The organism is Pinibacter aurantiacus, from assembly GCF_019130065.1.
GTDB lineage: Bacteria > Bacteroidota > Bacteroidia > Chitinophagales > Chitinophagaceae > Pinibacter > Pinibacter aurantiacus.
The window spans coordinates 1-57671 of sequence record NZ_JAHSPG010000011.1 but is presented as its reverse complement, the minus strand read 5'-3'; the positions used below and the strand labels follow the sequence as shown (position 1 = coordinate 57671).

Below are 57671 nucleotides of genomic sequence, written 5' to 3'. Positions count from 1 at the left end.
GAAGTTTGTAATTGAAACAAAAAATAATAACAAGGACAATATATATGTTCAATCTTTTTCGCTCGATGGGAAAGATCTCCATACACCGTTTATTAAATACGCAGATGTTGTAAAAGGAGGAAAGCTTGTACTGACTATGGGAGCAGAGGCAAAGAATAGCTACTGATACGAATATGCTCAATGTGGCACAAACGGACAGCCCAGGCATTTCCAAAAGATTATTAGACGCGATAAAGAAGTAATCTTTAATAACTACCCATAATTCGGAATATCGTCCAAAAGTCTATTAGAAAAAAACACCATACTAATGGTGTTTTTTTTTGTCCCACCTACACAAGAGTGAAATAGGATTCAAGAAGTTGGCTTTATGAATTTTGTTGATCAGGAATTTATTTTTCACTATAAGTCTATTACTTTTGTAGACTTATAGTGTTGTTTTTTTTTGTATTTTAGAAACCTCTGGTTAACAATTAAGGCTTGATTATGCGTTTAAATAATGAAAAGGAACTTATTATTCAATTGAAGCAAGGCGATGAAAAGGCGTTTGTTGCCTTGTATAATGCATATAGCGAAGTGCTCTATTCCTTTTTGTTGAAATTAAACATCGCACACGAAAATATCAGGGATGTTATTCAACAAACCTTCATTAAGCTTTGGGAACACAGGGACACTTTAAAAGAGGATTTATCCCTACAGTCTTATCTGATTACAATTGCTAAAAATGCCATATATAACGAAGTCAGGAAACAAATTGTCTCACGCAAATATGAGGAGTCCGTTGGTCGGCAAGAGATTGCGCATGATGAAATAAGGGCCAATGAAGTTAACCAGCTCCTTCAACAAATTCTTCAACAGTTATCCCACAAACGAAGAGAGGTTTTTGCAATGTCCCGCATAGAGGGATATAGTAACCAGGAAATCGCCAAAACGCTGAACATTAGCAAAAGCACGGTAGAAAACCACATTAACCAATCCACCAAACAGTTAAAAGAGATCTTGAAAAAGATGGGTTTTTCATGAAAATGAAAAAAATCCAAAAAAATTTAAAAACGATTAGGTGCATTTACCTTTTAGATTGTATAGTATTTAGATTTTTGATTCAAAAGTCTTACGCAAAGTGACAAACGAACTTTTAAAAAATTATTTCGAGAGAACCTGTTCTGACCGGGACGTTGCCGTTGTAGAAAAATGGCTCATGGAACCACAAAACCAAAAGGTGTTTGAACAATTCCTTGAGTCTTACTGGCACGAACATCTTGAGGAGCAATCTTCTGTTTCAGAAACGGTAAAACCGAAAGAAATAAGCAGGGGTGTAGTGCGTTATTTGCCTCGACTGGTGGCTGCAGCAGCTGTTTTGGCTTTTATAATTGCCGGTGCCTACTATTTTATGTCTGATAAAACCGGCCCGCAAAAAAGCAATCAAACAATTGCCAAAACCATTGTAAAACAGGAACCCGTTGACGAGCATGTAGCTTCCAATACATTGCATGCTTATCCGCAAAAAGTTAATGTACATCAATCTAAAACTAAACAACATGAAAAGAAATTGTCGTCAGTGCCTGCTTTGGTAAAGGACTCTGTAGTGACTGCTGATACTGTATGCCGGGAAACGAAACCGAAGAGTATGAAAATGACTCCGATGGCCAAAGTGATGATCAATGAAGTGGCGTTGAATAAACTCGATTCATCCGAGCAACTGAAAGTGTTGAACCAGATGGCGCTAAGAGTGAATATTAATAACGCTTCGTTTAACGAGATCGCAGCAATTCTACAAAACAAATATGGCATCGTTATAGAGCTTTGTGCTACCAGCCAGCCAGATGTTGCAGGAAAATATACTGCACACTTTCAGCAGGTGAGCTTTCCGGAGCTGATAGATGACATGTCAAAGCAAATGTTGTTTTCATATACCATCACAGACAAGAAAACTGTCAAAGTCTGTTTTAACTAACCAACTTTCCAACTCGCTTTAAGGAATTTTCTGCTTATGAGAATATTGTCATTAGCGGTATGTTATACCGTGCTGGTCATTCTATTGTCTTGCAGTAAGGGTAGCAAAGGATCCGCGCCCGGAGAAGAGACTACTTATACAGCTTCTTATGCAAGCAATGTTTTTAAAGTTGCCAAAGGTGCAAAATTTACCAGCGCATCAATTGTGCATGATTTTCCCGCAAATGTTCAGTTCAGTATTTTGGATGTAAGAAATACTTCCGGCAAAACCGTCTCTGCTTTTTTAGATAAATATTCTATAGGCACATGGAGCCAGCCGGTAAATAAAAATACTGACCTCACCGAAGCTGCTGTTATTGCCAAATACACGCAAACAGAAAAGAGTGGAGTAAGCATTGATGCTGCGACAGGAGTGATTACCATAGAAGGAGCGACCACTCAAAATATTAGCTCTGGTACTTATTACATTTTGGTGCAGGCGAAAGTGAATGATAAAACATATACGCTTTCAAATATTGCCAGTATTGAATTGACAGAAAGTGTGTTCGCACCAGTGAAGGCAAACTGGAAATATAGTACAGAAGCAAACGCTGTTCAGGCAAGCGTGAATGTTACAAAGCTTAGTGGTTCTTACCTGAATGATGTAGCAGCTACGATCCCCAATTACAAGGCGTCAAAAACATATCTGAGATTGAAGATCTCTGATAACAGAGATAAGGGAATAATCATTCCTGAGAATATCGATTGGACCAGCAACTTTTCTTTAACGGCTATCAATCCATGGACTACAACTGTTAAATCGTCTGACGCGATTATCCTTAGTTCTCCTATCAACAGGTTTCCGGTGCTGGAACAAGACAGTGTGCTGAAGGGTACTATTAAAGCCGCGTCATTGCTCAACAAAACAGCCATCAATTTTGATGTTACCCTGAATGTTACCGGAGAAGGAATTTATGATGCAGTGATCAAGCTAAACAACAATCCTGCGCAAAACGTTTTGTGGTGGCCCGGCGGCAAATCCATATATATGCCCAATCAATTGAAGTCAAACAATTTTAATGACAACAATAGCCAATGGTCATACGAAAGGATGGATTGGTCAGACAATGCTGTTGTGTTTTGGGAAAAAGGATTTGGTAGCGACCCTTCCTCTTCAGCAACAAAAAAAGTAGATATCAAAACGATGCTGAGTAATATCGAGCACGACTATAAATTCTACTACGATACCATGCATTTTGTAAAGGCGGGACAAACAAAGGCCGATCAATACAGAACAATAATAATGTTGTACGAGCAAGCCGATTGGCTGGCAACGGGCTCCGGTTATGATAGCCAGACAGGCGCCATCTGGATAAACTATAGTGCTGCCAATGATAATGCAACACTGGCACATGAGATCGGGCATACATTTCAATACCTGAACAGCTGCGATGGAAATTATGCTTTTACCGGCAGTCAAAATTATATCGGGCAAATATGGGAGCAAACTGCGCAATACCAGGCCACGCTGCTTTATCCAACCGCATACTTCAGTTACATACCTTCCTTTCTTCCAAAAACGCATTTGAATTTATTGCACGAGGATAACCGCTACAGCAACTTCTATCATCTTCAATACTGGCATTTGCTACATGGTATTGACTTTGTTGGAAAGCTTTGGCAGCAGGCAATAACGGGAGAAGATGCTGTGGAAGCATACCAACGCATTACCGGTATTAACCAGTCTCAGTTTAATGATGAGATATACGATTATGCAAGAAGAACATTGAACTGGAATTTTCTTCATAAATCTTACTACACCAATTACGTGCTGTCATCATCTGCGTCTTATACACAGAATGCCAAAGTAAACGCAATGGGCGATGGTTATTATATCATAGACACTTCCAGGTGTGTTCAAAACTATGGATTCAATGCATTGCAGTTAACTGTTCCGGCAGCAGGCACTGTTGTACAAGTTGCATTCGAAGGTGTTAAAGGCAACAGCCTGTACAACACAACATACGACCAGTATGCAGGTTGGCGCTGGGGCTTCGTAGCTGTTACAAGTACAGGAAGTGTTGAGTATGGTGCCATGAACAGCAGCAATTCAGGTTCCGCATCATTTACTGTTCCCAATAATACCAGCAGATTATATTTAGTTGTTTCCGGTGCGCCTACACAACACTTTCATCATGCATGGGATAATAACCTGGCGAACGATGAACAATATCCCTGGAAAGCAAAGTTTGAGAACACGTTACCTAAAAACTGAAATGAATAAAAGTATCTGCAATAAACTGTAAAACTTCCTGAGAAAATAAAGGGCCCAATCAATCTGCGCCATTTGAAAATAGTGGCGGTGAAAAGAGGACCTGTTTATTATTTAAAACCAAAACAATCACACACTACATTATGAAAGAAAAGTTGCGCTTATGGGCAAGATGGAAATCTTCTCTTGTGTTCCTGCTGGCAGTCACACTATTACCTCTTTCACTGCTTAGTCAGGTGCCAATGACATCAGTTAAGGCCACACCTAAAATTTTAGGAAAGGTTTTCGATGATGAGAAAAAGCCTCTTCCAAATGTTTCCATCGTATTAAAAGGAAATAGCAAAATAGGCACCACCTCCAATAGTCAGGGAGAGTTTATTCTTACTTTGGATAAACTGGATGCCACATTGGTTTTCAGCCACACTGGTTATAAAGAGAAAGAAATTGTAGTGACGGAAAAAACAAAATTTCCGATTGTTGTCGTAATGCAAAAACGCGTAGAAGAGAATGAAGATGTAGTGGTGACAGGTTATTCGCGACAAGCAAAAAACAGCTTTACAGGAAGTGCAGTTACTTATAAAGCAGAAGATCTTAAAAAAGCCGGTAATAAAAACGTGTTGCAGAGTTTGCAAAACCTTGACCCTTCATTTGTAATAACTGATAATTTATCCCTTGGCTCTAATCCCAATGCATTGCCCGAAATTCAAATGAGAGGCAAATCAGGATTGGATGACGTAAAAGGCGAATACGCCGGGAACCCTAACGAACCTTTATTTATTTTAGATGGTTTTGAAGCCACTCTTCAAAAAGTTTTTGACCTGGATATGAACAGAGTGGCATCTATCACGCTGCTGAAAGACGCTGCTGCTAAAGCGATTTACGGATCAAAGGCTGCGAACGGTGTGGTGGTTATAGAAACACTTAAGCCAAGAGAAGGAGAGATGCGTATTTCCTATAATGGAAATTTCAACGTGGAAGTGCCTGATCTGAATTCTTATAATCTTACAAATGCCCGTGAAAAATTGCAGGTGGAAAAAAATGCGGGACGTTATACATCTACGCAGCCATTTACACAACAGTTTTTAAATGAAGAATACAACGGCATCCTTCAAAATATTGAAAGGGGTGTAAACACTTACTGGTTGTCGAAGCCGTTGCAAACAGGCTTTGGCCATAAGCAATCTCTTTACCTCGAGGGAGGCTCCTCAGCCATGCGCTATGGTGTAGATCTTAACTACAATAAAGTTGCGGGTGTAATGAAAGGCTCTGACCGCCAAACAATGGGAGGTTCAATCAACTTGTCTTACAGAAGCGGCAAAGTTAACTTTCGCAATATTCTGAACCTGACTTTTAATAAGGCTAACAACTCTCCTTACGGTAGCTTTTCTGAATACACTTCACTAAACCCGTATTACTCTCCGACGGATGAAAATGGAAATGTGCAAAAACTATTGGGCACTTACCAATCAACAGCGTCGTCAACTCCGTTGTATTATTTTAACCCGTTGTACAATGCACAACTGGAAACCAAAAACTTTTCAAAATACAACGAGGTTACAGAAAATTTTTATGTAGAATACCAGGCTCTTCAAAATTTGAAATTAACTGCAAGGGTTGGCTATACTTACAATGGAAATTCCGCAGAAGTATTTCTTCCCGGAGATCATACAAGCTTTGCTTTGTGGACAGGTGACTCGTATTATAAACGTGGTTCTTACTCAATCAAAGATGGCGTGAACGACAATCTTAGTTCTGATCTTTTTGCGAACTGGTCCAAGACATACGGAAAACATGTTTTGTTTGCCAACGGAGGCTGGAATGTAACAGCATCTAAAAATCAAAGCCATGGTATGACAGCGTGGGGCTTTCTTAACAACAGGGTAGACTTCATCACTTTTGCAAAACAATACGAAGAGAACGGCGTGCCGTCTGGCGGCGAATCATCCAAAAGAGAAGTTGGTCTCATTGCATTTGGTAACTATTCATATGACAACCGGTATTTAGCAGATGTGAGTATTCGCAGAAATGCTTCGTCAGTATTTGGTGCAGACAATCGCTGGGGCACGTTCTGGTCGCTAGGCTTAGGATGGAACATTCATAACGAATCATTTTTGAAGGGCCAGAAATATATCAACCTAATGAAGTTAAGAGGTTCAGTAGGTTCAACGGGAAGCCAGAATTTCAATCCTTACCAGTCAATGGCTACCTATAGTTTCTTTACAAGCAGCACTTACGATAATATTTCCGGCGGTTACCTATATGCGCTGGCAAACAACAACCTGAAGTGGCAGGAAACAACAGACTACAACGTTGGTATGGATCTTAAGCTGTTCAACAAATTGAACATTCGCTTCGACTATTATTTGAGCAATACAAACAGTCTGTTGATAGATTTTACATTGCCTCCTTCAACCGGGTTTTATACGTACAAAGAGAATTTAGGATCGCTGCAAAAGAAAGGATACGAAGGTACTATCAGCTACCAGCTTTATGGTAACCCGCGCAAACAATCTTATGTAACATTGAATGCTTCCTTTGCTCATACAACAAATAAGATCACTCAAATATCGGATGCGCTTAAGCGCCAGAACGATGAACAGGATGCAAGCGAAACAAATCTGAATGCGCCGAAAACGCGTTACCAGGAAGGACAATCCATCAATTCTATCTGGGCCGTACCATCACTTGGCATTGATCCGGTTAACGGAAAAGAATTGTTTTTGACCAAAGGAGGAAAAACTACTTACACATGGAATCCGGATGACCAGGTTGTTGCAGGAGTTACTGACCCTAAGCTGAACGGTAATTTTGGAATTAGTATGGAGTATAAAGGTTGGGGACTGTTTGCATCCATGCGTTATTCAATAGATGCGGGCTACTACAACGCAACCTTGGTTAACAGAGTAGAGAATGTAAATATTGCCTACAATGTTGATGAAAGAGTGTTGAACAATACCTGGCACCAGGCGGGCGATCAGTCTTTTTTTAAAGGCATCACCGCAACGCCCACAATCACAAGGCCAACAACAAGATTTTACCAGACGAAATCAGACCTGACTTTTTCAACATTGAATGCTTACTACGACTTCAAATGGAAAAACATTAAGAAGTATCACCTGGAAAATCTGAAACTGGGATTCTATATGTCCGAAGTGTTTATTGCTTCAGATGTAAGAACGGAGCGCGGTACAGATTATCCTTTCTCCCGTACGTTCTCATTTTCAATTCAAACCACTTTTTAATTACAGGCATGAAAAAGATAAACACAACATTCGCAATCATACTCACTGCACTGCTGTTTACCTCATGCAGCAAATGGCTTGATGTACAACCCAATTCGCAAATCAAAGATTCGGAACTGTTTAAAGATGAGTCCGGCTTTAAAGAAGCGCTGGCCGGTGTATATACCATCCTTACAAACGAATCGCTCTACGGCAAAGAGCTTACCTACGGAATGATGGGCGTGCTATCTCATGAATGGGTTACTTATCCGACAGCTTATGATGATGATGGCAATTACAATTACACAGCCACTTTATCGCAGAACAGAATAGAAGGCGTATGGAGCAATATGTACAAGGCTTTAAGCAATACCAATAATATTTTAGGGAACATTGATGCGAAAAAAGTTTTCAAGGGAGATAACTACAATATCATAAAGGGCGAGGCATTGGCATTGAGAGGCTTTATTCATTTCGATCTGTTGAGATGTTTTGGTACCAGCTATACCATTAATGCATCTCAATATTCCATCCCTTATGTAACACAGTACACTGCGCAGCAAACTTCGCAATATAAAGTTAGCGAAGTGGTCAGTAAAATTCTGGAAGACTTGCTGGCAGCAAAAGAACTACTAAAAGTCGATCCTGTTTTTACAGGAAAGAAGGTAACTGAGTTTGATGACAACGGATACCTCATCAACAGGCAATTACATTTGAACTATTATGCAGTAGAAGGCCTGCTGGCAAGAATATACTTGTACATGGGCGATTATGCGAAAGCACGTGAAAGCGCACAGGCTGTTATCAATTCTGGTAAGTTTTCATTCTCCACACAGGCAAACTTTATCAACGGAACGGACCTTAGCGGCGCTCCCGAGCATTTGTTTGCGTTGCAGATCACTAACCTGAACCAGAATTCAGTAAACTATCTTTCAGAAGAAGGCACTGCTGTTTTTTCGCTAAACTCTGCCACGCTACTTTCTTACTACGAGAATAACACGGACGACTATCGCTATTTGTATCTGTTCGAAAATGGAACAAGCATCAATACAGATAAAAGATATACACTCAAATATTCCGAATCGGCCTCTACCGAAACATACTATCAAAATAAAATGCCGATGTTGAAACTCGCTGAGATCTATTACATACTTGCCGAGTGCGATTATCACGATGGCACCGATGTATTGAAAGATTTCAACCCTGTTAGAAAAGCGAGAGGTGTGGCTCAAATGACCACTGCGCCAGCGGACTTCAGATCTGTTATGACAAATGAATACAGAAAGGAGTTCATAGGAGAGGGCCAGTTGTTTTATTACTACAAGCGCTGGAACATGGCTTCCATCCGCGGATCGGACAAAGACCTCGTTGGCCTTAAGGCATATATTTTCCCGCTGCCGGCTTCAGAGTATGAAGCTGCAAACAGAGTAACTAACCGATAATACTACAAAACATGCATCAGTCTAAATTTTTAATATTCATCATCAGTTGCTTTCTCTTTTCCTGCACGAAAGAGCATACATATCCCTTTCCCGAAGAGAGAAACGCAATCAATATCTGGCTCGGCTCCGGCACTGTTGTTGAGGACAGCTTTACACACAATTTTGCCTACACCATAACCGGCAGGGATTCTGTTATGTTTAATTACAGGCTTTCTGGTTTTCCGTTGAAGCACGATACGCAATTTGAATTACAAGCTGTATCAGGTGACACCAACCGTGTGTATTATACTTTTGGCAAATACACCATTAAAGCCAGACAGTACGAAGGAAGATTTCCCATCTACATCGACAAGCCTGCAGGTTACACGGAGTTTACGAACAGCACAGGGAAAATTGTTTTTAAGTTAAAAGAGTCCACTGACTTTTTGGAAGGCGCAGAAGAGTTAAGTGATCTTACTGTTATTTTTAAAAATGCCGTATCGAAGCCTGACAACTGGGATGTTGCAACATCTCCTTACTTCACCATGAGCAAATACTTTGGCACGTATAGCAATGTGAAGTATGCCTTTATCATTCAAACAACGGGCATGGCCAACTTTAAAATTTATTATACAGTTGCCAAGGACCCGGTGCTGGCTGACAATACAATTACTGCAACACAGGCAGCTTACTTCCAGAATTTATGCAAAGCCGCTCTGCTGGCATATAAAAACAAGTACGGCCCGTTGATGGATGAAAATAATAGTGAAGTCGTTTTCCCATAATTATTTACAACAAGTATGAAAAAAATAATAAGCATCATAAGCTGTGTACTCCTGATATTGGGAATGTACAGTTGCTACAAGGATAAAGGGAATTATGATTATAAAACCCTTGACAATATCGTTATTGACACAAGCGTGAACAATATACAGGCAGATTACGCGGTGTACCGTTATGATACATTGACGATTCAACCGGAGATCTATCTTAACGGAAAGTTAGTGTCTTCCGAAAAAGAAGTGTCTGGCAAACTGGAATTTACCTGGGTAATTTTCCAGGGGTACGTAGGCACGCCTGTTTATACGCGTGATACTTTATCTCACCAGATAAACCTTAAAGTGCCCATCACCAAATCTGCCGGTAAATGGATCGTTCATTTGGCGGTAAAAGACCTGAACACACAGGTGGAGACATATCAGCGCTTTAACCTGCAGGTATCTGAAGTGCTTTCAGATGGCTGGATGGTATTGTATGAAAAAGAAGGAAAAACAGATGTAGGCATCATTGTAGATGAAAGAGTAAAAACAGGTGTTACGAAGCCGCGCCAATTCCTGGATGTAATTAAAAACACCAATGGTGCAGCGCTCGACGGGAAGCCAGTGTCCCTGGTTCATTCCATTGCACCGCTATCCTCGGGAGATGTATTGATCGCGTCAGAGAATGACATGGTGGGAGTGGACAAATCTTCATTTACGATCACCTATCCGTTCAATAAATTGTTCTGGACCGCACCCGCAAATAAATCCATTCAATTTCTAACTGGAAACAATACACGAAAAGAATTAGTGGTGAACGATAATAAAGTGCATGTAACCAATTTCATTTCATCAGGATCATACAGAACAAATTATTTCGGTGCTGCGCTGGGAGGCGACTACGGGCAGATTGATAGCTGGACACCATACTATTATGGGTCAGCTTATGACGCGGTTGTGTATGATAAAACCAACAAACGCTTTGCATACGTGGCGGCCAACGGAGTAGCCGTTACAAGATTCCCCACACAACTTGCGACCACGCAGTTTAATGTGGACAACGTGGGGCTGGACATGAAAGCAAACGACTGGGGCCTTACTAACTATGAGTATAGCATTATGGGCGATGGTACTAATTCCTACCTTATGGTGGCCAACTTTATGGGCACCACAAATAATGTGGGCCTGAAAAAAATCGATATGTCCACCAGCCCAAATGTACAGAACGCCAACACGATGGCAACGGCCTTTGCAGGGCAATATGTTTTGTATGGAGCCTCTTCCGGCGTGTATTTGTTTAAATACAATTCGGGACTTCCGGCGGATCTGGCATGGTCAGCACCTGCTGGCGAAACCGTGACCTGTGTGAGATTGCAGAAGTTTTATTACCCGGCCATCCAGCTTGCCATATTACCCAATGCGAACAAAATAGTATACATCGCTACATGGAACGAAACGACTAAGACGGGTAAAGTGTACAGCTATTTTATCGACCCTTCAAATGGTACCATAGATAAAACCAGCGAAAGAATAACCGAAGGGTACGGTAAGATCAAGAACATGAGTTACAAATGGAATTTATAATAATAAAAAACAAAAAACAGACAATGAATCGTTTTAGATTAATGGGCTTAATGATGCTTGCTATGCCATTTGCAGCGCACTCCCAAACCGAACCCAGACCACTGAAGGATGTAAATATATCCGGCAAATTTGTGAATGTGGAAGACAAGTTCAATAAGATCCTTATGTTTTGGACCGAAGATGGTACTAAACATGTAGACAGTGCAGATGTTGTAAACGGTGCCTATCAGCTTCATTTGCAAGTAACGGCTCCGCTAATGGTTTCCCTGCTTGGCGCTGAAAGTGTTCCCGGAAGGCGTACTACAGTCGGCATTATGATGAACGGACCAAACACCAACAGATTGGAAGTGTATGTAGAGCCGGGAAATATTAAGATCACCAGCAAAGACAAATATGTAAACTATACAGTTAGCGGATCAAAAAGCCATACAGAATATGAAAAGCTAAATAAAAAAGCGAGTGCATTGCAAGTGCAAACTCCGGTGCTTAACAAAGTAATGTTCGACAAAAATGCTACTCCTGAAGAAAGGCAGGCAGCGAAAGAAGGCATCATAAAAGAGCAGGCAATGATTCGTGAAGAAGTGTATGGTAAATACATAAAAGAAAATCCCAACTCCCCAATTTACTTCTATGCCTTTGGCCGTGCTGCAGGTGGTTCAAAAGAAGATCTTAGAAAAGCATTGGATCTATACAAAACCTTGCCGGAGAAACTGCGCAACTCACCAGAAGGTCTTGCCTTTGCAAAAAGAACCGAAGGTCAGTTAACCATTATGGTAGGAAGCATAGCGCCAGATATTACACTCAACACTCCTGAAGGAACACCGGTGGCGCTTTCATCTTTCCGTGGTAAATATGTATTGCTCGATTTTTGGGCAAGCTGGTGCGGACCTTGCCGTAAAGAGAACCCGAATGTAGTGCAAGCCTATGGCAAGTTTAAAGACAAAAACTTTACTGTGTATAGCGTTTCATTAGATAAAGGAAACGATAAAGACAAGTGGGTAAAAGCTATTGAAACTGACAACCTGGGAGCATGGACCAACGTATCTGACCTGAAATACTGGGGCAGTGAAGCCGCTCTAAAATATGGCATCACAGGAATTCCGCAGAATTTCTTAATAGATCCTAAGGGTAAAATAATAGCTATCAATTTAAGAGGAGAAGCGTTGGAAAAGAAACTGGAAGAAGTACTATAAGATACTAAACGCTGATTCATTATAAAGGGCAAACAGTTACTATGCTGTTTGCCCTTTATTGCATTTTGAAACTGTTGTTACGATTTCAGCTGGCGATATTTTCAAAGTCTACGTTAGTAGTTACACTGCCACGATAACTTTTAGCTACAAGGTGTTATGATAAAAGGAAAAAGGCTTAAAGAATTGCATCTTTAAGCCTTTTTTGTGACTATGTCAGGATTCAAGACAATATCTGGAATGCATATCCAGCAAAGCTTTAAGGCTTTTAAGAGTTGTTGAAAAGTAAGTGTTTCAAAAAAAACAGTTGTTTTTTACTGTGCTTTTGGCGCCATCTGCTTGTCATCTGTTGCATTGAGGATCTTGCCAATAATTTCATTCTCTTTCGCTTTAGAGATTTTTATCGGTAAATACAGATCTGATTGGTTTGCCCAGTTTTGTTCAAATAAAAAATAATTAAACGGTGCTGTAACATTTTTTCCTTTCAGCGAAGCCATGGATTCTGCAACAAATTTTTCCCATCGCGGCAGATAAAAGTTTTTCATCAATCCGCTCCATTCTTTGTTGGCATATTCATGCAGATCGGTAGCCGGATTATCGGGTCCCCAATAGGTGATCTGTGTTTTAGCGTTTTTTATTGCCAGCTTTTTTTCAGCAGTTGTTTTTCCAAAATCATTCGCCTGCTTAAGCCATGAATACAGTTGAAAATGCTCATTGCAACTTAACAATGAATCCTGCAATTTTATCATTGATAAAAACAGCGCAGATTTTTGTGAAAACGCTGCAATATCTTTTTGCTCAAATGCTGCAATCATATCCTGGTACACGGTTTCACCTTGGTTGGATAAAACTTGCCGCGCGAAATCTATCTTGTCATTCTGATAGGTTGCACTGTTGTTCATCTCCGGCGCAGCTGCAACAAAAAGGTTTACACCTTCCTGAAACCGGGCCACGTCATAGTTTCTCTTCCTGGTACCCCATGAAGAAACACTGCCCACTTTTGTTGAAGGTCTTGCGCAAAAGACAGATTCCGAAGGGCCTTCCTGTGGTCGATCAAAACTGCTATAGATGGTCTGTAAAAATATTTCCCATGCCTGCTGTATTTTTTCATTCGACCTTCCATAACGTGCAAGCACAAATGATTTAATCCAGTCTTGAGATTCTACTTTCTCCTGGTGCCAGCCAAGGTCCAAAACAAAATCACACACAACCGGATTATTGTTTATGCCTTCGGGCATTATGCCGACACCTTTCATGTACGAAGCGAAACTGCTTTCATGGCTCCTGTGTACTTCATTTGAAAATCGCTGCAACTTGCCGTAAAGACCACTTTTTTCACCAAAATTGGTAACTGTGCACCAAATAAAAGGCGTGCCCTCATAGGCCTTTCTCGTATCCCAATTAGCGGTATTCTCTCCAAATAATTCCTGAACAAGAACTTTTGATTTATCCAGTTTTGATAGTATCTGAGAGGAGGGGTTGTTTTGCCAACCCTGTAGTACCCACGTACTTCCAGGAAAGTATTTTTGCATTTCCTGCTGCACCAATTGCCCGTAATCCGCTACATTAATTTCTCCGGATTTTCCACCTTCATGAAAAGGGTCTCCGGCAAAATAATGAAGATCGTTGCCATACAATTTTTTTAGTTCCTCATAGTAGATGCCTGCAATCTTCTTAAAGTTACTATCAGGTGCTAAAAACGCAGGACGCTGGAAACCTCCTGCCCACTTGCCTTGCTCCAATAAATTAACTCCTTTGTTTTTCAAAGACGTTGGCACCATGCCGTAAAAACCTTGCATCACGGGTTGCATGCCGAATGCTTTCAGTCGTGCCAATATTTTTTTCTGCAATGCAGCTTGCTGATCAATCATTCCTTGCGTAACCGGGCCTCCCCATCCCTCCAGGTTGCCCATCAGCCACCAGGCAGAGAATGCCGGTCCGGCGATGAATTGTGTAATTTCCTTTTCATTGTAGCCAAGTTTTCTCAAAGTGTTTTGCCAAACTGCTTCTTCTCCCACAGGCGCCAGCACAAGGTTTACGCCGTTCAAAGCCATCCAGTCCAGTTCATGCTCCCATTCCTGCCAGCGATAAAAACTCATAGTATAATTGATGGTGCAATAATTTAAAGCAAAACGGATATCAGCAGCAGAAACAATTTTTACTGGTTCAGCTACCTGTGGCAACTTGTCAACGGCAGATAAATTGTCGCCCATGTGCGACATCGAACGATGGCAATAATTTTTGAGGTAATAACCAAGACCCTTTGCTGCAGCATTGGTGCTGGATGCAGAAATGTTGAGGCGATCATTTTTGGATTGTAAAACAAATACGTCCTTTCCATTTTCCTTGGCAATAGACGAAAAGGAGATATGTCCCGTTAACCAGGGAACTCGTCGTTGTGCCAACTCCGTTACTGATTGGTAAACAGATTGCGACCTTGCAGTTAGTGAGAGAAGGCATGCAGTGAAAGGGATAATTGATTTTCTGAAATTCATTTTGATCAAATTGACATTGTTTATTTGAAATCTTTAAAGTAAAATCATTTCTTATAGTTGATGCATGCTGCTTAAAACCTTACACTATAAAACAACTAAGAAGTATTTGTTTTATAGTGTAAGGATAAATAAAAATCTAATTTTAGTTCTAGTTTAGGTTGACTTTATTATAATTGATCGATTGCTTTTTTCGTTCATGTTGATTCTTGTAAAACCAAAACTGCGCGCAAAAGGAGTGCTGATATATGGAAAGCATTTCTTCTCAAAAAGAAATAGTTCAAGGTTTCTGATTGTGTTTTGTAGTGCTTAAAGACGATTTTTAAGATATTTTTTTTGGAGGATCGTTTTTTTGATATGCCTGAAAACAAGAAAGCCAGCAAACTAATAATTTGCTGGCTTTTAGCTGGGTTTGAAACCCTCTTTTGTGACCCTGTCAGGATTCAAACCTATATCTAGAATGCTTATCCAGCAAAGCTTTCAAATACCTAAATTATTTTGTTCACCTTCTTGTTCACTGAAGTGAAGTGGCTTAAAATTAGCTTTTTTTTCAAATATTCGGGTGTATAGTTTTGCGATTATATAGTTATCTACTCTTACAAATGGAAATGAAATGTGTTAACCAATCCTTTTTGGTGAAAAGATTGCTTTCATTCCTCCCAGTCGCCATTGTTTTTTATTTACTGTTGTTAATTAAGCTTATACAAGCTGATATAGAACTGCAAAAATTGAAGAGGATATAAAAACCTCCCTTTTAAGGACGATTTTACCCCATCATTGTATATACATGCCAGTAAGTTTACAATCAGTATTTATTAAAAAACTATAACCTTAGTAACGACATGAAAAGACGTGCTATCTGGATTATCAAGGTATTATTAGTTGCTTTTGTTCCCCTTAATGTTATTTCACAGAAAGTTATTAATGTGGCTTGCATTGGCAATAGCATCACAGCAGGTGCAGGTATCAAAGACCCGACACATAATTCTTACCCTGCACAATTGCAGGCATTGTTAGGAGACGGCTATAAGGTCAGTAATTTTGGTTTTAGCGGAGCAACATTATTGAAAAAGGGCAACAGACCTTATTGGAACACCACGACTTACCAGCAAGCATTGCAAAGCATGCCGGATATTGTCTTCATTAAACTGGGAACCAATGACAGTAAAAAGGTCAACCGCGAGTTCTATGACGACTTTAATAATGATTTGCACGAACTGGTACAATCTTTCAGGCAGCTAAGTTCACATCCTCGCGTCGTATTGATGCTGCCTGTGACCTCCTATGGTACAGACAGTAACGGTATTTATGATCCCGTTATTACAAGCAAAATAATCCCCTTCATTCAACAGGTTGCATATGCAGACAATCTGGAAGTGATAGACTTGCATTCATTGTTTGCCGGAAAGCGGGAATTGTTTCCTGATAGGATTCATCCTAATGCCGAAGGCGCAGGAATTATTGCTAAAAGGCTGGCACAATTAATTAAACAAAGCAGAGATACAAGTTATGATCTCATCGGTAAAATAAAAGAGTCAAAAAAAATCAATTCATTTTATGGCTTCCGGTGTGCTGATTTTACTTACAATGGGCACGCTTGCAAAATTGTGGCGCCAAAGTGGTCGGCGATCGGACATCCGTGGGTATGGCGTGCACGATTCTGGGGGCATGAACCTCAGGCAGATATTGCATTGCTGGAAAGAGGGTTTCATGTGGTGTATTGTGATGTAGCAGAGCTTTTTGGAAATAAGACAGCTAATTCCATATGGAACGATTACTATCAACTTTTACATAAAAATGGATTGGCAAAAAAAGTTGTGTTAGAGGGAATGAGTCGTGGAGGAGTCTATGTGTACAATTGGGCTGCAGAGAATCCTAAAAAAGTTGCCTGTGTATATGCTGATAATCCTGTACTTGATCTTAAAAGCTGGCCGGGTGGCATGGGTACCGGACCTGGAAGCAAAGACGATTGGGAAAAAGTAAAAGTTGATTATAACTTAAGTACTGACGAAGACACAGCAAATTTTTCCGGTAGCCCAATTCATAAAGTGAAAGATATTGTAAGAGGCAAATACCCAATGCTGCACGTTCTCGCAGATGCAGATGAAGTGGTGCCTGCTGCAGAAAATACGATTCCTTTTGAACTGGCGGTAAAGAAATTAAATGGAGACATTACCGTTATACATAAACCTGGCTTTAAGCATCATCCGCATAGCTTGCCAGATCCAACACCAATAGTTGATTTTATTTTAAGAGCCACTAAGTTTGAATAAACAATTTGAATATAAAAAGGCCAGCAAGAACTATATTTTGCTGGCTTTTTTGTTTTCAAAACCCGGTTTCGATTGCTCACCAGGATTCAAACCAATGTCTATAATGCTAATCCGGCAGAGTCACCAAATACATAAATTGTTTGTAAGCTTACACTCGCTGATACAGAACTACAAAAAAATCGACAAATACAAAATCCTCCTTTTAAGGACGATTTTCCCCATCATAGTATATGCATGCCTGTAAGTTTGCAATAGTATTTATTAAATAACTATAACCTCGATACCTATAAAAATCGCGTCTCCGTATTGCTAATATTTTTCTATTTAAACACTCCGTTTATGATAAACTATTACTATTTAGCAATGTATGCCGTTACAGATAATGGTAATACTATTGAAGATGCGTCTTTTTTTATTCAGTCACCACAATTCATGGATAGGCAACAGATAAAAGACTTAATAAGGGAGAAAGAAAATTATACAACAGAAAATATTATGCTGTCCAATCTGGTAGAGATAGGAGAGGAAATGTTTAAAGAGCTCGCTGAAAACAAAGATGACCTTTGTTTTAAAATAGTGTAGCAAGTTTTGAACTGTCACAGGGGTGTATAACAATGACTTTCTGCAGACCGGTTTGTAACTACATTTTCGTCCGCGAGTCAACGCGTTGCTGTCTATTTATAAAATAATCTGTAATCAAATTTGTTGTGATATAAAAGGCGATGCATTTGTTGAAGATCAGGAAATAAGATACGATAGAATGGCTTTTAAACCCTGAATGTTGTCCGGAATAGTAAATTGTCGTTTGTTCGGTTGGGTCAAGCAATGGCTGGTTTATCCAGCCATTCTTCTTTAGCCAGTTAGTATTAAGACTTTATGCCGTTGTTAGTAAAATAGCAAGGGCTTTTTGCTATCCGGTCGACTCTTGTTTAAACGTTTAGCAGCTATCCAGGGTTTAGTTTGTATTGATCAATTATTAATTTGTTGCAAGTAATCACCACAGTAAAATGAATGTTTTGTTACTTATTATGTTTTTATCGATGCATGAATGCCTGATAGTGTAGGCGAAGGGAAAACCGGGCCAAACCTGAGACCTGACTTGATTTTCATAGAGTTCAGGGGTCGATTATTAATCTGCCTTTTAATCAGAATTTTATTATGTTTGAAACCCGATTGCTTTTGTAAACCAACGCTAAGCCAATGAATAGTGTCCGCGCCATATTGGGACTTGTCGTGCTGCTTTTGCTACAACTGATTATGGGAGTAGCTAAGGCTCAGTCACTTCCTGTATTTAAACATCTTACAGTTGAAGATGGGCTTTCGTCGGGATCAGTACTGTCGGTTGTCCAGGACCACAAAGGGTTTATTTGGGCCGGTACCATGGATGGGTTGAATCGCTATGATGGAAAAAAAATCAGGGTCTTCAAATCATTTTATCGCGACAATTTCATTGGGGCAAGCATTAAAATAACGCAGTTATGTGCTGATGAATACGACAATTTATGGATAGGTACCAACAATGGTTTATATGTATATAATATCCCGCAGGACTCTTTTCGTGTTTACTACCATTCCACTACTGACAAGAATAGCCTTTGTCATAACGAGATAAAAGCATTGTATATTGATAGAAGGAAGAATTTGTGGGTAGGTACCAGATCAGGGATAAACATTATCACATCTAAAGGCAATTCTGCATTTAAGTGCAAAGCAATTCACCTTGACACAAAAGATTCTTCGCTTCTCGATGTAAATGAGCTGCTGGAAAGTGCCTCCGGGCAAATGTTAGCAGGCACAGCTAATGGATTGATTTCAATATCCCAATCAAGCAGCTCTTCAATTTGGCAAATAACGAAACATATTTTACCTGGCAACCTGGTATCTGCTATAGCAGAAGATCAGTATCAAAATATATGGGTAGGCACCAATACAAATGGCCTGTTTAGAATATCCCACAATGATAGAACTATCGGGCATTTTGTGCAGAGCAAAAATATTGGGGCGGGGCCAATAAGTAATGCTATCCGCAAAATCATTCTTGACAGAAAGGGGAAACTTTGGATCGGCACCTTGAGGGGGCTGAATATAGTGGATCCTGACTTGTTGAAATTTCAAGCCTTTGTGAACGATCCACAGAATGAGCGAACACTGAATTTTAATTCCATCTATGACATTATGGAGGACAGCCAGGGTTCTGTCTGGGTGGCAACATTTTTTGGCGGCCTTAACGTGTCAGAGGCTATATCTACGCCATTTAAAGTTTACCAAAACGAAGCCTCAAAGAATACTATCGCCAGCAACGTAGTGGGACCCATAATTGATGACGGTTCCGGTAATCTTTGGATTGGTACAGAAGCGGAAGGTTTGAATTTCTTTGATAGAAAGACGAATCGTTTCAAGCAATTCCGTAATGATGAAGCAGATCCATCTTCGCTAAGTTCAAACCTGGTAAAAACATTGATCAGAGACAATCAAAATAATTTGTGGGTTGGTTTACACGGAGGCGGCATCAACGTTCTCAACTCTTCAGGAAAAAAAATAAAAGAGTTTAACAGTAGTAAAGAAGGAGGTTCACTTAGTTCAAACGATGTGAAAGCTCTATTGATTGATGGGAAAAATCGTGTATGGATAGGCAATGAAGAAAATGATGTAAACATCATTGATATGGCAACCGGCCGGGTTGAGAAATTTGAAAATATTTTTCCTAACCGCCGGATAACGAACAAGGCAATCACGTGTCTGTTTCACGATTCAAAAAACAACATATGGGTTGGCACGCGTCAAGGTTTGAGCAGGTTGCAAGCGGACGGAAATGATTTGACAGGTTACATGCGTAGCAATGGTCCGGATAGGCTGCCTTCTGATTATATCAACTGCATAACTGAAGACAGTCGCAAAAAAATATGGATCGGCACTTACGAGGGGCTCACATTCTACGATCCTGATAAAAAAATATTTGCAACATATACAACTTCAGACGGCCTTGCAGGAAATAAAGTCACAGGGATTTTAAGCGATGATCACGACAATTTGTGGATCAGTACCAATAACGGGTTGAGCGTTTTGGATTCGACAAGAAAAAAATGGCACAACTTTACAGTTGAAGATGGATTGCCCAGCAATGCATTCAACTACGGCTCGTATTTCAGGGACAAAAATGGTCACATGTTTTTCGGCACCTTCAAAGGGCTGGTAGAATTTGCGCCACAAGACATTCAAATCAATAATACAATTCCGAATGTTGTATTAACAGGACTTGCGGTAAATGGCAAACCCATATCTACATCCGACAGTAGTGAAATTCTTTCTGCGAATATTTTGGAGACAAAGGGCATACAGCTCAGGTATGATCAAAACGCGCTAACCGTCGATTATGCAGTTTTGAATTTTATAAAATCAAGAAAGAACAGGTCCGCGTATAAATTGGAAGGATATGATAACGATTGGCAGTTTACCAATAACCATTCTGCAATATTCAATGGACTGCAACCCGGTCACTACCGCTTGCTTATCAAAGCAAGTAACAATGATTGAATATGGACAGCCTCCCCTGTGGTTTTGGCGATCACTATTCTTCCACCACCGTGGAAAACATGGTGGGCCTATTCACTATATATTCTTTTTGTTTTGGCATTGGCTTTTGGCATTATCTTTTTCTTTGTTTCAAGAACCGCTTTGCGACGGAAAATCCGTTATGAGCATATGGTGAACATTAAGCAACAGGAGCTGCACCAAATGAAAATGGACTTTTTTACCCATATCTCACACGAAATAAGAACGCCTCTTACGATGATCATCGGACCGGTGGATGTGTTGATAAATACATTGCCTACAAGTCCAGGGCCGCAGAAAATGCTTAATTCCATAAAAAGCAGTGCTGAGAGATTATTAAAGCTTACCAACGATCTGCTCGACTTCAGGAAGGCCGATTCGGGATATACCCAGCTAAAGAAAAAGTCGACTAACATAGTAGCGTTTACCCATTATGTATACGATAAGTTCAGTGCGATGGCTACAAATAAGAACATACATTTTAAATTCGAAAGCCTTGAAAAAGATATTCAGGTTAATATCGATGATCATTACATGGAAATAGTACTTTCCAATTTGCTCTCAAATGCTATAAAGTTTACACCGGTGAAAGGCAATATTTCAATCTCCATATTTCGGGGTAAAAGTGAAACGGTAGAAATTCATGTTTGCGATGATGGCGTTGGTATTCCAAAAGAAATGCAGTCAAAAATTTTCTCTAATTTTTACCAGGCAGATGCCGGCTCTGTTAAGAATGTAGGATCCGGAATTGGACTTGCTTTTTCAAAACGTCTTGTTGAACTGCACAAAGGAAGTTTAAGCTTTACTAGTGAAATGAACCAGGCAACTGGTAACCAGGAAACTCGTTTTATTATTACCCTGACACTCGGAAACTTTCAGTTAAACAACGTTCGCTAAACCGTGTTTATATCAAAAAAACTGCTGTATGATGGAAAAGAAAATTTTAATCATCGAGGATAGTGAGGAGATAAGAGATTTCATAAAAACATGCTTAGAAACAGAATATTCAATTCTCGAAGCTGCAAACGGTTTGACAGGCTGGGAAATCGCAGTGAATGAATTGCCCGACCTGATTGTTACCGATGTTATGATGCCGGAAATGGATGGCAAACAGTTTTGCTATAACCTGAAAAACGATGAAAGAACAAGTCATATTCCTGTGATCATGCTTACAGCAAAGGTTGAGGTGGAGGACCAGATTGAAGGATTGGAACAAGGAGCCGATGTTTACCTTACCAAGCCGTTCAATATTTATCTACTCAAAACGTACATCAATAATCTTATTAAATCGAAAGAGGTTTTACGTCACAAGTATAGCCAGAAATTATTTTTTGAGCCGCTTGACATTGAAATAGGCACTGTCGACAAAAAATTTATGGAAAGGCTCATGCGCTTAGTTGAAGACAATCTTGAGAAATCAGAATTTGGCGTGCTGGATCTTTCGAAAGAACTTGGAATGAGTAAGTCCGTACTTTATAAAAAGTTTGATGCGCTTGTAAAAATTCCTATCGCAGAATTTCTTAAATCTATGCGACTGAAAAGAGCCGCGGTTATTCTTGCTAACGACAAGCTCAATGTTTCTGAAGTCGCATGGAAAGTAGGGTTTAACGATCCCAAATATTTCGGCCGAGAGTTTAAAAAAATGTTTGGCAAATCACCATCAGAATATATCACAGATACAAGGAGTTAATATACCTCATGTAAACAAAAGAAAATTATCCGCTTTTTGAGGACGTTTTTACCCAATCGTTTCAAATAATTCTTACCAACTTGCTTGTAGAAAAGCGGCATAGTTTGCTGCTTCCACAAAAACGATTGTAAGCATGACGGCGATGAAACGAAATGGATTATTGGGGGCGATTTTACTGATGACAGCAACTGTTGTTGTTATTGCATTCATTGGTAAAAAAGAGGAGAGGAACATGGCTGAACATTCTTTTGATGTTGCAGAAAAACAATACCGTTTGATGCTGGATCAAACGAATGACTTATTACATTATCCACGTACGAGCGATAGCAGCGGCCATACAAAATATGTTGATATGTCTGATTGGACCGGTGGTTTTTGGCCCGGCAATCTTTGGTACGTATTTGAGTACACACATGATACAGCATGGAAGTCTGCAGCTATTAAATGGACGGAAAGCCTTGAACAAAACCAGTTCAATACTTCACATCATGATCTGGGCTTTATGATGTATTGCAGTTTCGGAAACGCTTACCGCATCACACACAACGAAAAATATAAAGATGTACTAATTCAATCAGCCAAATCACTTATAACCCGCTTCAATCCTACAGTTGGCTGCATTAAATCCTGGAACTACCGCAAATCCTGGGACGGAAAAACAGAATGGCACTATCCTGTTATCATTGATAATTTAATGAACCTCGAACTACTGTTCTTTGCTTCTAAAGTAACAGGCGATCCCATTTATAAAAATATAGCTATCCACCACGCAGAGACTATGATGAGAAATCAAATAAGAGCTGATTATAGTTCTTTTCATGTAGTAAACTACGATACAGTGAGTGGAAAGGTGTTAAATCAACAGACTTGTCAGGGCTTTGCAGATAATTCCACTTGGGCCCGCGGTCAGGCATGGGGCATTTACGGTTTTACAATGATCTATCGCGAAACAGGAGACAAACAATTTTTGACTACGGCAAAAAAGATGGCAGACTTCTATATGAACAATCCCAATCTACCTGCCGATAAAATTCCATATTGGGATTTTAATGTTAATGAGACAGGATATACGGCGCAATGGAACTATGAACCAACAAAAATAAATTACAAGGTGCGTGATGTGTCAGCCGCTGCTGTAGTGAGTTCTGCTTTGTTTGAACTGAGCGGTTACCTGGGAGAGGAAGGAAAAAAGTACAAAGACTTTGCGATTTCATCCATGAAAACGTTAAGTACGTCAAATTACATGGCCACTCCGGGAAGCAATGCGTATTTTTTACTGAAACATTCCGTGGGTAGTTTCCCTCACAACGCCGAAATTGACGTACCAATCGTGTACGCTGATTATTATTATTTAGAAGCCTTGCTTCGTTACCAAAAAATCGACAATTAATTTATTTAGATAAGTGGAACCATCCTTTGAAAAATAGGTCAGCCAGGTATTTCTTTTTTTGAAAATGTACACTTGGGACCCCTAACGATTTCTAACTGCTAATATTTGAAAAATGAAAAAATGTTTGCTTGCACTACTTCTTTTTTTGGCCCTCTTACCCGCTATTGCCCAAAACAATGTGATTAAGGGTAGGGTGATTGGTCCCGATGGTCGCCCAATTGAGGGAATAACGGTAACCGTAAAGGGAACCCAGACCGCTACCAGGACCGATAAGGATGGTAACTATACCATTCATACAAACGGTACAAATGCCCATCTTGTCTTTAGTCATGTAAGCTATGAAGCACAGGAGCTTGCCCTGGGGACAAACACATCACTTAATGCTACACTAAAACAGAAATCTACCCAAACAGAAGAAGTGGTAGTTGTTGGATATGGTACCGTTAAGAAGAGAGACCTCACTGGGTCTGTAGCCAAAGTAAATATATCTGATATGATGAAAGCGCCTGTTGGCTCATTCGACCAGGCACTTGCCGGCAGGGTAGCAGGTGTACAGGTGAATACCATGGACGGACAGCCCGGTAACACCATCAACATTTTGGTGCGTGGTGCTAACTCTGTTACACAATCCAATACACCCTTGTATGTAGTGGATGGATTTCCGATTGAGGACATGAATACCAATACCATCAACCCTGCGGACATTGAGTCGATCGAAGTGTTAAAAGACGCTTCGGCCACCGCTATTTATGGTGCCCGTGGTGCAAACGGTGTGATAATGATCACCACCAAGCGTGGAAAAGCAGGTCTCCCTGTGGTAAGGTATAATGGCTACTATGGCTGGCAGCAGAATATTAAACAAATGCAGGTGATGAAGCCCTACGATTTTGTTGCAATGCAACTGGAGGCCAACCCTGCTACCGGCGGTGTTTATGTGCCGGGTAACACTCCTACACCTATGCAACTTTATTTAAGTGGTGGTACCACCCTCAATTATTATAAGGATACCGCTGATTTTATCGATTATCAAAGCCAGATATTCCAAAAGTCTCCTACGTACAGCAATTCACTTTCTCTAACAGGCGGTAATGATAAGACCAAATACGCCGTTTCAGGAAATATTTTTGATCAAAAGGGGATGATCATCACCTCAGGTTTCAAAAGGTACCAGGGACGTTTTTCGCTGGATCAAACGATCAGCGATAAATTTAAAATGGGCCTTAACGTCAACTACAGTCACCTACAGCAAGATGGATTACCTGTCGGTGGCAGTAATTTCAGTGGTTCGCTAAACCTGATGAGCAGTGTTTGGGGAAACAGGCCGGTGAACCCTAGCCCTGCCAGCTCTGCTGGTCTGGGCGGTCAAAATTTCGATATTACTGACGATACCAATACCGATCCTTTAGTCAATCCTGTCGCCAGCAGCGATTACCGGTTCAATCCTTTTAAATCATTGAAAAATACAATAAACACAAATATTACAAACGACCTGATCAGCAATGCCTATCTGGAGTATCATATTATACCGGGCCTTGTGTTAAGAGTGACCGGCGGCATTGATCAGAAGCTTATTGAGACCCAGAAATTTTATGGTTCCCAAACATACCAGGGGTCTATCTATAGTGGCACCGGGCCCAATGGTTCAATCACCAACAGCAAATTCACGTCATTGCTGAATGAAAACTATTTAACGTATACTAAAACGTTTAATAGGGACCACAGTATAACTGCGATGGTTGACATGAGTAACCAAAAGGTTCAAACAGCCGTCAATGGCTTGTCTGCGGCCAACGTACCTAATGAGTCTTTGGGGATATACGCTTTGGGCCAGGGTACAGCCAAGACCAATACAACATCGGCATCTTCAAATACCATGGTTTCGTTTTTAGGAAGGGTGAACTATTCATACCAATCCAAATACCTGTTGACATTATCTTACAGGGCTGACGGATCATCCAAATTTGCTCCTGAAAATCACTGGGCATACTTCCCGTCAGCTGCTGTAGCATGGCATCTTTCGAATGAAAAATTTATGAATGGCTTGAAAAGCGTTATTTCAGATGCCAAGCTGAGAGCCTCTTATGGTGTTACCGGCAATAACAGGGTAAGTGATTTCGCCTATTTATCGGTGTACAACCTGGATCCGGGTGTTTCTTATACAATAAATAACGTTCCAACATACGGCGCTTATCCATCGACTATCGGTAATCAAAAGTTGAAATGGGAAACTACAGCGCAGAGTGACGTGGGGCTTGAACTTGGTTTCCTGAGGGGGCGTATAGCATTAGAGATTGATGCCTACAATAAAGAAACTTCCAACTTATTGCTGAACGCGAGTGTCCCTACCTCTTCCGGTTATGCACAGGTGTACAAAAATATCGGCAGAGTGCGGAACCAGGGTCTTGAGTTTACTTTGAATACCATCAATATTCAAAGCAGGAACTTTACATGGACCAGCAATTTTAATATTTCATTTAACCGGAACAAACTGTTGCAGTTAGCCGAAGGCCAGGAATCGATGGGGATCACTACACCGTGGTCAAGCGGCATTGGTTCAGTAAGCAGTTATATTGCTAAAGTGGGGCAGCCATTAGGTTTGATGTATGGGTTGATAGCCGATGGTGTTTACCAGTACAGCGATTTTGATAAAGCTACTTCCGGAAATTACACCCTGAAAAATAATGTAACAAGTAATGGTAATGCCAGCAGAGCAAACATTCAGCCAGGCGATATTAAATACAAGGATTTGAATGGAGATCTGACGATCAATCAAAATGATTTTACTGTTATTGGCCACAGTTTACCAAAGCACATAGGCGGGTTTTCCAATAATTTCACCTACAGGAATTTTGACTTGAATGTGTTTTTTCAATGGTCCGCAGGGAACGACATTCAGAATATGAACAATTACATGTTCAGAGGGTTCAGTTCCACCATGAATCAGTTTGCAAGCTATGCGGATAGATGGACACCAACCCACACTAACACAAATATTCCGAGAGTAAATGGCCTTGCCACCGCATTTACCGGTTACTCGACTTACACTATTGAAGACGGGTCCTACCTAAGGCTTAAAACGCTTTCTCTTGGGTATAACGTGCCGGCTGCTGTCTTAAAACATGTGAAAATTAAAGGGGTCAGAGCATATACTTCAGTCCAGAACGTAATTACCTGGACAAAGTATTCGGGACAGGACCCGGAAGTGAGCCTGTACAACTCTGTATTAACAGGCGGATTTGATTTTTCATCATACCCGAAAGCCAGAACATTTACACTGGGATTGGATGTTACTTTTTAATTTAAAAAAGACGATAACATGAAACGCAATATATATATCATAGCCATTTTTGTATTGGTTGCTTTTTCAGCTTGCAAAAAATATTTAGCAACTGTGCCGCAAAGTTTTTTGCCTCCGGCATCATACTACCAGGGTAGTAATTTAACGAATGCCATCGCAGCCATTTACAGCCCTTTGGGTTCATTCGGCGGAGCATCCTTATATAATGAGAATGTAGTCGGTATTTTTACTTGTAATGATGAAACTTTTATAGGTGGGCCGGGCAGAGCAGTTGCCAGTAATAATGTGGCTGCATTGGGTTATGATTATTCTACCGGAAATATCAATAATTTTTGGAAAGGATGCTATACCGGTATTGAACGTGCCAACGAATTACTATCTTATGTAGACCCGAAGGATCCAAGCGCAGATGTACAAGCAGCCTATGGGGAAGCCTTATTTTTAAGAGCATACTATCATTTCTTGCTGGTATCTAATTTCGGCGATGTGCCTCTTAAAATAACACCGACAACAAGCCCGGAGGGTTTACAAATCGCAAGAACACCTACGATAGCGGTCTATGAGCAAATTCTTGCCGATATGAAAGCCGCGGAAAACAGAGTGTATCCAATCAACAAATTAAACCATGCCAGCCGTGTTTCAAAAAGTGCGGTAGATGGCATCCTGGCCCGTGTATACCTATACATGGCCGGCTATCCTTTAAACGGGGGAAAAGGCGGTGCAGCAGCTATGTATGATAGCTCACTGACTTACAGCCAAAAAGTAATCAACTCCGGCTTGCATAGCCTCAACCCCAGCTATAGCCAGATATTTATTAACAATGCGGCAAACATATTTGATGTAAAGGAAAGTATTTGGGAAGTAGGTTATTCAGGCAATGATGGTGCCATTGTCAAGGCCGGCAGCACTTTGGGATCACAGAATGGCATTCCTTTTAGCTTTACCAACGTACTGCCTGGTTCTATCAATCAGGTTTTTCAGGATAGCGGTTATTCGTACGGCTATATTTATGTAAACCAAAAGTTGTACAATTTATATGATTCATGCGATGCAAGAAGGGATTGGAATGTTGCCAACTTCAATTATGCGGTGAGCACCACTACATTGCCTTATGTAACCAGGGTGCCTATCAGCAATACGACCGTGTTTTCCTATAATAAGCCCAATGCCAAATGGAGAAGGAACTATGAAAATTTCATACCCAAAGGCAAGAACACTTCCGCCATCAATTTCCCCATTTTGCGTTATGCCGATGTATTGTTGATGTTTGCCGAGGCTGATTTGCAGGTGAATGGCGGTAGCTGCACCCCGGCAGGCGTAGCTGCAGTAAATGCCGTTAGAGAAAGAGGTTACGGATTAACCGCTACTACGGCGCCACTCAAATCTCTAAACCTTATCAATGGCGGATCGGGTTACAATACAACCATTACCAACAACTATAACAATGCCAGTATCGCCGATGTCAATTTGGGTAATTGGTTAGGTTGCGCATCCACTATCACGGGTGGTGCGGTGACGGCGGTAAAACTTACATCTGGTGGTTTAGGTTTTACGCCAGCTTCGGCGGCTACAATTTATTTAGGAACACCATGGGCGGCCAACACTACTTATACGGTGAACAAGCAAGTGATTAATAACGGCAATCTATATACGGTTACTACGGCAGGTAACTCTACCGCCACGCCTCCTGCACAAACATCGGGCGCATCGAGTGCAGCGGTTACTGGTGCTGTGTTTACCTACGCAGGGGTGGCAGCCACTGCCAGCGGTACCTTGTTAACAGCTGCAGACGTAGATAAGAGCGCTATAACACTCAAGGATATCCAGGATGAACGTTCACGGGAACTTTGTTATGAAGGCACAAGAAAGGGTGACCTTGTTCGCTGGAACATTTTCTACCCAACAATGCTCGATGTTTTCAACCAAATGAATGCATGGCCCACATATGCGATAAATACCAAAGCCAATGCAATTACAGGATATAGCAATGTGGCATCCGGTTTACCATTCAAGCACTTGCTATTGCCTATTCCATCCTCCGAAATGAGTGTTAATAAAAATGTGACCCAAAATCCTGGATGGTAAGGAGAAAAGTAGAGTCATTTATCACAATGCGAAAAAACTTAAATTATGCTTTCTTATAGAAATATTATAGCCACAATAATTGCTGTTGCCGCTATTACTTCATGTAATAAGAGTCAACTGGATCTTGCACCCATCTCTTCATTTGATGTTCAGGCAGATTCCATGAACGTCAGCCATGATGGTGCTTCTTATTCATTGGGTAGCCCGGCAATTTTTAATTTCACCGGCAATCCCGCTGCCATTACTTTTTTTTCCGGAGAAGTTGGACACAGGTACAACTATCGTAACCGGACATCTGCTACCGGAATTTCCAGACTTATTTTTACCAATGCTTTAAATGCCGGCACACAGGCTAACTCGCTGCATGTAATGTTGTCTACCGACTTTAAAGGGGTAGTTGGCAGCAGGACAGTTATCCAGGGAGTGGTAACTACCAATACATTGGTGTACGATACAGCTGCAACGCAGGCCAATATTGCTGCGGCTTCCTGGACCGATGTAACGCCTTCAAAACTGGCAACAAATGCAACGGCAGTGATAGATACAATAGACCTCAGTGCTTATGCTGCAGCCGGCAAAAAAGTATTTGTCGCCTTCAAATACACTGCACAAGCAGGTTCTGTTCAAAATAAGTGGACGATTACTAACCTGACGCTTAGCAACAATTTAACTGATGGTACCATCTATAATATTGGTAACCTCGCTGCTTATAATGTTCCCATATTGAATTATGGAGGTACCACATTCAATGCGGGTTGGATGGCTTTTCCAGTTTCTAATACCTATAACTGGGCCATTACGGCAGGTTCTTCATTGGTGATCACCGGCGCAAGTACCGCAGCAGCTGCCACTTCCAATGCTGAAGCATGGACCTTGATGGGAGGATGCGATTTAACAACTGTAACGCCTGATATTGGCGTCGCGGTAAAGAATATAAGTGTTGCACCTTTACCCTTTAAATACTTGTATACGGCAGCAGGAAAATATGATGCAGTTTTTGCGGCGACAAATCTTACTACCTATACACAGGATAGCATCACAAGAAAAATTCCGATTGTTATAAAATAGCCGTTGCGGATGCTTTCTGTGAGAACCTTATATAGGTTAATTTAATTATCAGGGCGCCGCTTTCCGTCGAGGGCGGCGTCTTTGGTTTTAATTGAGGCGCAATGTCAGTAGAGGAAATTGAAAAGCAGTATTGATCGAAAAAAACTTCCAACCATCAGACAGAATTAGTATTGAATGACGGCCAGGTTGATACAAAATTGACTTAGAATATTATCAAAAACCTTAAAATCAAAAAGGCTAACGTGATGAAAATTCATTTTTTTCTTTTGTGCGTTGTTTGCGGCCTGTGTGTAGGATTGTATGCTCAGAGCGGGTTACAATATGATATAAAAATAAAAAGCAGCAATGCAGCAGTAATAACGCCGAAGCTTAAAATGGGTACCAGCGTGAGGCCCAATGGTGAAAGCTTAAGTTATACCGGCAACTACCTTTTGCGAAATGGAAAACCCTGGTTTCCTGTGATGGGAGAATTTAATTATGAAAGGTATAACGCGCAGCAATGGGAGCAGGAAATTCTTGCCATGAAAGCTGGTGGAGTGGAGGTAATCAGCTCGTATATTATTTGGATCTTTCATGAAACAAAAGAAGGTGTTTTTGATTGGCGCGGAAATAACGACCTCAACAGGTTTTTAGCGCTTTGTAAAAAACATGGAATGTATGTATGGCTGAGAATAGGCCCCTGGGTACATGCAGAAATTAAGAATGGCGGGTTTCCTGACTGGCTGATGACGAAGAATATAAAACAGCGTACAAACGATCCTGCATATTTAAATTATGCCGGTTTGTATTTTAAGCAAATAGCTAAACAATGCGAGGGATATTATTTTAAGGAAGATGGGCCGATCATTGGTGTTCAGTTGGAGAATGAAATGAATTTTAAAAATGCTCCCGAGTATGAGCATATGAAGACATTGAAAAAGATGGCTATACAGCTCGGGATGGATGTTCCTTATTACAGTGGATTTGCTCCTGGTCCGGATAACCAGGATGAATTTTTGTATACGCTTGGCAGTTATCCCGATAGTCCGTGGAATACAACAACAAAGGCATTTATCAAACCCGTGTATTTCATTAAACCTTTGAAAGCAGATGATGATATCGGAAGTGATCTGTTAGGAAAAGTGGATGCGAATGTTCGAAACAATTATCCATTGATTTCTGCAGAATTAGGCGCAGGCATGCAAAAAACTTATCACAGGCGTGTAGATGTATCTGCTACGGATGTTGCAGCCAATATTTTTACAAAATTAGCAGCAGGCTTAAACGGGTTCGGGTATTTTATGTTTCACGGGGGGATGACTCCACTTGATTCGGCAAACCACTACGGGTTCCAGGAATCAAGGGTTTCTAATTATCCTAACGATATGCCTTTGCTTAATTACGATTTTCAGGCTCCTTTAGGTGCCATGGGAATTCCAGCTCCTTCTTTTTCCGAATTAAAATTGATGAATCTTTTTGTACAGGATTATGGATGCCAATTGGCTGAAACACGCCCTTACTTTCCGGCTCAACTGAAGCGTTCAATGTTTTCAAACGATACAGTGCAGGCTTCTGTCCGTACTAAAAATGGTGCAGGCTTTATTTTTCTTTCCAATTACCAAAGGCTTGTTTCATTGCCTGCAGTTAATGATTTTCAGCTTAGTTTAAATAATGGTACAGCAGTAGAAACAGTTCCGGCAAAGCCGATCACGTTTCCTTCCAATCATTATGTCATCTGGCCCTATAAGCTAGACATGCAAAGTGTGTTGTTGAAATATGCAACCGTACAGCCACTTGCTATTGTAAATAATGATGCCACAAAAACGTTTGTATTCTTTAGAGATTCCATTGCTCCGGAAATGGTATTCGATAATACTACCATTGAAAAAGTAGGTGCGTTGAAGGGTTGTTCGTGGAATGCAAAAAGCGGTACGATAACAGACGATAAACAAGAAGGAGATTTTTATTTTGAAGTAACGAATAAAAAGAATGAATTGGTTAAAGTGCTTGTTATTACCAGAGTGCAGGCTTTGCAGGCATATAAAATCAATTATGGCAATGAAAAGGAAGCGTTGATTTTAACACAGGCTTTGTTAAGGCAGGAAGCAAATGATCAGTGGAGTCTTGAAGCAGCAAGCAAAAATGGCAAGATGGAAGTGAAAATTTATCCGGGTTCTGATGTAGCTGTAAAATCAATCGTAAATGCTGTATCCTGTAAAAAGGTTGATGAAAACAATTTGTTCAGCTCATTTATCATCAAGGCTTCGGTTGCAAATAAGCCTTCCGTAAATTATTCACCAGTGACAGATAATAATATTGAAGCAGCCCAGTCGTTCAAAGATTCAATGCTCGCAGTGTTTAAGAAATCAAAAGAGTTCAAGCCCCTACAACCCGGCCCTTTGTATTTACCAACATTTCATTCATTGCCGAATCAGCAACTTTATCAATCAAGCTATAGTTGCAAGCCTTCTGACGGCGTAACCGACTGGGAAGTAGAAATGCATTACAATGGTGATGTACTGACAATGTACCAGGACAACAAACTAGTGTACGACCAGTTTAACTACAATGGAATTTGTAAATTCAGATTGAACTACCTGGTTAAGAATACTGCTGCCCCTATATTAATGCAGGTCTTGCCAGCAGAAAAGCAATACGACATTTATTGGGGCACCTTAGAAAAAACAGTGGACGATCAATTAAAGGCTAAAGTAAAAAAGATTGACATAGTGCCGGTGTACAGATACAATGTGTCGATTGAAAAGGACGTCCTGAAATAAACGAATTGGACACTTAGTATCCAACGTAATTAAAATAAAAATTGTTTGATAATAGCTTATATGAAAACGAGAACGAGAATGAGAATGAAATCCGGAGGCTTAACAATATTCATGGTTGTTGCAGCCCTTGTTGGTTCCGGCCAACAGAAGTTTTATGATTTTAACACCGTGGTACCGGGTAATTTTTCTACTTCCGGTACTCCGCTCAGCTTAAGTAATGAACATGTGAAAGACGGAGCAAACGGCCTCAAATGGCAGGTGAAAAATGGCACTGTGCTAACAGCCGGCAACCTCGGTATTTCTGATAATGAAACCGGAAGTTCCGATGCAAGCGCTGCCCGGTTTTTTATTTACAGTAAAGAAGTAACCAACGATACACTTGTTTTCAGGTTCTATGATAAAGCTGGCGCGTTGAAAAGAGAGGGCCACATGCTGCTGAACTATAAAGGATGGAGAGATTATCACCGCAGTTATCGCTATGATTATAACGGAGATAAAGAATTGCAGGGATTTGCCCTGGATAAAATGGAGATCGTTTACAAACCTGAACATCCGTCTGCAACTACAACTTTGTACCTGGATGCATTTACTATCGCAGGCAATGCGGAAAGACGAATACCGGGGTTGCATATGCTACCGGATGTAGCCGTTTTGCCCAAAGAATGGGAAGATCCTTTTAGAGATTTTTTAAATAAGCCGGATATGCCGGTACAGCATGCTACCGAACTAGAATTGTCGGATGCACAAAAAGTGGCTTTGATTTATAAGCGTGATATCCCGAAGGTGGCTCCTGAAAAAGTTACTGCTGCTAAGAAGTTTGTAAACGATTGTAGTATTCGCCGCAATGCAGACGGCTCTATTACCGGTAGAGGTATGGCTAATCTCAATCGGCAAGATAGTTTTATGTTGGTATCACAATACTGCTCTTTCCTGGCCGAAGCAGCCATTAATAATAACGATGCTGATGCAAAAGAAAAACTGTTAACATTTACAGAATATCTGCTGGATCAGGGTCTTGCAGAAGGCGGAAACATTTATTTAGGTAATACGGGCTATGATCATTCCCGCAGCTTTTTAGGGAGCTTTTTGGAAGGCATGCAATTGTATCCTCACGATATGAAAGTGGAAGTTATTAAAATGCTGAAATGGGCAAATTCTTATAATGACATTTATAGCACTAAGCTGATTCCGATTACCGACCATATGTACTTGTATACGGGTTTTTTGTTTGAACTAGCCGCACTGGACGCCTCTCAGGATGAATATGTGAGAGATTTGAAATGCATTTCCCGTTATTTAAGTTTGTATTCGGAAGCTACACCGGGTGCTGCCGACGGGATGAAACCCGATGGCTGTTATAGTCATCACGGGGTGCCTTATATTGGGTATATGCATGCTTTGCGTGCCTTTGCCGACAGGGTTTATTCGCTGAAAGGCACATCGTTCCGGATTACGCCGAAAGGTTTTCAAAATATGAGCAAAGGGTATAGAGCGCTGTTCTTACAATCATCAAAAGGTGTTTTTCTGGCAAATGCATCATCCGGGAGAGGAAGCTTTATCAACTGCCCTTTATCACCAACCATTTTAGAAGAGCTTGTAGAAGTAGGGGGTGATATTGAAGGAAAACCGTATAACGCTGACCTGGCGGCATTTTACAATTATATCTTTCAAACCGATAAATATCCACAATCTAAAATTGATTTTGATGGATACTATCAGTTCAATTACGCACAAACAGGTGTGCTACATAAAAATGGCTGGACCGTCGTAATGAAAGGGCTGACTGATAGGATGTGGGGTTCTGAAATATTTCCTAATCTGAACAGGTATGGACGTTACCAAAGTTACGGCGCATTGGAAGTGTTGTATAATGGAGACCGAGCTGCAAGCGGTTGCGTTAAAGATGGAAAGGGATGGGACTGGAATGTAGCGCCCGGCGCCACAACCGTTCATTTGCCATATAACGAATTACAGGCAAAAACCGTCAGGGCCGATGAATATCAAAAAAACAGTTTTGCAGGTGCTTTGACATTGGGTAAGTATGGCATATTTGCCCTGGACTTTGCCGAGGATGCGAGAGATAGTTATGAGCCTAACAACCTGAAATTTCATAAATCGGTATTTGCTTTCAATAATGTATTGGTATGCCTGGGCACCGGTATCAGTTCTACCAATCAAACGGGTATTACCGCAACCAATTTGTTCCAGACTGTCTCAGAAATTAGCACTCCGGCCATTTATGTTAATGACAATGAAATAAAGGATGCGGATTATAACCGGGTGGTTTCTGCCAGGGAAAAAGGGGCATGGGTATTAAACGGACCTGGAACAGGTTATTATGTGCCTAAAGGAACTGGTGATATAACCATTATCGGAGGCAAGCAAACAGTGCCGGTGGGCAGTTCATTAACGGGCTCTCCAACTGTTACCTCTAATGTTTGCAAAGCCTATATCAGCCACGGCATGGCGCCTGCTAATGCCAACTATCGTTTTGTAGTTATACCGGGCACTACGGCAAAGCAAATGGAAGATTATGCAAAGCAATTTGAAAAAGAAACGTTGTTTACGGTGTTAAGTCAAACCGATTCATTGCATGCAGTAAAATGGTTGCCCGACAACACCATTGTCTATGCTTTTTTTGAAAAAAATCAGCATGTAAATATCGGAGTGGTTAAAAGCATTTCAGGAAAAGCATTATTGGGAGTAACCGAAAACAAAGACTACTTGGTGGTAACTATTGATAATCCCGACCTGAATTCGGTTTCGGCAGGCGATTCATATACCCATATAAAATGGCGTTCGACCGAACAAAAAGTAAAGCTGCAATTAAAAGGAAACCTGAAAGTGGCCGACAATCCTTCCAATGCATTAGTAAGCAGCGACGGACAATCAACGACCGTTGAGTTTTCATTAATAGATGGCAATTCGGCAACCATTAAATTGGAGAAGAAATAAAAAGAAGAAATATAATGGTGAAGTGTTGTAATTGTCCTTCCTGTATGTATAGAAACTCAAAAGGATAATGTGCCTTGAAATTTAACCAGCAAAAAAATATGAGAAAAAATATTCTTTACTCAATAGGCTTGTTGTGTGCTATTTCATCAACAGTAGCAGCACAAAAAAACGCCCAAGAATCAGAAGAGCAACGTCGGATAAAAGCGGAACATGCACAAATAGGTATTACCGATGATGTAAAATCAAATTACAAGCGTACCACTAACCCTGACGCTCAATGGTTTCCCGATGCAGGATTCGGAATGTTTATCCATTGGAGTATTTCATCTGTTAATGAGGTTGACATATCATGGGCAATGATCACAGGTGCTAAACTATCCGTACGCAACCCAAAGCCTACTGATGAAGAAATGCGTAAATACATGGAGGATGGCGATTATTTAGCATTTATGGATTGTAAAAAAACGAACTCTTGTCTTACCCCCAATCAATATTGGGATCTTGCTAAAAAATTTAATCCTTCATCATTTGATCCGGATATCTGGGCAAGACAGGCAAAAGAGGCGGGAATGACGTATGTTGTTTTGACCGCTCGCCATCACGACGGGTTTGCATTGTGGCCCAGTAAATATGGTGACTTCAACACTAAAAACTATATGGGCGGTCGGGACCTTGTAAAAGAATACATTGCTGCATGTAGAAAATATGGTTTAAAAGTCGGGCTTTATTATTCAGGCCCTGACTGGCATTTCGACAAAGATTTTCACAATTTCATGTATTGGCGCCTTAAAAAAGATTTCCCCTTTCTTCCTGAATTAGATGCAGACTTACATCCAAGAACAACCCAAAAAACAGAAGCAGAAAAGCAACAGCACTATGAAAATGTTGCTGCATATCTAACGGGACAAATTGAAGAGTTGTTAACCAATTACGGTAAAATAGACATGCTTTGGTTCGATGGAACTCCTGATATTCCCAAAGATAATAGTGCAAGAAACCAACTCATTACCGTGGAGCGAATTCATCAATTACAGCCGGGTATTGTATTGAGTCCACGATTTTATGGCTACGGCGATTATGAAAGTACGGAAGGCGATGGTGCATTGCCAACAACAGTTCAAAGCAATTGGTCTGAATTGTGTTCAAATATTGAAACACTCGGATGGGGATATTGCAATTCTCCGGTTAAAACATCAGCTTTTGAATTGAACCAATTAGCCGTTTGTCGCGCTAATAACACCAATTTCCTATTAAATTTCGGACCGGATAAAAATGGAGTTTTTTGCAAAGACATGGCAGATCGATTACATGATTTTGCAGCATGGATGAAAGTGAATGGGAGTGCTATTAAAGGAACGCATGCATTGGACCCTAAAGAACAAGCATCCGTTCCTGCTGTTGCCAATGAGAAACATCGCTATCTGTTTGTAATGCCAAAAACAAAAAATGATACTATAGTAGCTGCCTTACCGCTTCCTGCGGAAACAATTACTTTTAAAACGTCACATCCGATTAAAAAAATACAATTGCTTGGGCAAAAAGTAGATGTCAAATACGAAGTAAATGATGGACAGGTTACTATTCATGTCCCCTCAGAAGTACGAACAATTAATGGAGACGTCCTTGATGTCGTTTTAAAATAATAAATAGCCCACTCTTTTTTCTTTAAGGCATGAAAAAAAACATTTGGTATTCAATAGGCTTATTGTGTGCTATTTCATCATCAACAGTAGCGCAAATAAATAAGCAAGAATCGGAAGAACAACGCCGAATAAAAGCAGAACATGCTCAAATAGGCATTGCTGATAATGCAAAATCGGATTATGAGCATACCACCAACCCCGGTGCACAATGGTATCCCCAGGCAGGATTCGGAATGTTCATCCATTGGAGTATTGCATCCGTAAGTGAAGTTGACTTGTCGTGGCCAATGATGGCAGGAACGCAATTAGCATGGCGCAATCCAAAACCGACTAATGAAGAAATTCAGGCGTATGTGAAAAAAGGTGATTTTTTTGCAGGTCATGATTGTGAAAAAACGAATTCTTGTCTTACTCCAAATCAATATTGGAACCAGGCTAAAAAATTTAATCCATCATCATACGATCCCGATACCTGGATTAAACTCGCAAAAGAGGCTGGAATGACCTATGTTGTGTTGACTGCTCGTCATCACGATGGTTTTGCATTATGGCCCAGTAGATATGGAAACTTTAACACTAAAAACTATATGGGCGGGCGAGATCTTGTAAAAGAATACGTGGCTGCCTGTAGAAAATATGGTTTAAAAGTCGGCATCTACTACTCAGGCCCTGACTGGTATTTCAATAAAGATTTTCAAAGCTTCATGTACTGGCGTATTGTTCAAAACTATTCTAATCTTCCTGAACTGGATCCGGACTTACGTCCAAGAACAACCGAAAAAACAGAAGCAGAAAAACAACAACACTATAATGATGTTGCGGCCTACCTTACAGGACAACTCGAAGAGTTGTTAACCAATTATGGTAAAATAGACATGATTTGGTTTGATGGTCGTCCCGATATCCCTATAGGAAATAGTGCATGGAAAAAACTCATTACTATGGAACGCATTCACCAATTACAACCCGGTATTGTAGTGAGTCCTCGATTCTATGGTTACGGAGATTATAAAACTTTGGAAGGCGATGGCGCATTGCCGGCAACGGTTCAAAACGATTGGACTGAATTATGTACAACCGCTGAAACCAGGGGATGGGGATATACGGCAACGCCTGCCAAATCTCCTGCGTTTTCAATAAATGAATTAGCCGTTTGTCGTGCCAATAACACCAATTTGCTGCTAAACTATGGACCAGATAAAAATGGTGTATTCAGCAAAGACATGGCAGATCATCTACGTGCCATAGCAGCATGGATGAAAGTGAATGAGAGTGCCATCAAAGGAACACATGCATTAAGCGCCGAAGAAAAAGCATCAGTGCCTGCTGTAGCAAATGAAAAACACCGTTATCTGTTTGTAATGCCAGAAACAAAAAATAACGCTACAGCACCTGAGTTACCTCTTCCCGCAGAAACAGTTACTTTAAAAACGTTACATCCGATTAAAAATGTACGGTTGCTGGGGCAAAATGTAAATATGAAATACGAAGTAAACGATGGACTAGTTACTATTCAAATCCCTTCGGAAGTGCGAACAATTAATGGAGATGTTGTTGATGTTATTTTGAAATAATAATAGAATGAGATCTTGAAAATTGAACCGGTATTCGCTCTTGTCGAACAATAAGGCGACAAGATCTTAAAGAATACGAATGAGGATACCGCTACAGCAAGAAATAAAAAAGTAACATTTTTTTTATTGAATGGGTATCTGAACGAATTAATTGATATAAACACGTAAATGTAATATGAAAGAATTGTTTCTTGTTCTATGTACTATGAAGGTGGTTCTGTATAGTCAGGCACAAGATGCAGAGCGAAAGTTTGCTTATGACAACTATGTGAAATACTCCACACAAGCTGCCACAGTAAAAGATGTGCAAAAAGAAGCAGCCATAAAAAAATACCGCGAAGGTTTCAACAAAACGCCTTATCGTTATGCGCAACTTGCGGGCGAAATGAAGATGAGTAGCCATGAATGTTTTAGCTTACTTGGAGACAATGGGCAGTTTACTGATCTGGCACAGCAGGAAACAAAGATTGCGGATGAAAAAATGTTGCTTTCAAAATATACGCCACAAAGCGATGTGGTTGCGAAAGTAGTATCGGAAGCTATGAATCGTCTTTGGAAAATAGCGGATGCTTACCGTCGTGGTGAATTGAAAGAAAGTGATGTATTAGCAGATAAATATCTCAAAGCCATTATTCGCTATGGCAATCTCGAAACGGGCCGTAACAATGCAGCACCAAGGTTTCACGCCTCATGTTTTATGATTCCTACAGCAGCAGTAAATACTTATTTTTCATTGCTCAAACAAATGGATGAAGTAGAAGCTGGCAAGAGCAACAATCCGTTATTAAAAGATGCATGTGTTATATTGAAAGAACTGGCTTTGCAATGCTGGACCCAACCCTTACGCAACGATTCCACCGATAACAATGTGGTGCAGATAGAACGCTTCAGAAACCATGTTTGGTGGGTGGGTGGTAATGCGTTGGCTTATCGTTCGCTATTGCCTACAGCATTCATGTATAAGTCCATTCCCATGATCGATCTGTTGTCGGAAGTATGTCAACGTGGTATCAGCCAAACTTCTCAGGCAACCTATCATGAGTCATTTTGGATAGAAGGATTTACAGCCGATGGAGCAGGTTGGGGTCATGGTAAACAGTGCCTGATCTGGGGCTATCCCATTGATGGCGGCAACAATGCGTTGAACATGCTGGTGATGTTACAGGGTTCGCCCTGGGAAAAGAAATTAACGCAGGATAATAAAGAAACTTTAATGAACTTTTTCAGAGGTAGCAACTGGTACGATTATAAAGGCTACACGCTTCCATGCCTGGACCGCGGTTCCTCTGTTTATATTAAAAGCAGTAACACTATTCCTTCATTGGGGCTTGCCAATAGCCTGATGAAAAACTGGAAGTCTTCCTTTACCTCTTCAGAGCAAAATGAAATAGAACAGTTCATCCGTGAAGCCAACGCAAAAGACATTAACATGCCACAGTTTGCCGGCGGCTTGTATAGTGGCACCCGTTGGTTTTTTAACAACGACGATCTTATAAAAAAGAATGCAGGATACCATATTATCGTGAACATGGCTTCCAACAGGTGTGATGGCATTGAAAGCGCCATCAATTTCGCCGATTGCTATAACTTTTTTACCAATGATGGGCTGACACTCTTTCAACGCAACGGAACCGAATACCGGAAAATCTATGGTGGCTGGGATGTTACTGCTTCTCCGGGTGTTACCGCTCGTGAAGGCATGGATAAAATAAAACCCGTTACCAATTGGAGAGGGTATAATAGTAAATTCAATTTTGCCGGTGCTGCTACTTCAGGAGGAGATAATGCCGTGGCAGGTTTTGCTTTTGAAAAGATGAATGCTTCCGATAGGGAGGACGTGAATGACAAAGGAAACAACAAAGGTGAAAACGAATGCATCTATGACGTACAGGCACACAAAGCCTATTTTATGCAAGCCGATTATATGATTGCGTTAGGTGCAGGTATAAACAATCTTCGCCCCGAATTGGAAGGAACTATTCGCACTACCATTGATCAAACAGCAAAAGACAATGACGTGCTGGTATTCAACAATGGCTCCTGGCAAAAAGTAAAACCGGGTATTCAGTCCTTCTTTGATAAAGGCAAACCAGTTTGGGTAAGGCAGCAGGGTAAATTTGCGTACACCGTTTTACCTGAATACAGCAAGGCAGCCTATTACACATACGAAACAAAAACAACCGATTGGTTAAAGATGAATAAGGCCAACAGCACGGTGAAAGAATTGCCCGCCAGCGTTGATATCCTCAGACTTTGGATCGATCATGGCCGTGAGGTAAAGAATGATACCTACGGCTATGTGGTGTATTGCGGAAAGAATGCCCCGGCTGCTGCAATGCCTTTTGTCGTATTGCAAAACGATACGTTGGTACAGGCAGTGAAATCGTCAGATGGCAATTTGTGCCAGGCTGTATTTTATAATGGAAACACAACACTTGATAAGCAGGGCGTTAAGATAAGCGTATCCGATCCATGCGTTGTACAAATCGAGATGGTCGGCAAAGAATATGTTGCTTCCGTGCAAGATCCCCAAATGAATAAAGATCTTAAACAAATCACTGTTAAGCTCGGCAGTAAATCATTCGTATTCGAATTGCCACAAGGGAAATTGGCAGGAAAACCGGTAGTACAGAAACTGAATTTTTGATGAGTGCCAGGAAGAATAATTAAAATTAAATTTTCATAGCATTTAATCAGTCGACCTTTTATTTAGACACATACTTTTTATACCATAAACAAAGACGATGAAACTGCACAGACAATCTTTTATTTTCATTTACTTTTTTCTTTTTTTAAGTAAAGGCTTTAGTGCCATTAAACTTCCTTATTTTTTTTCCGACAATATGGTGTTGCAACAAAAAGCACAACCTTTGATTTGGGGATGGAGTACAGCAAACAGCAAGTTAACCCTTGTTACCTCGTGGGATAAAAAGAAGTATGTTGTTACTGCCGATGAGAAAGGAAAATGGAAAACAAATGTAGCCACTCCTGCAGCAGGCGGCCCTTTTGAAATTATCATCAAGGAAGGAAACAATGCTGTTGTCATAAAAAATATTCTGATAGGAGAGGTTTGGCTTTGCAGCGGACAAAGCAATATGGAAATGCCGATGAAAGGTTATAAAGACCAGCCTATCCTTGGCTCTACGGATGCTATTTTTAATTCAACCAATGATCAGATCAGGTTATACACAATGCCAAAGACTGTTCAAAGAGCGGCTCAGGATATTTCACTAAATGCATCATGGAATGCATCAGAACCTGCGTCCGTTACCAATTTCAGCGCTGCGGCTTATTACTTTGGAAGATTATTGCAAGAAAAACTAAAAGTGCCGGTTGGATTAATTTGCATTAGTTATGGAGGCACGCCAATGGAAAGTTTTATGGATGAGGAGGCTTTAAAAGCATTTCCTGAAATCAACTCCTTCCCCTCCAAAACAGATACTTCAAAAAAAATCGGAAATGCTAATGCGACCGCGGTGTATAATGGTATGTTGCATCCCTTTCTAGGGTTTACTTTTAAGGGTTGCATTTGGTATCAAGGTGAAGCCAATTGCACCCGGCCCAAACAATACGAAACCTTATTTCCTGCGTTTGTAAAAATGCTGCGGGCTAAATCGAACAATGATAGCCTTCCTTTTTACTATGTACAAATCGCACCCTATAACTATAACGTTAATAAGCCAGACTCAGCAGTCACTATGAATTCTGCTTATTTGAGAGATGCGCAACGAAAAGCGTTGGCAGCAATTCCTAACAGTGGCATGGTGGTAACCATGGATATAGGCGCCGAAAATTGTATTCACCCCTGTGATAAAGAAACTGTAGGTAAGCGTTTGAGCTATTTGGCACTAGCTAAAACTTATGGTATTAAAGGGTTTCCTAGTGAATCGCCTATGCTGGAATCAGTAAATTTTGCAGGCAACGTGGCAAATGTTCGCCTTACTAATACACCAAATGGCCTGACTTCTTATGGCAAGCCATTGAGTTTTTTTGAAATTGCAGGAGCAAATAAAGTCTTTCATCCTGCAAGAGCTGTCATCGTCTGGGGAAAATTGCTTGTATCATCGCCCGACGTATCCAATCCTGTTGCGGTACGTTACGCATTTAAAGATTTTGTGTCAGGGGATTTATTTAATACAGAAGGGTTTCCTGTAAGCAGTTTCAGAACAGATGATTGGTAACAGCATTAAATGGAGTTTTGAATGATAAAACGCTTTGATAAACGATACACAAAAAAATGAAAATGAAAGATTGTCTGAACAAACTTCTCCTGCTATTTGCATTCTTTTCAATGTTGGGAGGTTTTTCCTTTGGCCAGAAGAAATTAGGCAATGAAACAAAAGAGCAGAAAGTGAAAAGGATGGAATGGTGGACAGATGCCCGGTTTGGGATGTTTATTCATTGGGGTTTGTATGCCTTGCCGGCACGCCATGAGTGGGTAAAATACCGTGAACAGATTACCAATGAACAATATCAAAAATATTTTGACGAGTTCAATCCAGATCAATTCGATCCGAAACTGTGGGCGAAACAAGCGAAAGCAGCCGGCATGAAATACGCAGTGTTGACCACCAAACACCACGAAGGTTTTTGTTTGTTCGATAGCAAATACACCGACTATAAAAGCACCAATACCCAGGCAAAGAGGGACCTGGTAAAAGAGTTTGTAGATGCGTTCAGGGCGGAAGGCATTAAAATAGGTTTCTATTACTCTTTGCTCGATTGGCACCATCCGGATTTTACCATCGATCTGAATCACCCACAACGTCCGGTAAATATTACAGATACTGCAGCGGCATATAATGAATTGAATAAAAACAGGGATATGGCTGTGTACAGAAAATACCTGTACAACCAGGTAACAGAGTTGCTTACTAAGTATGGTAAAATAGACCTGTTATGGTTGGATTATTCATTTGCAGCAAAAGGCAATGCACCAGGAAAAGGAAAAGACGATTGGGGCTCTGTCGCATTACTTCAACAGATCAGAAAATTGCAACCCAATATCATCGTGAATAACCGCCTGAATCTGGGCGAGTACGAAGACGGCGCAGACTTTGAAACTCCCGAACAGGTGAAACCAGAAGCACTGGCAAAATTCAAGGGAAAGAGTTTTGAAACCTGCCAGACATTTTCAGGTTCCTGGGGTTATTCCAGGGATGAGAATACATGGAAATCGCAAAGACAACTGCTCGACCTGCTTATATCTTCTGTTAGCAATGGCGGCAACCTGATATTGAATGTTGGGCCCACTGCCCGCGGTGAATTTGACTACAGGGCAAAAAATGCATTAGACAGTCTTGCTGATTGGATGCATGCGAACAGCAAATCGATTTACAAATGTACTTATGCCCCTGATGAATATAAAGTGCCGGATGGAAACAAGCTTACCTATAATGCTAATAGCAAAAGGTTGTACGTGCATGTGTATAATTATCCTGCCGATGGTAAATTGATTTTGCCGGGTTATAAGAACCGACTGAAATATGCGCAGTTTTTGTTTGACAACTCTGAACTGAAATTTGAAGTACAGGGAGATGATGCTGTACTACAGCTACCTGCTAAAAAGCCTTTGTACGAAATACCTGTTGTAGAATTGTTGTTGAATTGATGAGGTTTAAATCACATTAGCTGCCGAATTAGCTTTGAACTAGAAACACAATTACGCAAAGACGAAAACGTGAACTATGAAAGAGTTTAAAACAATCGGCCTTTTTCCAGTGAACAAAAATTGCGAAAAATTTTGTTCACCTTCTTGTTCACCAGAATATTGACATCTTTTGTGCTTTTTTGATATGCCTGAAAACAAGAAAGCCAGCAAACTAATAATTTGCTGGCTTTTAGCTGGTTTCGAAACCCTATTTCGTGACCCTGTCAGGATTCAAACCTGAAACCTTTTGATCCGTAGTCAAATGCTCTATTCAATTGAGCTACAGGGCCATTCCCTCAACGGGGTTGCAAAAATAAGACGCGAATATTGATTTGCCAAAATATTTCAGCATTTTTTTAAAATAATTGAACCACAATTTGTTGTAGCAGTGCCCTGATTTCAATTTTTAGTACTAATGCCTTTGCTGACATACCGTACACAAAGCTGATTTCCGTCCCCCGAATTCTTGTTGAGCTTCCATAATTGAACCTTTCGGGCTAGCAGAAAAAATCCCTGCCCGACTAAGTCTGCAGGCGGGCGTGTAAATCAGTCCAATCCGCGTCATCTGCGTGCCCCTGTATTTCTTCGTTATATTTTATTAAGTTTAATAAGAAATAACAACCAACAATGACCGACAAAAACTTGCCAGCCAAATTATTCATTTTCTTTTTCTTTCTTTTTTTTAATCTCACCGCCAATAGTCAATCTGCATCTCTTCCAAGAAGCACTCCTGAAGCCCAGGGCGTTTCTTCAAAAGAAATAATGGATTTTGTAAACGCCGCCAACACTGGCAAAACAGAATTTCACAGTTTCATGATGCTGCGCCACGGAAAAGTGGTGGCGGAAGGTTGGTGGAACCCATACCGCTCCGATCTTAAACACACATTGTATTCCACCAGCAAAAGTTTTACAGCAACTGCGATTGGATTTGCAGTGACCGAAAAAAGACTAAGCGTAGATGATAAGGTGATCTCATTTTTTCCCAATGATTTACCGGATACCGTGAGTCCTTACCTGGCGCAGCTCACTGTAAAAGATGTGCTCATGATGAGCGACGGACAAGATCCTGAACCCAATGTTCGCGGCGACTCCAACTGGGTGAAAGGTTTTTTGGCAGCACCCATAGTTAATGAACCCGGAACAACATTTCTCTACAATTCAATGGGAACTTACATGCTATCTGCAATTGTGCAAAAAGTTACAGGACAAAAAGTAATTGATTATTTAAAGCCAAGATTGTTTGAGCCTTTGGGGATAACAGGCATGGATTGGGAAACCGATGGGCGTGGCATCAACACGGGAGGTTGGGGACTTAGATTGAAGACAGAAGACATGGCCAAATTTGGGCAATTGTTTTTGCAAAAAGGAAGATGGAACGGCAAACAAATTTTGCCCGCCTCATGGATAGAAGAAGCAAGTACCGCAAAAATTATGCAAGAGCCTAACGCACCGCAGGCGAAAAAAGATTCCAATGACTGGGTGCAGGGATATTGCTATCAAATGTGGCGCTGCAGAAACAATGCATACAGGGGAGATGGTGCCTTCGGACAGTTTATCATCGTCATGCCGGACAAAGATGCCGTGGTGGCAATAACTGCAGAAACACCTGACATGCAAAGCGAGATCAATCTTGTTTGGAAATATTTATTGCCCGCTATGAAAGACGAAAAACTTGCGGACGACAAAGCAAGCTTTGCAGCGTTGAAAAACAAACTCGCATCACTGGCCTTGAGTGCGCCTGCAGCATCAAATGCGTCATCGCTGCAGAAAGCAGTTGCAGGAAAAACTTTTGCTATAGAACCCAACGAAAAACACATCCGCAACATGGCGTTCCAGTTTAGCAACAACACATGCTACGCCACTATCAAAACAGATACAGCTACTTATAAGATTGGTTTCGCCTCCGGCAAATGGCAGCCCGGAGAAACCACCATGCACGGCCCCTATTTGGTAGAAAGAGCAAAAGCAAATCTCGAGGGATTGCCGCCTTTTAAAATAGACGGCAGTTATGCGTGGACAGACAACAATACCTTAAAACTAGAACTTCGCTACATCGAAAGTCCACACACAGAAACGCTGACCTGTCATTTTGATAATAACAAACTTACCGTAAATGTTAGCAACAGCTTTGATTATGGGAAGAAGGAAGTGGTACTTAGGGGAGTTGAGAATTGAGAGTGGAGAGTGGAGAGTGGAGAGTGGAGAGTGGAGAGTGGAGAGTGGAGAGTGGAGAGAGATTCACTCTCCACTCTCAATTAATTGTCCTTGTACACGTCAAAATCTTCAAAAGCTACTTTGCCAAAATCTTTTGTTGTACGCGTTTTACGGGTTATTTTTTCAGGATCTGGCACTTGATAGCTTTCGGTTCCATCTTTATGTAAAAACCATTTACTTTCGTCAGCAACATATTTAAACGTTACTATGCGCGACCATCTGTCGCCACTACCACCGGCTAATTCTACAGAAAAATATCCGTTCTTAATTGTAATTCCCATAAAAGGGTCGCCCATCATGCCACCACAGTTTTTGCAATAAACTGCATTGTCGCTTTTTGTTGCCAGCTTGTAAGTGCTGTCGGCCTGGCCGATCAATAAAAGCAAGGGCCGTTTTGCGGGATGATCTATGTCTGTACTATCTTCTCCCTTTTTGTAAACTACCAATACCATGTCGTCAAGCGAATCGCGATTCAGGTCGCCACGCGCTGAGCCGAGCAAACCATAACCTTCGGTAATAAAATCACGAGCATTTGAGGGAAGACTGTTCTCTTCGTAATCATCCGATTTTGCGGAAGCTGCTTCAAACTGCTCCTGTGTTAGAGTGTCAGCTTTTAAAGCAACAGTATCCGCTTTTACTTTGGTAGTCGCCGACGAGGAATGTTGTCCGCAGGCGAAGCAACAAATAAGTATCGAAAGGGTAAGGAGTTGTTTTGTCATAGCAAAAATATGGGCCTGTTTAAGGTGCGACAAAACTAATGAAGTCTTAACAATAAAAAAGCAATCTCCGTGGAATGAGATTGCTTCGCCCTGAGCGCTTATTGCGAATGCGTTTTACATGTGCTGTCGTCCTATTTTGCAGAGGGCTCGCAATGACAGTACTTTGTTATTGTTGCTGATTCAGAATGACGTGAAGTATAAATCAACTAATCAGTGTAAATCCGTCCAATCCGTGTCATCCGTGTGCCATCTACACAGTAGGGTCTACTCCGCCTGCGGAACAAAGTATTCTTTTTTAGGAATCAACACTTTGCTTTCTCCATTTTCATCCAGCAAAACAATTTGTCCGGATGTTTGAACGATGCCTTCTTTTTTATTGCCGGCGATGTCAATTTGCAGGTGTGTCTCTCCGTTAGTATCGTTAAAAATTTGATAGTATCCGTCAGTATGTTCTTGCACGCCTGCATGGAGGTGTACGATTCCGTTAATGGCAGTATATCTTCCCAGGGAGCGTCCGAATACAAGTTCAGAGTTGTCCATTGCCCATGGTTCCTGTTTCAGAAAGTTGTCTAATTCTTTTTTGTTAACTGACATAACACTAGCTTGATTTATGGTGAGAAAATCAGGCAAAAAAGTAGACATTTTTCCGGGATGCTGCAACCGATTTTGTGTTAAGAAAACATTAGGCAACCAAAACTGTGGACTTCCGGTGCAGCAAAATTTGTTTTTCGATATTGGAGTCAATTGTTATGAAAAATAATCCCTTGAAATACAGCGGGGAATGAAAAAATTTCATCGATTCTGAATGTTTGAAAAACTTAACATTGGCAATATTATCTTATTATTAAATTTGAGTATAGCGACTTTTTAATTAAAATAAATTAGTAATGTCAAAGAAGAATCTTACCACCGAAAAGAGCGCGAAAAAAACGCTACGTACTCAGATTGAAAATAAACTGTTTTCTGCCTTTGAAGACTTAAAGTCAATAGTAGGGGAGAAGAAATTTAGCCGTCATGTAAAAAAGGCAAGCAAGATCCTCGCGGCCGGCGCAAAAGATCCCAAGCCAAAGAAAGTAAAGAAGGCTGCGAAACCAACAAAAGCAGCGAAAGCGGCGGAGCACGTTAGTTAATAAAGTAAAAAATCAAAATTCAAAAGAAGGCTGACTCATACAATACCAAATGGCGGTTCATAAAACCATTTTGACGTTTGCCTTTTGATTTTTGAATTAGCCACTAATACATTGTAAATGGTGACAAAATTGAGGTCTGTTTTATGCAGGCCTTTTTTTGTGCCAGTGACTGAATAACTGAATAACTGAATAACTGAGTTGTTAGGCCTTTAGTGCTTGTATTCTTTCTGACAATGAGAACCAACACCTTTCCACTTTCAATTTTCAATTTTCAATTCTCAACCACTAAGTTATTCAATTATTCAGTTATTCAGTCACTCCCTCCTAGGTGTTTCTACTCGGTTATTTTTTTGCGCATTTATGCTCAACCAACGGAAAACTGACAATAGTATTTTTACAAGGAGTAGAAAAAATTGGCAGTTAAAGAGCAGGTTTTTGCATGCGTTTGGCTTTGGATAAGCACTTATAACTGCCCGATAATCCCTACACACCAAAACCATCATAATTGCAATGAGAACAAAGTATGCATTCCTCTTTTGTGTTTTCTTTCTGCTTTTTATTGCGCCCCGTGTCTTCGCTCAGGACTTTACCGTTGGTACAGGTTCTGTAGGGAATGACAGTGCAACGTTTCCCTCGCCTTTACCGGCTAATTTTGAGGGAAGCAGGTCGCAATACCTGTTTCGCGCAAGCGAATTGCAGGCCGCCGGTCTTACCCGCGGGTTTATAACGGCACTCAAATTCAACGTAACTAAGTTGAACGGCGCAGGCAATCTTACGCAGTATTCCCTCAAAATGGATACAACGTCTGTTACTTCCCTAAAGGCCACAACCTGGGAACCCTCGCCAACCCAATATTATACTACAACGAGATTGACGCCGGTTTTGGGTGTTAATACAATTACTTTTCCCAACAAATATTTCTGGAACGGAACAAGTAATATCCTGATTGAAATTTGTGTGAACGGAGGAACGCTGCTTGGTCCTAACCAAACGTACAACCCAACTGTTGCATGGACAACAGGTTTGTCATTTAACGCCTCACATACATATGGCGCGAATGACATTTCCAGTTTTTGTACGATTAATACAACCACAGAAATAGGCACTGCTACCACAAGACCTAACATCACTTTTGCATGGACAGCTGCTCCGCCAGATTGTGCCGGCAAGCCTACTGCGGGAAGTGTTAGCAGTACGAAAACGCTTGTTTGTCCAAACGATAAATTTTTCCTGTCAGCAACTTATCCTGCTGCTTTGGGTCTCACTTATCAGTGGCAATATTCTACAAACAATGTTGCCTGGAACAACCTTGCGGGTGCAACAAAAGATACGGTCACTACTTCATTGACCACAGATACTTATTACAGGTTAACGATGACTTGTACTGCCAGTGGCAAATCCGATACTTCAACAAGTGTTTTGGTGAATAAAATACCGGGTGTTTCAGGAACATTTACAATTGACAACACTTTAACGACGAACGCTAGCCTGGGTGTGTTCAAAACATTTAACGACGCCTATAACTACATTAGTTGTGGTATCAGCGGTCCGGTGGTGTTTAATGTTGCGAAAAATGTAACTCCTTATACCGAGCAACTTGTGATGAACAATGTGTTTGGAACATCTGCAACCAACACAATCACTTTCAATGGTAATGGTGCTACGATCAATTACAACGCTACAACCACGGCAACTGCGCCGGTTATTAAACTAAACGGTACAGATCACGTAATTATCGATAGCCTTAACATCACGGCATTGTCTACTTCTACAGCCGGATGGGGTATTCACTTAACAAACGATGCAGATTCCAATACCATTCGCAGATGTACCATATCTGTTAACTCCGTTTCAACTTCTTCAGCTTTTGCAGGTATTGTTATAAGCGGCGGTACCAGCGCAAGCAGCTCCGGATCCTATTGTGATAGCAATACCATTGCTAACAACACAATTATTGGTGGTTTTTATGGTATTTCCATGCAGGGTGGTACCTCAACCGGTACAGATTACCCTATTGCCAGAAACCAGATCATTAACAATAACATACGCGAGTTTTTAACTTATGGTATTACTGCCAACAACTCTTTGCTTGGAAGGATAGAAGGTAACGATCTCTCCAGGCCAACACGTGCATCTGTAAGTACCAGCGCTATGTATGGCATAGTATTGTCTGGTCCAAACATGGGCAATGCGATTTCAAGGAATAAGATCCACAACATATACGGTGCAAGTGCCAGCTACAGTCTGCCATTTTACGGTATATATCTTAGCAATGCTAAAGGGGACGTTGGACTGGAGAATGTTGTTTCCAACAACATGATCTATGATATTAAAAACCTTGGAACATTGTATGGATTGTATAACTCAGGTTCAAACTACGCGAACTTCTACTACAACACAGTGGTATTTGAAGATCCGTTGTCTGCATCAATAAATCCTACTTACGGTTTTTATGCTACGTTCCAAAGTGTCCTGGTAGAAGTAAAGAATAATATCTTCTCCATTTCACGTGGTGGAGTAGGTACTAAATTTGCTATCTGTCTGCCAGACAACACCATCTCAATGTTCACGATAGATAATAACAACTATTTTAACAGTGGACAAACAACATACAACCAGGGTTACTATTTTAATAAGATAATCGCTTCTTTGTCGGATTGGCAAGCAATTACCAAATACGATGCATCATCTGTAGGTATAGATCCGGCATTCAAGGATGCCGCAAACGGCGACTTTACACCAACGTCTGCTGCATTGGGCAACAGAGGAGCGCCCGTAGCTATTACAACCGATATCAACACTATAGCGAGAGATGCTGCAAAGCCGGATATGGGTGCCATAGAATATGCACTGGCTGGCTGTACAACAGCTTTCAACGCAGGTGATGCTTTTTCAAATGTGGGTTATGCAACCTGTACAGGCAAGTCGGTTTTGTTGAATCTTAAAAACAACGATGTTGGTTCAGGCTTGACTTATCAATGGCAGACAGCGACAAGTCTTGCTGGTACATGGTCAAATTTGTCCACTGCATTAGTGTCGCCTCCATACACCTTCAATGCAAACAACGCGACATTATACTATCGCGCTGCGGTAGCTTGTAATGGCGGTACACCTCAGTACACAGTACCTCTTCAAATTACAATAGGTGGTCATTTCCCCGGCGGTACATATACCATCGACAAAACTCAACCAACTGACCCTGCAGGTACCAAAAACTTTAATTCATTTAAAGACGCCGCGTCTGCGATCAGTTGTGGTATTGATGGTCCTGTGGTGTTCAATGTAAAACCAGGTGTGTACAATGAGCAGATCAGGATTGCTACCATAGCCAACAGTTCTGCCATTAACACGGTTACTTTCCAAAGTGAAAATGGAAATGCAGCATCTGCGGAATTGACCTACAATGCAACAACGGTAGGAACAAACTATACTGTACAGTTGGATAGTGCAAGCTATATCAATTTCAAAAACCTTACGATATCGTCTACCAATATATTGTATGGAAGAACATTCGATCTAGCGAACATGGCATCGAATGACAGCATCGTGAATTGCGTGATCAATTCTATGTTGCCTGATCCAACGAACTACGCAACATTTGGTGCGGATCAAACAACCACTGCCGGTATTTTTGCGGGTACCGCAATTACAAAAGGAAACTTTGTAATAAAAGGAAATACTTTCCACAGAGGTTCCAAAGGTGTTTACATTGCTGGCTTTACAACTTCAGTGCCTGTTTCGACTACATATTACTCACCAAACAACGTAATTGAGGGTAATATTTTTGACAGCGCTTATCAACAAAGCATCTATGTACTTAATACAGCCAACATAAAAGTATCCAACAACATTGTTCCTGTAGCAACTAAGTATGGTGGTACAGTTAGTGCTAACCAGGCTACTTATGGTATTTACATGAACAATTGTGACAGCGCCATTACTGTAACAGGTAATAAGGTTACGTTTGATAATACTACCGGTTATATTTATGGCATGTATCTCACCAATAATAATGCAACAGCTACCGCTCGTGGTAAGATCATGAACAACAAAATTTATGGTCTTAACGGATTGACGAATCACGCAGTAGGTTTGTACAATGGAGCGAATTCAGGTAATACAACAAGTTATGAGGACGTAGTGAATAATGAAATAAGTGTGAATTCATCTGTTGCCGGAACAAGCAATAGCCAGTTTGCTGCAGCTTTATGGTCCTACAATGCATCTTCTACAAACTACTATAACAACACATTGTTGAACAGCTCTCCAAAAACCGGCTTTTATAATGTGGCAGTTTGGTTGGATCACCAGAGCTACAACTTGGCGGGTAATACAAATATTTTCAACAATATTATTGCCAACAAAGGTGGTGGCCCGGCGATGTTCATTAACTATACAACACAGCATTTGAATGTGGATTACAACTTGTATTATTCAAGTGGAACAATGCTGATAAAAAGAGGACCGGCTAACAATGTAAACGAGATGGCTTTCAATGATATCGCATCATGGAGACCGATATTCGGCCAGGATAATTATTCTATCGTTTATAATCCGGCGCTTACCAGCACAACGGATCTTTCACCGGTTGCATCAGATGCGAACTCGTGGGCAATGCAAGGTAGAGGTAAACAGCTTGCAGGAAATACTACAGACATCAATGGCAATCCTCGTCCGGTTGCATTAACTGATGGTGTTCCTGATTTGGGTGCTTATGAGTTTGAACCAACGGTAGCTCCACCAAATATGGTTGCTACTCCTGCTACTCCTGAACCTGGTATTACACAAACATTCTCTTTCGGATCTGACACGGTAACAAGAATTACATGGGATCCAAATACAGCAGTACCGTCATCTATTACATTAAAACGTTACTCAGGCAAACTGCCTGCTGGATTGGATCCTACTGAAAAATCCATGTACTATTATGTAGATGCAGATGCAACAGGAGCAGGTCCGTTCAAATATAAAATGCAGCAGTTTTATCTTGAGCCATGGTTGAGAAATGTGCCTGCTGAATCTTTCATTAAGACAGGGCAAACAGATGCAAGCAACAAATGGAACGTGAGCGCAAGTACTGTTATAGACACAATTAACAATCTGTATTCAGACAGCTTACTAGTGTTCCTGGATAAGTTTACAGGTATGACCGATGGTAAAGCGCCAGTTCCTCCGGCGGTTGTAACTGCGGCTGATAGCCTTAACGCGGGAACACGCTTTTGGGCTCCATACGCACAGTACAAAGATTTTTTCCAGGGCGATGCTCAGCAGCTTAAGTTTGTTCTTTCCAGTAATGTTGCAACGCAGGTTACCATGAGCGTATATGGAACCAGTTTTGTTAAGACATATTCAATACCTGCGGGAGGTTCAATTACAACTGATGAAATACCAAGATTTGGTATCAATGATGCCCGTTTGATGGGAGAAGGTCTTTATTCCAGAGCCGTATTGATAGAAAGTACAAAACCGATTACGGCGATGCTAAGCCTGGGGGCTGGTCAGGGCGCAACAAATTCCATGTTAATGCCAACCGGTACCTATAGTAAAGATTACACAACATTGGGGCTTCGTCAGATTTTTGGTACTATGCCTTCCATTATCACTGCATCATCATGGGTAAACGTAGTTGCCGATGCCAATAATACGGTTGTAGAAATTACGCCATCTAACCCAACGTTGGGCGGAAAAGCAGCTGGCGTGCCATTCCGTGTAACGCTAAACAGGGGGCAGGTATACCAGATATTAGGCGCTTTCAAAACAATCCATACCCCTGCTGAACTAGGTAATAGTTCTACTTCATACGAATATTACGATCTTACAGGAACCAAAGTAGTAGCCGTTCCTAACTCGGATGGGAACTGCTTGCCTATTGGAGTATTTACGGGCAATGCTGGTACAACTGTCCGTTGCACAAATGATCCTGGTGGAGATAGCTATGTGTTCCAGCAAAGTTATCCAATGCAGGCATGGGGTAAGAGGTTCCTTACTGCTCCACTGGCAACTGCGAATGGACAAAAAGAAATGCTGTTCAACCTGTTCCGTGTGTTGGTGAAAGATCCGGCAACCGTTGTAAAACGCAATGGTGTAAAAATGACCGGCATGTTACCAGGTAACGTCTATGAGTTTACTACCCGCGATCCGCAATATTTTGAAGCCGATAAGCCGATCATGGTTTCTCAGAGCTGTACTTATTTTAATGCTTGTGGCAACGACGAATACAATGCTCCGGGAAGTCCCGAAACGGCGGTTTATCTGACGCCGGTTGGTCTTGGCGTAGATAGCGCAATGTTTGCAAGAAAAACAGGTGGCCCTAACTATGTTACAGCAATTGTTCCAAAAGGAGCTGTGGGTTCTTTAAAAATTGATGGAAGCAATACATTCGATACAAGTTATACGCATCCGCAAAATGCAGCCTATACGGTTGTAATGAAAAGATGGAGTGCTGCAAACGCAGTGTCTGTGATCACATGTGACAGCAATTTTACGGCAACAGTTCACCAGGCATTCAATTTTGGTTTCGTATACAATATAGGCTTCCAGGTTCCTAGAATAGATCCGAAATTATATATCGACAACCACTATAATGATACGACGGTGCACAATACTTATGCTTGTGCAAACAATAAGTTCAAACCAACACTTTACCTTCCAATGCCAGCTAAATCACTAACATGGAAACTAAGTGCAGTAAAAGGTTTGGTAACATCTGCTGCCGATGTAACAGTGAATAATCCGGTGGCAGCAGATACCGTTGAGATCAACTCCCAGGATTACTACCTATATCCGTTGAACCAGGAGTTGGCATTCTCTAACACAGGTATAGATTCAATTCCAGTTAGCGTAACATATGCTCCAGCCAACCCGGTTAGCTGTGATCAAACAGTTACAAATAATGTGGTAGTGGTGGTAAAACAAGCGCCTAAAGCTGACTTTACAAACGTGTACGACAACTGCGTATTCACAACTGCCCAGTTTACTGCAACCGGTACTGTGTACAACGGTGCAGCATTCGACCGCTGGAACTGGAACTTCGGTGACAACACAACTGCAACAGGCAAAACGCCAACAAAGAAATGGAACCAATCAGGTTCATTCAATGTAGGATTGCTGGCAATTTCAGACGATGGTTGTTACGACAGCACCAGTCAGAAAATTGTAGTGAATTCTTGTGATAACATCTTCATACCAAACAGCTTTACACCAAACGGCGATGGTCACAACGATCAGTTTAAACTATACGCCGGCAATGTGAAAGAAATGAAGATGATGATATTCAACCAGTGGGGTCAGAAAATATTCGAAACAACCAACATGGCCAATGGATGGGATGGTACACTAAACGGTAAACCAATGCCATCAGGTGTGTACATGTATGTGTGCAGAATAATTTTGACCAGCGGAGATATCGTTGACAAAAAAGGAAGCATCAATTTACTCAGGTAATATTTAAGACAAACACTTCCTGTCGGCAAAGGTCCATCTGAAAAATGGTGGACCTTCAGCCAGCCAGGAAAGTAAAAGGCAGTTTGAAAAACCAATGTGTTTTTCTGAACCTCAAAACAAAAAGAAATATCCATAGTGAAGAGCTCTGTAATAATAAAGTGCAGAAAGAAACAGAAGGCAGGAATTGTTACAAGCATTATCTAGTTTAAAATGCGGCGGGTGAGGGAAATATGATGCCGGTGATGTTTAGGTCCAAAAACGAAAAGCCAGGTGTTAATAAGCAAACCAAATTAAAGTCCATCCTAAACCCGCTGCAATTTTATTTAGTTATTGATTGTTAGAATAGTGTAACTGGCTAGTAACCCACTAACAACTAATAACAAACACAAACAACTCAAAGTAAAAACCATAACTAACAAATGAAGAGCATAACAAAAATAACTGCAATGGGCCTGCTGCTGTTGGCAGGAATGGGAACTGCGAAAGCCCAGGACCCGCACTACACCCAGTATTACGTTTATCCTTCGTGGTTGAACCCCGCGCTGACAGGCGTGTTTGACGGCAGTGCAAGAGTCTCTGCGATCTACCGCAACCAGTGGGGCAATATCGCTTCTCCTTACCAGACACCCGGCGTTTCCGCCGACTTCAATACCAATAAAAACGCGGCCTTTGGCGTAAGCGTGCTGAACCAGCGTGCAGGCGATGGCGGCTTTAACTACACCACGGCTTATGCAAGCATGGCTTATTCTGGTGTAAAGTTTGGCGCAAACGGTTATAAAAGACTGAACATGGGCTTCCAGCTCGGTATGATCCAGCGCCGCTTCGACATCAGCAAAATGTCATTCGGTGAGCAGTGGAATCCCTCCACCGGTTACAACCCGGGAGCAGGCACCGGCGAAGCGTTAAGCAAAACCAGCGCTACTTCCTTTGATGCAGGCGTGGGTGTAATGTACTACGATGCAGAACCGGGCAAAAAAGCCAACCTGTTTGCAGGCGTTTCCGCTTCACACATTACGCGCCCCACCGACCAGTTCAGTGCCAGCGGTGATGCAAAGATCCCGGTAAGATACACGGGCCATGCAGGTTTGAGAATTATGATCAACGAAGTGGCGAGCATCACACCAAACCTCTTGTACATGCGCCAGGGATCAGCAGAAGAGAAAATGGTAGGGGCGTACTTGCAAATGAACGTGGCCGAAGATGCAGACTTTATGATCGGTGCGAACTACCGCATCAAAGATGCGATCTCTCCCTACATCGGCGTGTATGTAAAAGAATTCCTGATCGGCGCCAGCTATGACGTCAATACTTCTGATTTGGGTAAGATGGCAAAAGGCAGCAACAGTTTTGAACTGTCACTG

At 41.1% G+C, this 57671-nt stretch carries 32 protein-coding genes and 1 tRNA gene (1 of these 33 running past the window's edge); 29 read left to right on the top strand and 4 right to left on the bottom strand.

Going from position 1 to position 57671, the window contains the following annotated elements:
• From KTO63_RS13680 to KTO63_RS13640, 9 genes are all read left to right on the top strand, one after another.
• Window positions 1–166, top strand: the 3' end of a protein-coding gene (locus KTO63_RS13680) for a GH92 family glycosyl hydrolase (protein WP_232373171.1). It extends 2177 nt beyond the left edge of the window; the window shows 166 of its 2343 coding nt (coding positions 2178–2343); its start codon lies beyond the left edge, outside the window; the stop codon is at window positions 164–166.
• Window positions 167–483: 317 nt separating this feature from the next.
• Window positions 484–1020: an RNA polymerase sigma factor gene (locus KTO63_RS13675; RefSeq protein ID WP_217791892.1), complete on the top strand. Its 537-nt coding sequence runs from the start codon at window positions 484–486 to the stop codon at window positions 1018–1020.
• Between the two features lie 175 nt (window positions 1021–1195).
• Window positions 1196–1951 carry a hypothetical protein gene (locus KTO63_RS13670; protein ID WP_217791891.1) on the top strand — a complete coding sequence of 252 codons (756 nt, stop codon included), beginning with the start codon at window positions 1196–1198 and terminating at the stop codon, window positions 1949–1951.
• A gap of 36 nt (window positions 1952–1987) precedes the next feature.
• Complete coding sequence (locus KTO63_RS13665) at window positions 1988–4204, top strand: DUF6055 domain-containing protein (protein ID WP_217791890.1); 2217 nt, start codon at window positions 1988–1990, stop codon at window positions 4202–4204.
• Between the two features lie 140 nt (window positions 4205–4344).
• Complete coding sequence (locus KTO63_RS13660; RefSeq protein ID WP_217791889.1) at window positions 4345–7443, top strand: SusC/RagA family TonB-linked outer membrane protein; 3099 nt, start codon at window positions 4345–4347, stop codon at window positions 7441–7443.
• An 8-nt stretch (window positions 7444–7451) separates the two neighbouring features.
• Complete coding sequence (locus tag KTO63_RS13655) at window positions 7452–8864, top strand: RagB/SusD family nutrient uptake outer membrane protein (RefSeq protein WP_217791888.1); 1413 nt, start codon at window positions 7452–7454, stop codon at window positions 8862–8864.
• Window positions 8865–8875: 11 nt separating this feature from the next.
• Window positions 8876–9628 (top strand): DUF4843 domain-containing protein, encoded by a 753-nt coding sequence (locus KTO63_RS13650; RefSeq protein WP_217791887.1) that lies wholly within the window; start codon window positions 8876–8878, stop codon window positions 9626–9628.
• A gap of 15 nt (window positions 9629–9643) precedes the next feature.
• Window positions 9644–11185: a PKD-like family lipoprotein gene (locus KTO63_RS13645; protein WP_217791886.1), complete on the top strand. Its 1542-nt coding sequence runs from the start codon at window positions 9644–9646 to the stop codon at window positions 11183–11185.
• 23 nt (window positions 11186–11208) lie between these two features.
• Complete coding sequence (locus KTO63_RS13640; protein ID WP_232373170.1) at window positions 11209–12378, top strand: TlpA disulfide reductase family protein; 1170 nt, start codon at window positions 11209–11211, stop codon at window positions 12376–12378.
• A gap of 311 nt (window positions 12379–12689) precedes the next feature.
• Here the strand turns inward: KTO63_RS13640 and KTO63_RS13635 are convergent, their stop codons facing one another.
• Window positions 12690–14870, bottom strand: a complete 2181-nt coding sequence (locus KTO63_RS13635) for an alpha-N-acetylglucosaminidase (RefSeq protein ID WP_217791885.1) — start codon at window positions 14868–14870, stop codon at window positions 12690–12692.
• 839 nt (window positions 14871–15709) lie between these two features.
• Here KTO63_RS13635 and KTO63_RS13630 point away from each other — a divergent pair.
• The 16 genes from KTO63_RS13630 to KTO63_RS13555 all read left to right on the top strand — a co-directional run bounded on the left by KTO63_RS13630 (window position 15710) and on the right by KTO63_RS13555 (window position 44765).
• Window positions 15710–17140, top strand: a complete 1431-nt coding sequence (locus tag KTO63_RS13630) for a GDSL-type esterase/lipase family protein (RefSeq protein ID WP_217791884.1) — start codon at window positions 15710–15712, stop codon at window positions 17138–17140.
• 339 nt (window positions 17141–17479) lie between these two features.
• The gene (locus KTO63_RS13625) at window positions 17480–17722 is read left to right on the top strand and encodes a hypothetical protein (RefSeq protein ID WP_217791883.1); all 243 of its coding nucleotides are present in this window, start codon (window positions 17480–17482) and stop codon (window positions 17720–17722) included.
• 618 nt (window positions 17723–18340) lie between these two features.
• Window positions 18341–20674, top strand: a complete 2334-nt coding sequence (locus KTO63_RS13620; protein WP_217791882.1) for a ligand-binding sensor domain-containing protein — start codon at window positions 18341–18343, stop codon at window positions 20672–20674.
• 24 nt (window positions 20675–20698) lie between these two features.
• Window positions 20699–21589 carry a sensor histidine kinase gene (locus KTO63_RS13615; RefSeq protein WP_217791881.1) on the top strand — a complete coding sequence of 297 codons (891 nt, stop codon included), beginning with the start codon at window positions 20699–20701 and terminating at the stop codon, window positions 21587–21589.
• Window positions 21590–21617: 28 nt separating this feature from the next.
• Window positions 21618–22382 carry a response regulator transcription factor gene (locus KTO63_RS13610; protein ID WP_232373169.1) on the top strand — a complete coding sequence of 255 codons (765 nt, stop codon included), beginning with the start codon at window positions 21618–21620 and terminating at the stop codon, window positions 22380–22382.
• 133 nt (window positions 22383–22515) lie between these two features.
• The gene (locus KTO63_RS13605; protein WP_232373168.1) at window positions 22516–23772 is read left to right on the top strand and encodes a glycoside hydrolase family 88 protein; all 1257 of its coding nucleotides are present in this window, start codon (window positions 22516–22518) and stop codon (window positions 23770–23772) included.
• Window positions 23773–23884: 112 nt separating this feature from the next.
• Window positions 23885–27070 (top strand): SusC/RagA family TonB-linked outer membrane protein, encoded by a 3186-nt coding sequence (locus KTO63_RS13600; protein ID WP_232373167.1) that lies wholly within the window; start codon window positions 23885–23887, stop codon window positions 27068–27070.
• An 18-nt stretch (window positions 27071–27088) separates the two neighbouring features.
• A complete protein-coding gene (locus tag KTO63_RS13595) occupies window positions 27089–29155 on the top strand; it encodes a RagB/SusD family nutrient uptake outer membrane protein (RefSeq protein ID WP_217791880.1) in 2067 nt (688 codons plus the stop codon).
• A gap of 45 nt (window positions 29156–29200) precedes the next feature.
• Window positions 29201–30223 (top strand): DUF5017 domain-containing protein, encoded by a 1023-nt coding sequence (locus KTO63_RS13590; protein WP_217791879.1) that lies wholly within the window; start codon window positions 29201–29203, stop codon window positions 30221–30223.
• A gap of 245 nt (window positions 30224–30468) precedes the next feature.
• Window positions 30469–32982, top strand: coding sequence for a beta-galactosidase (locus tag KTO63_RS13585; protein ID WP_217791878.1), 2514 nt, complete (start codon window positions 30469–30471; stop codon window positions 32980–32982).
• Between the two features lie 78 nt (window positions 32983–33060).
• Window positions 33061–35937, top strand: a complete 2877-nt coding sequence (locus tag KTO63_RS13580; protein WP_217791877.1) for a polysaccharide lyase family 8 super-sandwich domain-containing protein — start codon at window positions 33061–33063, stop codon at window positions 35935–35937.
• 98 nt (window positions 35938–36035) lie between these two features.
• The gene (locus tag KTO63_RS13575; protein WP_217791876.1) at window positions 36036–37580 is read left to right on the top strand and encodes an alpha-L-fucosidase; all 1545 of its coding nucleotides are present in this window, start codon (window positions 36036–36038) and stop codon (window positions 37578–37580) included.
• A 29-nt stretch (window positions 37581–37609) separates the two neighbouring features.
• Window positions 37610–39154, top strand: coding sequence for an alpha-L-fucosidase (locus KTO63_RS13570; protein ID WP_217791875.1), 1545 nt, complete (start codon window positions 37610–37612; stop codon window positions 39152–39154).
• Window positions 39155–39329: 175 nt separating this feature from the next.
• Window positions 39330–41801 carry a polysaccharide lyase family 8 super-sandwich domain-containing protein gene (locus KTO63_RS13565; protein ID WP_217791874.1) on the top strand — a complete coding sequence of 824 codons (2472 nt, stop codon included), beginning with the start codon at window positions 39330–39332 and terminating at the stop codon, window positions 41799–41801.
• A gap of 97 nt (window positions 41802–41898) precedes the next feature.
• Window positions 41899–43335, top strand: coding sequence for a sialate O-acetylesterase (locus tag KTO63_RS13560; RefSeq protein ID WP_217791873.1), 1437 nt, complete (start codon window positions 41899–41901; stop codon window positions 43333–43335).
• 62 nt (window positions 43336–43397) lie between these two features.
• Window positions 43398–44765 carry an alpha-L-fucosidase gene (locus tag KTO63_RS13555; RefSeq protein ID WP_217791872.1) on the top strand — a complete coding sequence of 456 codons (1368 nt, stop codon included), beginning with the start codon at window positions 43398–43400 and terminating at the stop codon, window positions 44763–44765.
• A gap of 255 nt (window positions 44766–45020) precedes the next feature.
• Here the strand turns inward: KTO63_RS13555 and KTO63_RS13550 are convergent.
• A tRNA-Arg gene (locus KTO63_RS13550) sits at window positions 45021–45094 on the bottom strand.
• A gap of 337 nt (window positions 45095–45431) precedes the next feature.
• Between KTO63_RS13550 and KTO63_RS13545 the strand changes: the two genes are divergently transcribed.
• On the top strand, window positions 45432–46979 hold the full coding sequence (locus KTO63_RS13545) for a serine hydrolase domain-containing protein (RefSeq protein ID WP_217791871.1): 1548 nt from the start codon (window positions 45432–45434) through the stop codon (window positions 46977–46979).
• Window positions 46980–47059: 80 nt separating this feature from the next.
• On the opposite strand, the gene KTO63_RS13540 is transcribed toward KTO63_RS13545, so the two are convergent.
• Entirely contained in the window at window positions 47060–47737 is a 678-nt protein-coding gene (locus KTO63_RS13540) for a hypothetical protein (protein WP_217791870.1), read from the bottom strand.
• Window positions 47738–48001: 264 nt separating this feature from the next.
• On the bottom strand, window positions 48002–48331 hold the full coding sequence (locus KTO63_RS13535) for a hypothetical protein (protein WP_217791869.1): 330 nt from the start codon (window positions 48329–48331) through the stop codon (window positions 48002–48004).
• A 293-nt stretch (window positions 48332–48624) separates the two neighbouring features.
• On the opposite strand from KTO63_RS13535, the gene KTO63_RS13530 reads away from it, so the two are divergent.
• The 3 genes from KTO63_RS13530 to KTO63_RS13520 all read left to right on the top strand — a co-directional run.
• Window positions 48625–48867 (top strand): hypothetical protein, encoded by a 243-nt coding sequence (locus KTO63_RS13530; RefSeq protein WP_217791868.1) that lies wholly within the window; start codon window positions 48625–48627, stop codon window positions 48865–48867.
• Between the two features lie 510 nt (window positions 48868–49377).
• Complete coding sequence (locus KTO63_RS13525; RefSeq protein WP_217791867.1) at window positions 49378–56310, top strand: T9SS type B sorting domain-containing protein; 6933 nt, start codon at window positions 49378–49380, stop codon at window positions 56308–56310.
• 419 nt (window positions 56311–56729) lie between these two features.
• Window positions 56730–57671 (top strand): PorP/SprF family type IX secretion system membrane protein (locus tag KTO63_RS13520; RefSeq protein ID WP_217791866.1); only part of this gene is annotated, 942 nt, incomplete at its 3' end.

Bases quoted from the DNA above. Each gene is read 5' to 3' on its own strand.
- KTO63_RS13675 (WP_217791892.1), top strand. From the start codon at position 484: ATGCGTTTAAATAATGAAAAGGAACTTATTATTCAATTGAAGCAAGGC.
- KTO63_RS13670 (WP_217791891.1), top strand. From the start codon at position 1,196: ATGGAACCACAAAACCAAAAGGTGTTTGAACAATTCCTTGAGTCTTAC.
- KTO63_RS13665 (WP_217791890.1), top strand. From the start codon at position 1,988: ATGAGAATATTGTCATTAGCGGTATGTTATACCGTGCTGGTCATTCTA.
- KTO63_RS13660 (WP_217791889.1), top strand. From the start codon at position 4,345: ATGAAAGAAAAGTTGCGCTTATGGGCAAGATGGAAATCTTCTCTTGTG.
- KTO63_RS13655 (WP_217791888.1), top strand. From the start codon at position 7,452: ATGAAAAAGATAAACACAACATTCGCAATCATACTCACTGCACTGCTG.
- KTO63_RS13650 (WP_217791887.1), top strand. From the start codon at position 8,876: ATGCATCAGTCTAAATTTTTAATATTCATCATCAGTTGCTTTCTCTTT.
- KTO63_RS13645 (WP_217791886.1), top strand. From the start codon at position 9,644: ATGAAAAAAATAATAAGCATCATAAGCTGTGTACTCCTGATATTGGGA.
- KTO63_RS13640 (WP_232373170.1), top strand. From the start codon at position 11,209: ATGAATCGTTTTAGATTAATGGGCTTAATGATGCTTGCTATGCCATTT.
- KTO63_RS13635 (WP_217791885.1), bottom strand. From the start codon at position 14,870: ATGAATTTCAGAAAATCAATTATCCCTTTCACTGCATGCCTTCTCTCA.
- KTO63_RS13630 (WP_217791884.1), top strand. From the start codon at position 15,710: ATGAAAAGACGTGCTATCTGGATTATCAAGGTATTATTAGTTGCTTTT.
- KTO63_RS13625 (WP_217791883.1), top strand. From the start codon at position 17,480: ATGATAAACTATTACTATTTAGCAATGTATGCCGTTACAGATAATGGT.
- KTO63_RS13620 (WP_217791882.1), top strand. From the start codon at position 18,341: ATGAATAGTGTCCGCGCCATATTGGGACTTGTCGTGCTGCTTTTGCTA.
- KTO63_RS13610 (WP_232373169.1), top strand. From the start codon at position 21,618: ATGATGGAAAAGAAAATTTTAATCATCGAGGATAGTGAGGAGATAAGA.
- KTO63_RS13605 (WP_232373168.1), top strand. From the start codon at position 22,516: ATGACGGCGATGAAACGAAATGGATTATTGGGGGCGATTTTACTGATG.
- KTO63_RS13600 (WP_232373167.1), top strand. From the start codon at position 23,885: ATGAAAAAATGTTTGCTTGCACTACTTCTTTTTTTGGCCCTCTTACCC.
- KTO63_RS13595 (WP_217791880.1), top strand. From the start codon at position 27,089: ATGAAACGCAATATATATATCATAGCCATTTTTGTATTGGTTGCTTTT.
- KTO63_RS13590 (WP_217791879.1), top strand. From the start codon at position 29,201: ATGCTTTCTTATAGAAATATTATAGCCACAATAATTGCTGTTGCCGCT.
- KTO63_RS13585 (WP_217791878.1), top strand. From the start codon at position 30,469: ATGAAAATTCATTTTTTTCTTTTGTGCGTTGTTTGCGGCCTGTGTGTA.
- KTO63_RS13580 (WP_217791877.1), top strand. From the start codon at position 33,061: ATGAGAATGAAATCCGGAGGCTTAACAATATTCATGGTTGTTGCAGCC.
- KTO63_RS13575 (WP_217791876.1), top strand. From the start codon at position 36,036: ATGAGAAAAAATATTCTTTACTCAATAGGCTTGTTGTGTGCTATTTCA.
- KTO63_RS13570 (WP_217791875.1), top strand. From the start codon at position 37,610: ATGAAAAAAAACATTTGGTATTCAATAGGCTTATTGTGTGCTATTTCA.
- KTO63_RS13565 (WP_217791874.1), top strand. From the start codon at position 39,330: ATGAAAGAATTGTTTCTTGTTCTATGTACTATGAAGGTGGTTCTGTAT.
- KTO63_RS13560 (WP_217791873.1), top strand. From the start codon at position 41,899: ATGAAACTGCACAGACAATCTTTTATTTTCATTTACTTTTTTCTTTTT.
- KTO63_RS13555 (WP_217791872.1), top strand. From the start codon at position 43,398: ATGAAAGATTGTCTGAACAAACTTCTCCTGCTATTTGCATTCTTTTCA.
- KTO63_RS13545 (WP_217791871.1), top strand. From the start codon at position 45,432: ATGACCGACAAAAACTTGCCAGCCAAATTATTCATTTTCTTTTTCTTT.
- KTO63_RS13540 (WP_217791870.1), bottom strand. From the start codon at position 47,737: ATGACAAAACAACTCCTTACCCTTTCGATACTTATTTGTTGCTTCGCC.
- KTO63_RS13535 (WP_217791869.1), bottom strand. From the start codon at position 48,331: ATGTCAGTTAACAAAAAAGAATTAGACAACTTTCTGAAACAGGAACCA.
- KTO63_RS13530 (WP_217791868.1), top strand. From the start codon at position 48,625: ATGTCAAAGAAGAATCTTACCACCGAAAAGAGCGCGAAAAAAACGCTA.
- KTO63_RS13525 (WP_217791867.1), top strand. From the start codon at position 49,378: ATGAGAACAAAGTATGCATTCCTCTTTTGTGTTTTCTTTCTGCTTTTT.